50 protein-coding genes and 1 riboswitch (1 of these 51 only partly in view) are annotated in these 57,671 nt (G+C 38.3%); of the genes, 43 read left to right on the forward strand and 7 right to left on the reverse strand.

The features are described from left to right. Positions 1-607: 607 nt before the first annotated feature. Positions 608-1,498 (reverse strand): LysR family transcriptional regulator, encoded by an 891-nt coding sequence (locus ACZ427_RS04015; RefSeq protein WP_461179087.1) that lies wholly within the window; start codon positions 1,496-1,498, stop codon positions 608-610. A gap of 141 nt (positions 1,499-1,639) precedes the next feature. Between ACZ427_RS04015 and ACZ427_RS04020 the strand changes: the two genes are divergently transcribed. The 9 genes from ACZ427_RS04020 (at position 1,640) to ACZ427_RS04060 (ending at position 13,089) form a co-directional block, all read left to right on the forward strand. Continuing rightward, positions 1,640-3,376 carry a thiamine pyrophosphate-requiring protein gene (locus ACZ427_RS04020; protein ID WP_461179088.1) on the forward strand — a complete coding sequence of 579 codons (1,737 nt, stop codon included), beginning with the start codon at positions 1,640-1,642 and terminating at the stop codon, positions 3,374-3,376. A gap of 92 nt (positions 3,377-3,468) precedes the next feature. Next, positions 3,469-4,929: an aldehyde dehydrogenase family protein gene (locus ACZ427_RS04025; RefSeq protein ID WP_461179089.1), complete on the forward strand. Its 1,461-nt coding sequence runs from the start codon at positions 3,469-3,471 to the stop codon at positions 4,927-4,929. 38 nt (positions 4,930-4,967) lie between these two features. After that, complete coding sequence (locus ACZ427_RS04030) at positions 4,968-6,035, forward strand: TRAP transporter substrate-binding protein (protein WP_461179090.1); 1,068 nt, start codon at positions 4,968-4,970, stop codon at positions 6,033-6,035. A 128-nt stretch (positions 6,036-6,163) separates the two neighbouring features. Then, positions 6,164-6,697 carry a tripartite tricarboxylate transporter TctB family protein gene (locus ACZ427_RS04035; RefSeq protein WP_461179091.1) on the forward strand — a complete coding sequence of 178 codons (534 nt, stop codon included), beginning with the start codon at positions 6,164-6,166 and terminating at the stop codon, positions 6,695-6,697. A gap of 75 nt (positions 6,698-6,772) precedes the next feature. Next, entirely contained in the window at positions 6,773-8,251 is a 1,479-nt protein-coding gene (locus tag ACZ427_RS04040; RefSeq protein WP_461179092.1) for a tripartite tricarboxylate transporter permease, read from the forward strand. A gap of 17 nt (positions 8,252-8,268) precedes the next feature. Then, entirely contained in the window at positions 8,269-9,255 is a 987-nt protein-coding gene (locus ACZ427_RS04045) for a tripartite tricarboxylate transporter substrate binding protein (RefSeq protein WP_461179093.1), read from the forward strand. A 28-nt stretch (positions 9,256-9,283) separates the two neighbouring features. Continuing rightward, positions 9,284-10,399 carry a mandelate racemase/muconate lactonizing enzyme family protein gene (locus ACZ427_RS04050; protein ID WP_461179094.1) on the forward strand — a complete coding sequence of 372 codons (1,116 nt, stop codon included), beginning with the start codon at positions 9,284-9,286 and terminating at the stop codon, positions 10,397-10,399. Positions 10,400-10,454: 55 nt separating this feature from the next. Next, complete coding sequence (locus tag ACZ427_RS04055) at positions 10,455-11,369, forward strand: malate dehydrogenase (RefSeq protein ID WP_461179095.1); 915 nt, start codon at positions 10,455-10,457, stop codon at positions 11,367-11,369. Between the two features lie 145 nt (positions 11,370-11,514). Next, positions 11,515-13,089, forward strand: coding sequence for a class I adenylate-forming enzyme family protein (locus ACZ427_RS04060; RefSeq protein ID WP_464883530.1), 1,575 nt, complete (start codon positions 11,515-11,517; stop codon positions 13,087-13,089). A gap of 643 nt (positions 13,090-13,732) precedes the next feature. On the opposite strand, the gene istB is transcribed toward ACZ427_RS04060, so the two are convergent. Together istB and istA are read right to left on the reverse strand one after the other, a co-directional pair. Then, the gene (gene istB, locus ACZ427_RS04065; RefSeq protein WP_464883432.1) at positions 13,733-14,497 is read right to left on the reverse strand and encodes an IS21-like element helper ATPase IstB; all 765 of its coding nucleotides are present in this window, start codon (positions 14,495-14,497) and stop codon (positions 13,733-13,735) included. Beyond that, positions 14,494-16,062 (reverse strand): IS21 family transposase, encoded by a 1,569-nt coding sequence (istA, locus tag ACZ427_RS04070; RefSeq protein ID WP_461180033.1) that lies wholly within the window; start codon positions 16,060-16,062, stop codon positions 14,494-14,496. Before istA ends, istB begins: the two co-directional genes overlap by 4 nt. Positions 16,063-16,744: 682 nt before the next feature. Here istA and ACZ427_RS04075 point away from each other — a divergent pair. The 10 genes from ACZ427_RS04075 (at position 16,745) to ACZ427_RS04120 (ending at position 30,107) form a co-directional block, all read left to right on the forward strand. Beyond that, positions 16,745-18,340 carry a class I adenylate-forming enzyme family protein gene (locus ACZ427_RS04075; RefSeq protein WP_464883531.1) on the forward strand — a complete coding sequence of 532 codons (1,596 nt, stop codon included), beginning with the start codon at positions 16,745-16,747 and terminating at the stop codon, positions 18,338-18,340. Between the two features lie 228 nt (positions 18,341-18,568). Further along, a complete protein-coding gene (locus ACZ427_RS04080; protein ID WP_461177936.1) occupies positions 18,569-20,779 on the forward strand; it encodes a helix-turn-helix domain-containing protein in 2,211 nt (736 codons plus the stop codon). Positions 20,780-20,924: 145 nt separating this feature from the next. Next, positions 20,925-21,779 carry a 3-hydroxyacyl-CoA dehydrogenase family protein gene (locus ACZ427_RS04085; protein WP_461177935.1) on the forward strand — a complete coding sequence of 285 codons (855 nt, stop codon included), beginning with the start codon at positions 20,925-20,927 and terminating at the stop codon, positions 21,777-21,779. 25 nt (positions 21,780-21,804) lie between these two features. Next, entirely contained in the window at positions 21,805-22,584 is a 780-nt protein-coding gene (locus ACZ427_RS04090; RefSeq protein WP_461177934.1) for an enoyl-CoA hydratase/isomerase family protein, read from the forward strand. Between the two features lie 16 nt (positions 22,585-22,600). After that, positions 22,601-23,782, forward strand: a complete 1,182-nt coding sequence (locus ACZ427_RS04095; protein ID WP_461177933.1) for an acetyl-CoA C-acetyltransferase — start codon at positions 22,601-22,603, stop codon at positions 23,780-23,782. Positions 23,783-24,145: 363 nt separating this feature from the next. After that, complete coding sequence (locus ACZ427_RS04100; protein WP_461177932.1) at positions 24,146-25,849, forward strand: acyl-CoA dehydrogenase family protein; 1,704 nt, start codon at positions 24,146-24,148, stop codon at positions 25,847-25,849. 26 nt (positions 25,850-25,875) lie between these two features. Next, entirely contained in the window at positions 25,876-26,307 is a 432-nt protein-coding gene (locus ACZ427_RS04105; protein WP_461177931.1) for an acyl-CoA thioesterase, read from the forward strand. A 381-nt stretch (positions 26,308-26,688) separates the two neighbouring features. Then, positions 26,689-28,245 carry a class I adenylate-forming enzyme family protein gene (locus tag ACZ427_RS04110; protein ID WP_461177930.1) on the forward strand — a complete coding sequence of 519 codons (1,557 nt, stop codon included), beginning with the start codon at positions 26,689-26,691 and terminating at the stop codon, positions 28,243-28,245. 39 nt (positions 28,246-28,284) lie between these two features. Further along, a complete protein-coding gene (locus ACZ427_RS04115) occupies positions 28,285-29,664 on the forward strand; it encodes a xanthine/uracil/vitamin C permease (RefSeq protein ID WP_461177929.1) in 1,380 nt (459 codons plus the stop codon). A gap of 35 nt (positions 29,665-29,699) precedes the next feature. Continuing rightward, on the forward strand, positions 29,700-30,107 hold the full coding sequence (locus ACZ427_RS04120; protein WP_464883532.1) for an acyl-CoA thioesterase: 408 nt from the start codon (positions 29,700-29,702) through the stop codon (positions 30,105-30,107). Positions 30,108-30,260: 153 nt separating this feature from the next. On the opposite strand, the gene ACZ427_RS04125 is transcribed toward ACZ427_RS04120, so the two are convergent. Then, positions 30,261-31,025 carry an IclR family transcriptional regulator gene (locus ACZ427_RS04125; RefSeq protein WP_461177927.1) on the reverse strand — a complete coding sequence of 255 codons (765 nt, stop codon included), beginning with the start codon at positions 31,023-31,025 and terminating at the stop codon, positions 30,261-30,263. Positions 31,026-31,318: 293 nt separating this feature from the next. Here ACZ427_RS04125 and ACZ427_RS04130 point away from each other — a divergent pair, with 293 nt between their 5' ends. The 4 genes from ACZ427_RS04130 (at position 31,319) to ACZ427_RS04145 (ending at position 35,243) form a co-directional block, all read left to right on the forward strand. Next, positions 31,319-32,440, forward strand: coding sequence for a cupin domain-containing protein (locus ACZ427_RS04130; protein WP_461177926.1), 1,122 nt, complete (start codon positions 31,319-31,321; stop codon positions 32,438-32,440). 13 nt (positions 32,441-32,453) lie between these two features. Then, entirely contained in the window at positions 32,454-33,344 is an 891-nt protein-coding gene (locus ACZ427_RS04135; RefSeq protein ID WP_461177925.1) for a fumarylacetoacetate hydrolase family protein, read from the forward strand. A gap of 184 nt (positions 33,345-33,528) precedes the next feature. Continuing rightward, positions 33,529-34,320 (forward strand): sulfite exporter TauE/SafE family protein, encoded by a 792-nt coding sequence (locus ACZ427_RS04140; protein ID WP_461177924.1) that lies wholly within the window; start codon positions 33,529-33,531, stop codon positions 34,318-34,320. Between the two features lie 17 nt (positions 34,321-34,337). Continuing rightward, complete coding sequence (locus ACZ427_RS04145) at positions 34,338-35,243, forward strand: LysR family transcriptional regulator (protein ID WP_461177923.1); 906 nt, start codon at positions 34,338-34,340, stop codon at positions 35,241-35,243. Positions 35,244-35,357: 114 nt separating this feature from the next. Here the strand turns inward: ACZ427_RS04145 and ACZ427_RS04150 are convergent, their stop codons facing one another. Next, the gene (locus ACZ427_RS04150; RefSeq protein WP_461177922.1) at positions 35,358-36,074 is read right to left on the reverse strand and encodes an IclR family transcriptional regulator; all 717 of its coding nucleotides are present in this window, start codon (positions 36,072-36,074) and stop codon (positions 35,358-35,360) included. Positions 36,075-36,395: 321 nt separating this feature from the next. On the opposite strand from ACZ427_RS04150, the gene ACZ427_RS04155 reads away from it, so the two are divergent. The 19 genes from ACZ427_RS04155 (at position 36,396) to ACZ427_RS04245 (ending at position 54,791) form a co-directional block, all read left to right on the forward strand. Further along, positions 36,396-37,343 carry a fumarylacetoacetate hydrolase family protein gene (locus ACZ427_RS04155; protein WP_461177921.1) on the forward strand — a complete coding sequence of 316 codons (948 nt, stop codon included), beginning with the start codon at positions 36,396-36,398 and terminating at the stop codon, positions 37,341-37,343. A 1-nt stretch (position 37,344) separates the two neighbouring features. Further along, positions 37,345-37,839 (forward strand): DinB family protein, encoded by a 495-nt coding sequence (locus tag ACZ427_RS04160; protein ID WP_461177920.1) that lies wholly within the window; start codon positions 37,345-37,347, stop codon positions 37,837-37,839. Between the two features lie 27 nt (positions 37,840-37,866). Further along, positions 37,867-38,979 (forward strand): cupin domain-containing protein, encoded by a 1,113-nt coding sequence (locus tag ACZ427_RS04165; RefSeq protein ID WP_461177919.1) that lies wholly within the window; start codon positions 37,867-37,869, stop codon positions 38,977-38,979. Between the two features lie 176 nt (positions 38,980-39,155). Continuing rightward, positions 39,156-40,361, forward strand: a complete 1,206-nt coding sequence (locus tag ACZ427_RS04170; RefSeq protein WP_461177918.1) for an FAD-dependent monooxygenase — start codon at positions 39,156-39,158, stop codon at positions 40,359-40,361. A gap of 172 nt (positions 40,362-40,533) precedes the next feature. Further along, complete coding sequence (locus ACZ427_RS04175) at positions 40,534-41,568, forward strand: TRAP transporter substrate-binding protein (protein WP_461177917.1); 1,035 nt, start codon at positions 40,534-40,536, stop codon at positions 41,566-41,568. A gap of 68 nt (positions 41,569-41,636) precedes the next feature. Beyond that, positions 41,637-42,131, forward strand: a complete 495-nt coding sequence (locus ACZ427_RS04180) for a TRAP transporter small permease (RefSeq protein WP_461177916.1) — start codon at positions 41,637-41,639, stop codon at positions 42,129-42,131. Beyond that, positions 42,132-43,409, forward strand: coding sequence for a TRAP transporter large permease (locus tag ACZ427_RS04185; RefSeq protein ID WP_461177915.1), 1,278 nt, complete (start codon positions 42,132-42,134; stop codon positions 43,407-43,409). It begins immediately after the preceding gene. Between the two features lie 100 nt (positions 43,410-43,509). Continuing rightward, a complete protein-coding gene (locus ACZ427_RS04190) occupies positions 43,510-44,286 on the forward strand; it encodes an enoyl-CoA hydratase-related protein (protein ID WP_461177914.1) in 777 nt (258 codons plus the stop codon). A gap of 151 nt (positions 44,287-44,437) precedes the next feature. After that, entirely contained in the window at positions 44,438-45,415 is a 978-nt protein-coding gene (locus tag ACZ427_RS04195) for an MBL fold metallo-hydrolase (RefSeq protein ID WP_461177913.1), read from the forward strand. Between the two features lie 177 nt (positions 45,416-45,592). Continuing rightward, complete coding sequence (locus ACZ427_RS04200) at positions 45,593-46,021, forward strand: MaoC/PaaZ C-terminal domain-containing protein (protein ID WP_461177912.1); 429 nt, start codon at positions 45,593-45,595, stop codon at positions 46,019-46,021. A gap of 182 nt (positions 46,022-46,203) precedes the next feature. Then, complete coding sequence (locus ACZ427_RS04205; RefSeq protein ID WP_461177911.1) at positions 46,204-47,190, forward strand: NAD(P)H-dependent flavin oxidoreductase; 987 nt, start codon at positions 46,204-46,206, stop codon at positions 47,188-47,190. A gap of 605 nt (positions 47,191-47,795) precedes the next feature. Then, positions 47,796-49,385 (forward strand): long-chain-fatty-acid--CoA ligase, encoded by a 1,590-nt coding sequence (locus ACZ427_RS04210; RefSeq protein ID WP_461177910.1) that lies wholly within the window; start codon positions 47,796-47,798, stop codon positions 49,383-49,385. Between the two features lie 207 nt (positions 49,386-49,592). Continuing rightward, positions 49,593-50,717, forward strand: coding sequence for a zinc-dependent alcohol dehydrogenase family protein (locus ACZ427_RS04215; protein ID WP_461177909.1), 1,125 nt, complete (start codon positions 49,593-49,595; stop codon positions 50,715-50,717). Between the two features lie 155 nt (positions 50,718-50,872). Beyond that, entirely contained in the window at positions 50,873-51,277 is a 405-nt protein-coding gene (locus ACZ427_RS04220) for an acyl-CoA thioesterase (protein ID WP_461177908.1), read from the forward strand. Positions 51,278-51,321: 44 nt separating this feature from the next. Continuing rightward, on the forward strand, positions 51,322-52,302 hold the full coding sequence (locus ACZ427_RS04225; RefSeq protein WP_461177907.1) for an MBL fold metallo-hydrolase: 981 nt from the start codon (positions 51,322-51,324) through the stop codon (positions 52,300-52,302). An 89-nt stretch (positions 52,303-52,391) separates the two neighbouring features. Then, positions 52,392-52,438: riboswitch (PreQ1 riboswitch) on the forward strand. Positions 52,439-52,707: 269 nt separating this feature from the next. Continuing rightward, a complete protein-coding gene (gene queC, locus ACZ427_RS04230) occupies positions 52,708-53,373 on the forward strand; it encodes a 7-cyano-7-deazaguanine synthase QueC (RefSeq protein ID WP_461177906.1) in 666 nt (221 codons plus the stop codon). Next, the gene (locus ACZ427_RS04235; RefSeq protein ID WP_461177905.1) at positions 53,370-53,807 is read left to right on the forward strand and encodes a 6-pyruvoyl trahydropterin synthase family protein; all 438 of its coding nucleotides are present in this window, start codon (positions 53,370-53,372) and stop codon (positions 53,805-53,807) included. Before queC ends, ACZ427_RS04235 begins: the two co-directional genes overlap by 4 nt. Next, positions 53,804-54,526 (forward strand): 7-carboxy-7-deazaguanine synthase QueE, encoded by a 723-nt coding sequence (queE, locus tag ACZ427_RS04240; RefSeq protein ID WP_461177904.1) that lies wholly within the window; start codon positions 53,804-53,806, stop codon positions 54,524-54,526. Before ACZ427_RS04235 ends, queE begins: the two co-directional genes overlap by 4 nt. Beyond that, positions 54,519-54,791, forward strand: a complete 273-nt coding sequence (locus ACZ427_RS04245) for a CsbD family protein (protein WP_461177903.1) — start codon at positions 54,519-54,521, stop codon at positions 54,789-54,791. The genes queE and ACZ427_RS04245 overlap by 8 nt, the downstream gene beginning before the upstream one ends. A gap of 66 nt (positions 54,792-54,857) precedes the next feature. Here the strand turns inward: ACZ427_RS04245 and ACZ427_RS04250 are convergent, their stop codons facing one another. Then, positions 54,858-55,316 (reverse strand): CoxG family protein, encoded by a 459-nt coding sequence (locus ACZ427_RS04250; RefSeq protein WP_461177902.1) that lies wholly within the window; start codon positions 55,314-55,316, stop codon positions 54,858-54,860. A gap of 271 nt (positions 55,317-55,587) precedes the next feature. On the opposite strand from ACZ427_RS04250, the gene ACZ427_RS04255 reads away from it, so the two are divergent. Then, entirely contained in the window at positions 55,588-56,997 is a 1,410-nt protein-coding gene (locus ACZ427_RS04255; RefSeq protein ID WP_461177901.1) for an APC family permease, read from the forward strand. A 105-nt stretch (positions 56,998-57,102) separates the two neighbouring features. On the opposite strand, the gene ACZ427_RS04260 is transcribed toward ACZ427_RS04255, so the two are convergent. Continuing rightward, positions 57,103-57,671, reverse strand: the 3' end of a protein-coding gene (locus ACZ427_RS04260) for a potassium/proton antiporter (RefSeq protein ID WP_461177900.1). The gene runs 904 nt beyond the window's last position; 569 of the gene's 1,473 nt are visible here — the last part of the coding sequence; its start codon lies beyond the right edge, outside the window — the gene reads right to left on this strand; the stop codon is at positions 57,103-57,105.

Genomic DNA, 57,671 nt, shown 5'->3' on the forward strand with positions numbered 1-57,671 from the left:
CATCCTTTATCCTGTGATTTTTTAAACAGTTAAGAAAGGTTCTCTGGAACAGGAAGTTGGGCGCTGGCTAGTTTTTGTAAAAATCATACATCTTAAAGTAAAAAAAGATACACAGCATTTAAGCTATATCATTAATGGTGATTCTAATATAGTGTTCATAGACAGGATAAAGGTTTCATTAGGCAAAAAGTACCTCCTTTCGACAAAATAGTCTAATAACATATTAGTGTATGAAAACGCTTTACATAATTGCTTTGTTCCTCTATACAGAACTTAATGAAACATTATTTATTTTTCGTTTATTGCCTACTGTATAATTATCAAAAAATCAGTTTGGTTAAAAAAGTTGTGTCAGGCCTTGTGGATACTGGTCTTCAAGACACCGTCGACAATTTACGGGGAGTGGTTATATAAGCTATATAAAATAAAGAGTGAAAAAGCAGTTTCTTTAATAGTGATGTGAAGGAGCCAATTCGAAGAGATGTAACAGGATAAAACAATCAAACTGACCATATGTAAGTGTTAGTTTGATTGCTTTTTTTATGCTCGATTTATTTGAATACTTCCTATGACCATTATCTGTTGAACAGAATCCCAATTTTCATTACTAAAGATTCTTTCCTTTTACATTGTAATTTTGGAATAAATGGTGAATAAATGCTCGCAAAGCTGTTGAAAGATAGCTGTTCATTCTATAAACAATTCCAACATCTCTCTCTGGTAGTGGGTCAGTGATAGGGATGGTGCAAATTTTTGAATGATTCATCTGTTCTACATGCATTTTAGGCAGAATTGTAACACCGTTATTATTTGCTGTAATTTCTAATAAAGAATGCATGTCGGAAAGTTCTACATTAGGAGTTAAATCTATCCCCGATTCCTTACAATACTGGTCAATGACCTGTCGAATAAAAAAATTCTTTTGAAGTAAAAAAACACGTTGCTGATTTAAGTCTCTCAAAGAAATAGATGATAAATTTGCCAGTTCGTTATCGGTTGACGAGACCAGATATAACTTAGATGTAAACAGATAATGACTTATTAGTTTATCGTTATGAATTGGTAGAAAAACGACCCCAATGTCACATGTTGAGGTGAGGAGGTTTTCAATTGTTCCTTTTGTAGTGGTATCAACAACGGAAGTGTTAATATCAGGATATTCTTGGTGAAATGAAACAATGGATGAATAAACTAACTGACTGCCAGAACTGCTGATTGTTATGCTCCCGCGTCGTAATTCATTAATTTCATTTATCTCCTTTGTTACCTGATCAAGTTCATAAAATACATTATGTGCCCGTTCCTTTAGTACCTTTCCGGCTTCTGTTAAATAAGTCTTTTTTCCAATTTGTTGAAATAACTTTGCGCCTAAACGAGCTTCTAAAATCCGTATTTGCTGACTTAAGGTCGGTTGACTTATTCCAAGTTTTTCAGCTGCACGTGTATAATGCAGTTCTTCACATACTGCAAGGAAATATTCCAATAGACGAATTTCCAATAAGCTCACCTTCTATCATAGTTATAGACTATTGTTTTTATAGTTATAACAGTATTGTACTATTGAAAAAACGATAATACAATATGGTTATAGTAATTGAAATAATTTTCTTTATATTTACAGGAGGGGGGATGTGCTATTATGTCTATATCTTATACAACATCTTATACAACGAGTACAGCTTTTTTAGAGACATTGGAAGAAGCAGGAGTTTCATATATATTTTCCAATTTTGGAAGTGATCACCCTGGAATTATTGAAAACCTTGCGATTGCGAAAAAGGAAAATCGAAAACTTCCAGAAGTGATTACATGTCCACATGAAATGGTAGCATTAAGCATGGCACATAGCTATGCACAAATAACCGGAGAGCCACAAGCTGTTATGGTACATGTAGAATGTGGTACACAAAATCTTGGTGGTGCATTGCATAATGCATATAAAGGAAGAGTTCCTGTTTTGATTTTTGCTGGTGCTTCTCCATACACCCAGGAAGGTGAATTAATAGGGAGCAGAAATGAATTTATCCAATGGATCCAGGATGTTCCTGATCAGCGGGGAATTGTAAGGGGTTACACGAAATATGATAATGAAATTCGAAGTGGCTCAAATGTAAAGCAGCTTGTTCACCGATCCTTACAAATAGCCAAAAGCAGTCCACAGGGGCCGGTCTATTTAATGGGAGCGAGAGAAGCAATGGAAGAAGAAACAACCCCGGTTACTGTTCGTCCGGAAATGTGGCAACCAGTTGCACCGATGGCCTTGCCAAATCAAGAACTTGAACAAGTCGTTAATGACATTATATCAGCGAAAAATCCACTTATTGTTACATCCTATTTAGGAAAGGATACGCAAGCGGTGGAAGAATTAATCGAATTTAGTGAAACCCTTTCCATTCCGGTTATCGAATCCGTGCCAAATTATATGAATTTCCCATCAGATAGTCCGATGCATTGTGGATATCAGTGGAATACACCGGGCCAGAATGACCTACTTGAAGAAGCGGATCTGGTTCTCGTGTTCAATAGTGATGTACCATGGATTCCATCAAAAAATAAACCATCCGATGATTGTACTGTTTATTATTTTGATGAAGATCCTTTAAAAGAAAGTATACCTTTATGGTATATTCCGTCGAAGCAATTTTTTGCAGTTGACTCGTTGACAGCATTAAAACAATTAAACCATTCTTTAAGTAAATCAAATGTCGATCGGGATACAATTAATCAACGGCGGGAAAAAATTACTTCCTATCATTCTGAACAACGAAGCGAATGGAAGGATAAAGAAATTGCTCAGAATAATGTCATTACCCCAGCGTATTTGACAGCTTGCGTCAGCGAAGTGATAGATGATGATACGATTATTATGAATGAAGGAATTTCCAATTATGAAACAATCTATACCCATTTACACTGTAATCGCCCTGGTTCGATTTTTGGAAGTGGCGGTGGGTCTCTTGGCTGGAATGGGGGAGCAGCATTAGGAGCGAAATTAGCTTCCAAAGATAAAAAGGTAATCAATCTAACAGGAGATGGCTCCTACATGTTTAGTGTCCCATCCACAGTACATTGGATTTCACGTAGATATGAACTTCCATTTTTAACGATTATTTATAATAATGGTGGCTGGAAATCTCCAAAACTATCAACACTTGGCGTATACCCTGAAGGAACTGCAAATGAGACGGAACAATTCTGGGTAGATTTTTCTCCTCACTCAAATTTGGCTGGTATAGCCGAAACAGCTGGTGGGGCATTCGCTAAAACGGTTAAGGATCCGGAAGAATTGAAAGAGGCTCTTAAAGAAGCGATGAAGGCTATGGAGGAAGGTCGCTCGGCCGTATTGGATGTATATCTGCCATCTGTTAATGAGTAGGTGTGTGATGGCGGTGAATTTTCTTAGATAAGTAGGCAGGTTAGGTATTCTAAAGATCTATAAAATACTTCATTACAAGGAGAGGATAGTAAATGGAACATTTTGAAGAATTCAATAAAAATTATATTAACGGGGAATGGGTGGAAGGTGAAAGCAGTACAACATATAACGATATAAACCCATATGATAACAGCACGGTTACAACAGTTAAATTAGCTACAAAAGAGCAGTTGGAAGAAGCATTTGATATCGCAGACAATGCGCAAAAAAAATGGGCGAAATCTACGGTAGATGAAAGAAAAGAAGTAATTCAAAAAACAATCGAATATATAAAAGATAACCATGAAGAAATTGTAAAGATGATTGTTAAAGAGTCTGGCGGAACGATCCTAAAGGCAAATGTGGAAATAGGGCTAACATTAGAAGTTATTGAAGAAGCTCTGAACTATGCCGGGGAATTGGACGTGGTAAGGGAAGTTCCTTCTGCGATTGAAGATAAGGTGAATCAAGTTCATCGACTTCCTTTAGGTGTCGTATCAACTATTTCACCCTTTAACTTCCCGATGAATCTATCCATGAGAAGCATCATTCCAGCGATTGCTTTAGGAAGTAGTGTCGTTCACAAACCGGACATTCAGGTGGGGATGGTTGGCGGTGTTATTCTAGCGAAAGCATTTGACTATGCCGGCTTGCCAAAAGGAGTATTTAACATGATTTTAACGGATATTCCTGAAATTGGTGATGGCATGATTACAAACGAACATGTAAAATTAATCAGTTTTACAGGTTCTACAGAAGTTGGGAAACATATTGGAGAGATTGCGGGAAGGAACCTAAAACGAGTAGCCCTTGAACTTGGAGGGAATAGTCCGTTTGTTGTTTTATCTGACGCCGATATTAATCAAGCAGTAAATGCAGCTGTTTTCGGTAAATTTGTTCACCAGGGGCAAATCTGTATGAGTATTAATCGCCTTATCATACACAAGGACAAGCATGATGAGTTTGTTGAGAAATTTACAGAGAAAGTAAAATCGCTTTCCTCCGGTGACCCAAGTAATCCTGAGACAGTGATTGGTCCACTCATTAATCAACAGCAAATTGAAAAGGCTTTCAAAATTATAGGAATAGCAAAAGAAGAAGGAGCGACACCTGTATTAGAGGGGAAACTGGAGAATAATGTTTTGTCTCCATCTGTATTTACAGGGGTAAAAAATACAAGTGAAGCAGCACAATCGGAATTATTTGCCCCTGTCGCGCTTATCATTAAAGCTGATTCAGATGATGAAGCAATAAGGATGGCTAATGATACCAAAGGTGGCTTAAGTTCTTCCATTTTCACATCAGATTTGAAAAAAGGGGAAGAACTGGCATTACAGATTGATGCGGGCATGACACATATTAATGATCAAACGGTGAATGATGCACCAAATATTCCATTTGGAGGAAATAAAGAAAGTGGTGTAGGAAGGTTTGGAAACCCATGGATTGTGGATGAATTTACAACAGCGAAGTGGGTTTCTATACAGAAAGCAGAACGGCCATTTCCTTTTTAATCGATGTATAAGCCAATTTCAAATGTAGGAGAAGATATATGTATAAAAAATCATTCCTTACAACCGTATTCCTAATGCTCATTTTTCTGGCAGCATGTGGAGGGTATTCTAATCCTAACGCAAAATCAATGGAGACATCTAATAATCCAATGAATATTGACGTTCCGGCTGCGACTAATAATGCACAGGAAGACGGAGATGTATTAGTTCTTAGGCTAGGACATCAGACACCAGAAGAAACCAATTATCATAGGGCATCATTACGATTTAAAAAATTAGTAGAAGAAAAGACGGATGGGAAAGTACGAATCGATATTTATCCATTTCGTCAACTTGGAACAGATAGAGAACTAATCGAAGCAATGCAATTTGGAACACTTGACTTTGGAATGATTTCAGGGCCTCCTATTTCCGGATTTGCCCCTGAAGCAGCCATTTTGGATTTGCCTTTCCTTTTCGAAGACTGGAATCATGTCAACACATTTCTTGAATCAGATGTTGAAGAAGAATATCGCACACTAACAGAAGATGTTAATTTGAAGATTTTCGGAATAATGGCCAGAGGATTTAGACATGTCACAACATCAGAGGGGCCCATTTTAGAACCTGGGGATTTTAATAGTCTGACAGTCCGGGTAATTGAAAGTCCTGTTTATATTGATGCGTATAGTGCACTAGGTGCAAGTCCGCAAAGTATGAATTTTGGTGATGCTTATACTGCGCTGGAACAAGGAGCAATTGATGGACAGGAAAATACAATGGACATTATTGATGATGAAAAGGTTTATGAGGTGAATAGCCATGTTTCAAAAACGGGTGTGAATTTCGTGTTCGGATTCTTAATGGCTAGTAAAGATCGATTTAATTCATGGCCTGAAGATGTTCAAATAGCAGTTAGAGAAGCTGCCCAGGAAGCAGTGCATGAGACGAATCAGGAAAATGAAGTCCACGAGGAAGAATATGAGGAAATTCTGGAGGAAAAAGGTATGGAAATCCATGAGGTGGACAGAGAACCTTTTAAAGAAAGAGTAGATAGTGTCTATCAGGAATGGAAAGAGAAATATGGAGATGACATGTTAAATAAAATTCAAGGTATGGATGAATAGATACAAATCAATGGAAAGAGGATTTCAAAGAATTTAAGGAGACAATTTTAGGGTAATTATTCGGTTTTAAGTGATAAATCTATCTAAGATTGATAGTGGTTACATTAAGTAATTGAAGGGGGAATTTAATGAAGCATAACTTTGTACTTTCAATTGTAACTATCATTCTTTCATCCATATTTTTGATTTTCTCTTTACAGATACCATCTTCTGATTTACCAGGACAAATCGGTCCTAGGGGTTGGCCAGTAGCTGTTTTACTTCTGATGTTGATGTTAGGAATCATTTTATTGATTCGCAGTCTAAAGGAAAAGACAGACGAAACTATCGAAAAAAGTGACCAAATAACTAAAACCGAAATAAAAGAGGAAAACTCTGGTGAGAATGTTGAGTCATCACCTGGTTTTCCTCGAAGACATTGGATTATCATGGGTGTCTTACTCCTTTATGTTTTTATCATGCCGTGGTCGGGTTTTCCATTTGCTACTTTCATTCTCAGTTTATTATCAGCTTGGTTATTAGGAATGAAGAAGAAGGTGAATATCTTCATAATGGCGTTTGTCAGTAGCTTAGTTTTTAGTTTTATTTTTATTACACTTTTAAGAATACCGCTACCTCGTGGGATTAACCTTTTTGAAAATATCAGTTTACTTTTTCAATAATGGTGTTCTGGAAATTTTCAAAGGAAAAACAAGGACCGTTACAGGATAATTTATTTGAACAGAGGGGGGAAGAGGATGCTTGAAGGATTATTATTAGGGATAGAAAATATCGCACAACCATTCCATTTACTCCTGCTATTTTTAGCGATTGCTATTGGATTTTTGGGTGGCGCAACCCCGGGGATTAGTGGTGCAATGCTTATTCTGATTTTACTCCCAATAACATATGGTATGGAATCTATACCAGCATTTTTGTTAATGACATCAATATATGCTGCGTCTGTTTATTCAGGAAGTATCAGTGCTATATTATTTCGTACACCTGGAACACCAGAAGCAATAGCAACAGTATTTGATGGTTATCCAATGGCTCAAAAGGGACAACCAGGAAAAGCATTGGGAATTGCGGTAACAAGTTCAGCTGTTGGAGGAATAGTAGGAACGATAATACTGATGCTTCTTACGCCGGTACTGGCTGATTTTGCCTTACAACTTTCATCTCCGGAATATTTTGCTTTAGCTGTCCTTGGCTTAACCGTAGTTGCTTCCCTTAGTGATGGGGATCTTGTGAGAGGGTTGATTGGGACATTGCTTGGAATATTGATAGCGAGTATTGGGATTGATCCGCTTACTGGTAGTGACCGTTTTACTTTCAGTAGTATCGATTTACGCTCAGGTGTCGGTCTTGTACCAATATTAATTGGTTTGTTTGCTGTATCAGAAGTTCTTAGAAAAGCAAGTGAGAATAATAGCATACAGCAAAAAATGGAGAAATTAAAAATTAAAATATTGGATATAAGTCTATTCAGGAAGATTTCGAAAACAATAACCCGCTCCTCTTTAATAGGGACATTCGTAGGGATTTTGCCAGGTATAGGGGCTACAACAGCTTCAGTAGTGGCATATAGTGAGGAAGTTCGTTGGTCTAAGGATTCTAAAAAGTATGGTACTGGTGTCCCGGAGGGTATCGCTGCTCCTGAATCAGCAAATAACAGTGCGGCAATGGGCGCACTGGTTCCTCTTTTAGCTTTAGGTATACCTGGAAGTGTGACGACAGCTATTATTTTAGGGGCATTTGTCTTGCATGGTTTGCAACCAGGTCCGATGCTTTTAGCAAATGAGCAAGAGTTAATCTATACCATATTTATTGGTCTATTAATTGTAAATATAATGATGTTGTTTTTTGCAAAACCGTTTATTTCAATGTTCCAACACATTTTAAAGGTCCCATATAGTATTCTTGGCCCATCTATACTTATTTTTTGTTTTTTAGGTACATTTGCAGATCGAAATTCAATGTTTGATGTATGGATGATGTTGTTATTTGGAATCTTAGGGTTTTATTTGGCAAAAATAAAATTTCCTGTTGCTACAATTGTTCTTGGTGTTGTTCTGGGACCAATTGCAGAAGAAGAGTTAAGAAAATCAATACAAATAGCTGGTGGGGATTATTCAATCTTCTTTACTCGGCCGATTAGTGCGATTCTTTTACTATTAGCTGTCGTTGTATTATTACTGCCAGTAATAAGAAAGGTGCTTAGCAATAAAAAATAGATAAAAGGAGGATTTTTATGTCTAAGAGAATATTAGGTTTATTCGTTTTGATTTTTGGATTCGTGTTTATTTCTGCGTGTGGGAGTTCTGAAACTTCAGGAAACAGTGAAAAAAATAATGAAGAAGTTGATAATTATCCAAACCGTCCAATTGAAATAATTGCCGGGGGCGGAGCAGGTGGTGGAACAGATACAATCTCAAGAGCAGTTGCTCGTGAATTAAGTGAAATCCTGGAAACTGAGGTGAATGTCGTAAATAGTCCAGGAGCAGCTGGAGCGGTTGCAAGTCAAGAGTTGAATAATCGGCCAGCAGATGGATATACAATAATGCCAACGACTTCAGATTTCCAAATCAATATTGCTGCCGAAAAGACAGATAATTATTTTGAAGAATTTGACACACTTGCCAGGATTCACGAAGATACTTATGCAATATGGGCCCAAGAGGGTGGTGAATACTCCAATCTTGAATCATTGATTGAAGCAGCAAAAGAAAATCCGGGTGAAATTGTTATCGGCGGAACAGGTTCTGGTGGATTAGATGAAATAACTGTTTCAAGGATTGAAGAAGCAGCTGATATTGATTTAAATTATACAGCCTATGAAGATGCCGGGAGATTTCAAACGGATTTAATAGGTGGACATATTGATTTGATTATTGATGAAATCGGTCCAGTAGCAGGATTATATGAAGGTGGAGAAATTACTCCATTAACAATTCTGGCAGCAGAGCGTTTGGAAGATTTTCCTGATACTCCTACAACAGTGGAAAAAGGAATTGATGTAACAAATGGTATGTCCAGAGGGTTTATGATAAAAAACGATGTACCTGAAGAAATAAAAACCATATTGGCAGAGGCAATAGAAGAGGCCGTTTCCAGCGAAAGTTATCAGGAAACTGCTGAGCAACAATATTTACATTTAAAAGATGGATGGCTTAATTCAAAAGAGTACAGTGATCTATTAGAAACAGAAATAGAAGAATTCTCCTCTCAGTTAAATTGAAGAAAAATAAATAGTAAGGGTGATTAAGTTGAAAATAACAGATCTAATAGTCAGAAGATTCGCCCAATTAAAAGGGTCAGATATGGCACATGCTGATGGCCATGAAATTATCGTTGTAAATGTGGAGACAGACGAAGGTATTACAGGCACCAGTTTTATTGGAACTCCCATATTTTCTCACGGAGAAGTCGGGGATGTGGTTGCGACATTAATTAGAAGAAACTTAAGAAACATTGTGTTAGGTGAAAATCCGCTGCATATAGAGCGATTGTGGGAAAGAATGTATGATGCACCCTGGCGGCTAGGAATGCGCGGAATGATTCTCGATTGTATAGCAGCTGTTGATTTTGCGTTGTGGGATATAAAAGGAAAGATGCTAAATGTACCAACGTCCCATTTGCTTGGTGACCATCGAGATAAAATTTTAACATATGCCAATGTCGGTCAACAACTTGCTCCAGAAAAAATGGGAGAGAAAGCAGCAGAGTATGTAGAACAGGGACATACAGCAGTCAAAATCCGAGCGGGATTATCTGCCGTTTCATTAAAAGAAGCAACAGAACGGGTGGAAGCGGTTCGTGAAGCTATTGGTCCGGATGTTAAACTTTTGGTTGATATTAATGGAACATGGGATGCGGATACAGCAATTGAAAAATTGAAAGAATGGCGGAAATATAACGTTTACTGGTTGGAGGAACCTGTGCCACCTGAGGATATAATTGGATATTCCAGAGTAAAGGAGCGTGCAGGTGATACCTATATTGTTGGAGGAGAGCAACATTCTAAGTTAAATGACTTTCGTCAGCTAATTGAACATAATGTCGATATTATCCAACCTAATGCCAGTTGTACAGGAGGTATTACTAGTTGGCTAAAAATATATCAGTATGCTACTAATTTTAGCATTCCTGTAGCACCATGGAATTTACAACAGATTCATATGCCTTTGGCTGCTGGTTTATCGAATGTTAAATGGATCGAATATTTTACTCCTGATAGAAAAACGTTCCAAAATACACTATTAAAGGGGCCAATTTTTGAAGAGGAAAGATTAGATGATGGTATTTATCTTAAATCTTCAAATGCACCAGGTTTAGGTATAGAAATAAATGAAGAAGTAGCAGAGGAAACAATTGTTGGTTAACTGTATAAGAATAGATTTTTAGAATTTCTTAATATCAATGGAAAGAGGATTTTATATGGCTAAAATATCAATTATAGGAGCGGCAGGAACCCTAGGTGCTGCCATTAGCTTTCAGTTAGCACGAAAAGAAAAATTAAATGAATTATGTTTAATAGATGTCAATGAAAATCTATTGAAAAACCATTGGATGGATTTACAAAATGCATATCCGGACAAAAAAATATACATTGGTGATTATTCTAATTTAACTGAATCTACTATTATTATAATAACAGCAGGTGTCCCTAATCGGAATGACGTAACTTCCAGAAATGATTTTCTAAAAGATAATATAAAGTTATTCAAAGAATTTGGTAGGAATATTAAAAAATATTCTCCGCAATCTATTATAGTGACAGCTTCAAATCCAGTAGATATCCTTAATTACTATCTATATAAGGAATTTCAATTTTCAAAGCAGCAATTGATTGGTTACACGATGAATGACTCATTTCGATTTGAATGGGCATTAAGAGAGACTTTAAATGTTTATGATGACAGATTCTTTACACCGGTATTAGGTGAACATGGCGAATCACAAGTACCAATCTTTAGCAATATTACCCGTAATGGCGAACCATTTGTTCCACCAGAATCTCAACAGGAAATAATGAAGACAAAATTGCAGAACTGGTTTATTGATTTTAATTCCCTTAATATAAACCGTACTACAGGATGGACAACTGCGAGGGGGATAGATATCGTTACAGACAAGCTATTACAAGATGAGGAAACAGAAATGATTGGTTCGGTGATTTTACATGGGGAATATAGTGTGAAGGATGTCAGTTTAGGTTCTCCTGTACTTGTTAATAAGAATGGTGTGCAACAGATAGATGAATGGAATTTAAAAGAAAATGAAAGAAAGTCTTTTAGGGAATCATCAGAGAAAGTGAAAAAAACATTACAGGCAATCGTTGGCATTGAATAGCGAGTAATAAAACATCTCTTAGGCGAAGAGTTTTTAAACAATTTTAACTATATTGACAATTACTATGTTCAATATTATTATATAAATAGATATTTAAGTTATCTATTTAGAAGTCAATTTAGATGAAAAGGGGAATATTATGTATTTGTCTACCAATACACAGACCTCAATGATCTATGACATTATTAAAAACTCATCTAGTGCGTACAATGATAAGATTGCTTTCGTTTCAGGGGATAAGCAATTTACGTTTCAGGAGATTGATTTCCTCTCCAATCGGTTAGCCAACCATTTTTTATCACTGGGTTTAAAAAAAGGGGATGTTGTTGCTGTACAACTCCCTAATTCATGGGAGTTTGTCATAACACATCTTGCCATCTCAAGAATTGGATTGGTTTTTAATCCATTAAGCCCAGCGTATAGAAAAAAAGAATTGAAATATATGTTGTCCCATTGTGATACGAAAGCATTTATAACCGTTGATACGTATAAGAATTTCAACCATGAAAATTTAGCCAATGAGCTAAAACCGGAATTAAAGGAACTGGAACACGTTATTATCAATGGACAATCAGAAGAACATCGTAATATATCTTTAGAATCTTTATTAGATACTGACGTACCAGAAAATAGTAATCAACCAAGTTTACCAGTAAAAACTGATCCAGCCTTAATTATGTTTACATCTGGTACAGAATCCAATCCAAAGGCTGTTTTACACACCTATGAATCCTTTGTTCCCGCACATTTAATAAATAGTCAGGAAAATCAACTTACAGCTGAGGACAGGATTCTCAGTTTAACACCTTTATGTCATATGTTTTCTCTTCCGTTGATTATGTCCGGAATGAAATATGGGGCTACACAATATATTTTAGATAACTATCAAATAGATAGAGTAATGGACATAATTGAAAAAGAAAAGATTACTTATCTTACAGCATCTCCTGCACATCTAATCGATATCGTTCATTTTATTCGTGGAAATCAGGAACAAAATCTACAGCTTCGTTTAATCCAAACAGGTGGATCAAAGATACCTTCCCAGCTGGTGAAAGACTTGAGAAGATTAATTGGTGCAAGTATTATTTCGCAATGGGGAATGACTGAAATTTGTGCGGGTACGTTTACAAGGCCGGATGATAAAGAATCCTTAGCATGGGAAACCGTTGGAAAGCCAACGCTCGCAGGTAGAGTGATTATAGTTGATGAGAAACATCGGATGGTTTTGAATCGTGAAACAGGACAAGTAGCATTTAAAGGGGAGTGTCTGTTTAGAGGGTATTATAAAAATGAGCTGGCAACTGAACAGGCATTCACAGAAGATGGTTATTTTTTGACTGGTGATCAAGGGTGGCTGGATGATGAAGGATACCTCCATTTTGTTGGTAGAAAAAAAGACACAATCAACCGTGGTGGTCTAAAATACCATGCATCAGAAATTGAAGAGATATTGCAAATGCATCCCGGAATTAATCAGGTGGCTGTTGTAAGCGTCCCAGATGAACGATTAGGTGAGCGAGCATGTGCTTTTGTTTCATTACGAGAAAATATGGATATTGATTTATCTGATATTAAGGAATTTTTATTGGATAAAGGGATTGCTACGTATAAGCTTCCAGAATTTCTTCAGATTAAGTCAGATTTGCCAACGACCCCTTCAGGTAAGTTTATAAAAGGCCCGTTACGCAGGGAGGCGGAATCTCTAGCACTGACATAAAATGATCCAAAAGGGATTTGCGGTTGAGAATAAATCTATATAAGTTGAATTTAAATTTCACCCCTCTATCAATTCAGAACACTTGTGGATGGCACAACTTAGATAGAATCTTTCGTTTAACTTATAAATGATAATAAAATAGGTTTTCTTCACAATCTGAGAACCAGGCGTGCCTGGTTCTTTTTCGCAGTTAAGAAACCAGCATGGCAGCTAACAGAATGCCGCCATATTCTATAATGAAAGCAGCTAATTTAACCAGAAGACTGTCCTCTAACTTGAGACTGAGATACTCGTCCCACCGAAAAGGTGAATTACTTTTGACACAAAAGATATAAAAGACGACGTAACTTTATCATGGTTTTGCTTTCTCCCATTCCTTTTGAATCCGAGTGCTATCACAATCGCTTCGGCAGAATACTTCGCTTTCCGCGGGCACGGCTTCAGTCTCCTCGCGGAAGGTCACCGCTGCGGGGTCTTCAGACTCGTGCTGTTCCCGCAGGAGTCTACGTATTCTGCCTACGCTAAGAGTGGCGTTTTGATTATAAAAAGGATAAAGCTCATGGAATCTATGTTTCATGGAGGCTTTCTCACTCAAATAGAAAGCTGTTGTGACCGTCAAGTAAAAAGACACAATTTATGCTCATTAATTTGAAACACTTTCTTGCCCAAATATGGTCGACCTATGTTTCATTCGGTAACTATCTTCATTTAAATGAATAATCTCAACCCGATGTAAAATTCTATCTAATATTGCTGTTGTAATTGCTTGGTCTCCTAATAATTCACCCCATTCTTTTGGTCCTTTATTTGATGTTAAAATAATGGATGACTGATTATATAAATCATTGATCAAATGAAAAAACATATTTGCTTCCTGTTGATCCATTGCCATAAACATCAAATCATCGATAATGACTAAATCTGCATCTCTTATTCTTTTCATTCTCGTCTGTGATTTACGAGTAATTTCCTCCGTTTTCAGTACGTGGACAAGGTCTCCCATCGTAGTAAAGATAACCTTGTAACCTTGGTTTAACGCTTCAATACCCAACCCGATTGAAATGTGAGTTTTCCCACTACCTGGTGGTCCTAATAGAATGATATTGTGTAACTGTTCTATCCACGTTAAATCCTTCAATCTATTCAAATGTTTGTTGCTCAATGATTTCTGTTCTTTTAAATTGAATTCTTCTAATGTCTTTTGGAAAGGAAATGTAGCCCATTTAAATCGTTTTTCTAATTGCTTTTCTTCTCTCCTAGTTTGTTCATATTTTGCTACATCTAAGAGGAACTGAGTAAAGGATGAATCCTTTTGCTCAGCTTCTCTAATTAATGTAGGAAGGTGATTCGCTGTTTCTGCTAAACGTAGAGTCTTCATCAACTCTTTCAATTGGTTCAACTGGCTCATATTGACTCACCTTCCAATATGGCAGTATAAGTATCCACTTCTCTTTTTTGAGTCTCCGTCTCCATAACCAAACCAGAAACCCCTTTTAAGTGTGTTACATTCTCAGCGGTGTCAGTCACTGTGTCTTCAACTTGTCGGTGTTGTTTTACATAGGCGACGACATCGCTAAAATCTGTTGCACCATAAAGGTTCTTTTTTATACACTCATTCAATGCTGCCGATAGAATTTCCCTGTTATTTACTTTTGTCTCTTTTAATATCATTTGAAGCTGATCCCTAATATATCGAGGGTACTTTTCTTTTACTTTTTGTAGATAACCATAAGCTATCTCATTGTCATTAAATTGCTGGGAAACGGTATTCATAAATGCATCAATACCTTTTGTTCTATCTCGGCTATGCTTCCTATCTTTAATCAATAACCCCTTCCCGTCAGGGATATTATGCTTTGCGATGATTTCACCTGTTTTAGGGCTATAAATGATTAATTCCTTTTCTTCGGTTTCCTTAATGCAGACAGTTTCATACTTGCCAAACGTCGCCAATGGAAGGGAATAACGATTAGATAAATAACGAATAGTATTGTCCTTATGGACACATCTTGATATACTATTTTCATAGCTATATTTTATATCTAGATTTTTGGTGACTGGTCTTAAGTGTTGTCTTTCCAGGGAAAACACTTCGACCGGTCTCTTTTTTGTTGTATGATGAATTTTATAGTTTCCAGTTCTATTGAGCCATTCCCAACCCTGTTCATTCCAAGAATCAATGTTATGAAATACTCGATGTTTAGCGAAGTTATGTTTAATAAAACCAACTACATTTTCGATTTTTCCTTTACTCTCTGGATCCGCCTTGCGGCAAACACGAAGGGTTAGATTCCTAGATTCTTTATATTGTTGGAACTCTTGCGTTAAAATTAAATCCCCGCCATTCTCACTGACGACTATTAAACTATCTTGGTCGTATACTAATTCACTTGGAATTCCCCCAAACCACCTAAATGCATTTTCATGTGCTTTGATGACATCTTGAGTAGTGAAAGGCCTATCTAACCATTCTTTATATTTATATCTAGAATTAGATAATACAAAAGCTATAAAGTTTAGTTTTACTTCCTTATTATCGACTGCTTTCTGTTTAGTATGACCAAAATCAACTTGTATTTGTTCACCCATAGGTGAATCGGGTATAGCCTCATATATTCGTGGTGAAGTTTCCTTCTTTATTTTATATTCCTCTCGAAGCTCTCTAACATATGATCGAACCGTACTTTCACCTATTTTTAAATCTTCGTACTTCTCTTTTAGCCAATCTTCTACTTGTGCGGCGGACATATCTGGATGTTCCCTCAACCAAGATAATATCAGCTCTTTATAAGTATCTAATTTCTTACTCCTCGTTTGAAGTGAATCTACCCACTCAGTCATATCCGAAGGAGACTTTTTTAGATAACGATATACTGTTGATCTTGATATTCCTAGCTTGTCTGCCACCTTCGTCTTACTGAATCCCTTTTTGATTAACTGACTTATTTCCATATACATTTCCCACTTATCCACCTTCTGCTACCTCCACTGTTGTATGTTATAGGATATAAACATTTTACAATGGAAAGTATCTATATTTTATTGGTATATTTGGGTAAATAAGTGTTTCTTTTTATCTAGCAAAAACTGTCTACTCTAGTTTAGCAGTCACAGCTGTTCTAAGCTGCTTAAAAAATGCGAGACTCCAACGGGAAAAGGAACAGTCTGAAGACCCCGCAGCGAGCGGGCTTTGCGAGTGAGGAGGCTGAAGCATTCCCCGTGGAAAGCGAGTATTTTTAAGCAGCGATGGAGTAGCACTCATTTTGTAAAGGATGAGAGGAAGTCACAGTTAGGTTACTTCGTCTTTTATATCAACTGCGACGTTAAAGCGGAACAATATTTACGAAAAGAGCCAACCAGAAAAAGGTGTGAACTTGGTTGATGGTTATACTTAATAATTTTTCCTGTTCTAATAAACATATTTTCATACCAAAGTGTAAAACTTTCTATCTGCATAAGTTCGGGCTAGGGATTTTTGCCACAAAAGCCAAGTTTTCTAATATATAACTAAACGGACGACTAGCATTTTCTTCGTACAAAAGATAGGATGTAAAAACACACATTTCCTACAAAATGGTGGTTACATTTCGCTTATTACTGTTTTAAAATTGTGATAAATATAAAAATAATTGTAAGCGTTAACAGAATAGAAAGGATGGGAATGATGGATTCGGTGAAAACAAATAATTTTACAACTGTACAATTGCTCCAATCTGCTCTCAATCAATTTCCTGAAAAAGAAGCTGTATATGATGGCACCAGAAGAATGAGTTATCGTGAATTGGATAATGAAAGCAGTTTGATTGCTTCAGAATTAAAGAAAATAGGTATACAAAAAGGGGATCATATTGCAGTCTCGCTTCCAAACTGGCATGAATTTGTTATTATTGTGTTTGCAATAGCAAAAACGGGAGCGGTTATGGTTCCATTTAATACAGGGTATCAGGAATCAGAAATCGAATATATTTTAAATAATGCAAAGGTAAAGGCTGCTTTTTTTACGGATGAAATAAATGAGGATAACCTTTGGGATTCATTTTATAATGTTTATAAAAAAGGGAATTATTTAGAACATCTCATCACTGTACGGGCAGAGCGGGATGAATCGATATCATATGATGAAATGATTGAAAAAGTGGAAAATTCCAACATTGTACTACCCGAAGTGGAGCCAGAAGATGTAGCAATTATTATGTATACATCTGGCACAACAGGTAATCCGAAGGGTGCAATGCTTACTCACCGTAATATAACAAGCACTGGTTCTGTATCATCCGATGTTATGGAATGTACACAAGACGATGTGTTTTTGATTCAAGTCCCTATGTTCCATATTTTTGGAATGGTACCTGGTTTAATGTCTGCGATTGCTATCGGGGCGAAAATGGTTTTAACACAGGAGTTTAAAGCGGAAAAAGCGCTGCAAATTGTAGAGCAGGAGAAAATAACCGTTCATCACGGGGTGCCGACGATGTTTATTTTGGAATTAAACCATCCAGATATAAATAAATATGATTTGACTTCTCTACGTACAGGTATTGTAGCAGCTGCTCCTATACCAAGTGAGATTATCGGTGAAATACGAGAAAAAATGCATTGTGAAGTTCTAAGTTCTTATGGAATGACGGAAGCATCCCCATGCTTAACATTTTGTACCTTCGAAGACGACGATATAACAAGAGCAGAAACAGTTGGAAGGGCAATGCCTGGTGTTGAAATTGAAATCGTTGACCAGGAAAGTGAAGATGCAGTGAATACTAGGGACATAGGTGAAATCGTTGCAAGAAGCCCAGGTATCATGAAAGGGTATTATGAAATGACTGAAAAAACGAAGGAAGTATTGAGTGAGGACGGTTGGTTTCGAACCGGGGATATAGGTACAATGGATGAGAAGGGAAATGTTCGAATTGTTGGCAGGAAGAAGGACCTGATCATTCGAGGTGGATACAATATATATCCACGTGAAATCGAAGAAGAATTTTACAAGCTTGATGAGGTACTGGAAGTGTCAATTGTTGGTTTACCGGATACTGTCCTTGGGGAAATTCCATGTGCCGCAATTACATTAAAGGAAAATGTTTCACTGACAGAGAAAGATTTAGAAGATTATATCAAAGAAAAAGTGGCACGCTATAAAGTTCCTGACATCATTTCTATTGTTCCTGAACTCCCGATGACAGCATCAGGGAAAATCAGTAAACTTAAATTACAAACGGAACTAAAAGAAAACTTGGCTGATAGACTTCGTTAATCATGATATATTAAAGCACTTTCGCCTAACGGTGATAGTGCTTTTACCTTGTTTACCAATTTTTTCTTAACATTCCACGATCGTTACTAAAGTCCTTAGCTAAGCGACTTCTAGGTTCTATTCTTCTTGTAAAAGTGAAATTACTCCATTATACTTAATAATATTTCGATTGGAATTTTCATTTATTTCAGTTATTACCAAACTTGAGGGAGGAGGGTCAATATGCCAATGAATAAACGAGATAAACTAATAAGAAATATAGAAAATCATCTGAGACTTACTGCAAGACAGCTTTTAAAGTTTGATACAGAGGAAGAAGTATTACGATATCTTGCGGATTCATTTCAATCACGATTTGAATGTGATTTTGTGGGTGTAATTATTCAGGAAGGTGACAGCATTTCTCCAAAGATGTGGAGTGGTGGACTGGACGTTTTAAGAAGAGGGTTCCCGATAAAGGTCGATGATTGTACACCATCATTGTTTCAGCAAAGTGTGAAATTTGATGATGACCATCTTGATGAAACTTGTGAGTTTATAAACCTTGTTAATAACGAGGATATCAAGACATGGTTTACGGTTCCGATTCAGGATGAACAACGAACGTATGGTTTTTGTGCAATTGGATACCTTGATTTTATTCCATTACTGGAACTGGACGAGACATTTGATGAATTTGGAAAAGATATCGCACTTGCACTTTCTCTAACCAAACAAAAAGAACAGGAACAAAAGAAAATGATGGGTATCGAATTCATCAGTCAAAATCTTTCTCTAAATGAATCGATTGAAAATCTCGTGGAAAAAATTGTTAATCAAGCCGGGAAAGGAACGAATGCGACATTTGCTGGGATTTATTTATATGATGAAGAACAAAATCACTTTAAATTTCAACCACCATCCTATGGCAGTTTCTGGAGACCGGAAAAAATATTCGTACAGAAAAACTATGTACTAAAAGAGTATTTTCCGTATTTGGAGGCACCTGGTGGAAAAGAACTTACGGTTCCATTAATGATGGACGTGCAGACAGTTGGCGTATTACATGTTGAAAAAAAGCAGACAGGTATTTTTACATATGAAGATTTGGAAATGTTAACAGTTATGGCCGAACATGTTTCATCTTTGTTGAGGAATGCTTATTTATATAAAAATGAAAGAGACCAAATGAAACGGCTGCATTCTTTATTAGATTATCAGCAAATTTTAATTAAAAAGACAATCAACGAGGATGATTTTAATGGAATAACAACGGTTGTGAGTGATATGTTTCAAAAACCAGTTCTGTTAATGGATCGCTTTTTACATCCAATTTCTTACAAATCCTTCCCTGTTGAGAATATAGAATTAATCCTGGAAGAAATTAAAGTACAAATGGAAAAGGTTAAGGATACCTCCGATTATTCATTAATCTCCCTGCATATCGATGGAAAGGTGAGGGAATTTTTTATTTGTCCGGTTAATGGCGGCAGGGATTTAGTTGGGTATTTCATCGTTGAAAATGATGAAAATGAGCTCGAAGCATTTGATCAGTTAGCAGTTGATTTAATAAGAAATATTTATTCGGTTCAATTTATTAAACAAAAGCTTGTCCTCGATACGAAATCACAGGTGAAAGATAATTTTGTGGATATGTTACTTGTGGAAGAAATTGAAGAAGTAGATATGATTATGCAATATGCAAATATTTTTCAGTGGAATGTATTTGGTTCCCACCGTGTCGCTGTCTTATCTATCAAATTGGATGAAGTGGAATTACGTTCGAATGATATTCTTGAACAACAAGCAAAAAAGTCGACGGTATTCGATCAATTAAAATCAAAAATCTCTAATTATGATCCAAATATCATGTTTGCGAAAAAAGGTGAAGTATACATTTTAATAGCTCCAGAAGGAAAAGAAATTCCAAATGAAAAAAAGTACTGGAATCAGTTAGTCAGAAACATACAGAAATGGCTGCTTGAAGGAGAAGTGGCTTGTTATGGAATGCTTGGAATAGGTGGAAAAACAAATAAACTGGAAGATTATTATAAATGTTATAAACAGGCGCTTCAAACACTTAATGTTGTTATCCATCAACAGATTGCAGAACATTACGCGTTTTTTGAAGATTTGGGTTCGTACACATTACTGCATTTAATAAAAGATACAGCTGAAGCCCATTATTTTATGCAAAATTATTTAGAAAAACTTATGGACCATTCAAAAGGGAATAATATTAATCTGTTTAAGACATTAAGAGTGTACTTAGAACAAAATGGAAGTATTAAAAAAACATCAGATGCATTATTCATTCATCGTAGTACACTACTCTACCGGATAGAAAAAATCAAAGAGATCCTTGAAGTGGATATGGATGATTCTGACATTCGTTTTAATTTGATGATGACCTATAAATTATTCGATTTACAGCATAACGAAAAGGAGGGGCATCGTTAAATCTTTTTTTATCCATAAACGTTTACTACATTTTATATGAAACAACATTGCATTTTCATACATTATGAATATATTAATTTCCAACTATTCCTTTTATAATTAATTTATACAAAAATAATGAAGCTAATAAAGGGAGGAATTTTTGATGGCAATTCAAACAGTTGGTGTAGTTGGTGCAGGTTCAATGGGAAGTGGTATCGCAAATTTGGCTGCTACATCTGGATATAATGTTATTTTAAGAGATGTTGAAGAAAGATTTATAGAAAATGGTTTATCAAGAATCGATAAATTTATGAGTAAAAGTGTTGAAAAAGGTAAAATCACAGAAGAAGAAAAGGCAGAAGTGCTTGGGCGAATACAAGTAACAACTAAAATAGAAGATTTAAAAGAAGCAGATGTTGTTATTGAAGCAATTATTGAAGATATGGATGCCAAGAAAAGCGTGTTTGCTGATCTTGATCGTATCGTTCCTGAAGGGACAATACTTGCTACAAACACATCTTCCATGTCAATTACAGAAATTGCAAGTGCAACAAATCGTCCTGAACGAGTAGCCGGGATGCATTTCTTCAATCCTGCACAATTAATGAAACTGGTAGAAGTTGTTCGTGGTTACGAGACAAATGATGAAACGGTGGAAGAGTTAAGAGCATTATCTAAAAACCTCAATAAAGAGCCGGTTGTTGTAAATAAAGATACACCTGGTTTTATTGTTAACCGTATTATGATTCCACAATTTATTGAAGCTATCAGATTATTGGAGGAAGGCGTTGCATCTGCGGAAGATATTGATAAAGCAGTAACGCTGGGACTGAACTATCCGATGGGGCCATTTACATTACAGGATTATGCGGGTGTCGATATCGGTCATTTCGTAATGGAGTATATGGCAAATGAATTCGATGATAACCGTTTTGCTCCACCGATGTTAATGAAGCAAATGATGAGAGCTGGAAGAAATGGTAAGAAATCAGGCGCGGGATTCTATGACTATAAATAATTATTGATTTAAGGAGGAAATTTAAATGAATTTCGAAAATCTTATCTGTGATATTAATAATAATCTGGCAATTGTAACGATCAATAATCCACCGGTAAATCCGTTGAATTCTCAAGTTTTTAAAGAGTTAGATCAATTGATAGATGAATTAGAAGATAATGAAGAAGTAAAAGCAATTATTTTAACTGGAAGTGGAGAAAAAGCATTTGTCGCTGGTGCAGATGTAAAAGAAATGGCTTCAAAGGATTTAGTTGGCGTTAATCAGATGAATAAAAAATCAAGGGCTGTATTTTCTAAAATTGAAAACGTTACCAAACCAGTAATTGCTGCCATTAATGGTCTCGCCTTAGGTGGAGGGTTTGAATTGGCGTTGGCATGTGATTTACGAATTAGCTCCGATAAGGCTAAATTTGCTTTTCCAGAAGTAGGGCTTGGCATTATTCCTGGTGGTGGTGGAACACAACGCCTGCAGAAAATTGTTGGCCAGGGGATTGCAAAAGAGTTAATTTACTTTGGTGATATGTTGGACTCAGCAAAAGCACTGGAATTCCAACTTGTCAATAAAGTTGTGGGACATGAAAAATTGCTTGATGAAGCGATTGAATGGGCACAGAAACTGGTGGAAAAACCATCTGTCGCATTACAAATGGCAAAGCTGGCAATCAATAATGGAAGCAATGTTGACATTGAGTCTGGTTTAACGATCGAGACATCAGCTTTTGCAACGGCTTTTTCCTCAAAAGATGGGAAAGAAGGAATAACTGCATTTACTGAAAAAAGAAAACCTGAATTTATTGGAAAGTAGAGCGGGGGGAAATAGAATGGAAAAGAAAGATATCGTTTTATTGGATGGTGCACGTACACCTTTTGTGAACTTCAATGGTAAATTTAAAAATATTACAGCAACCGAATTGGGGGTAAGTGCGGCAAAAGAAGCGGTTAACAAAGCAAACATTAGCGCTGATCAAATTGATCATGTCGTATTCGGAAATGTGCAGCAGTCTTCCAAGGATGCACACTTACTAGCAAGACACGTCGGATTAAAAGTTGGGACACCTCAACATGTGCCAGCAGTAACCATTAATCGTGTATGTGGTACAGGCATTGAGGCAATTGCTGCAGGTGCCCGGCATATTCTTGCAGGTGAGGCAGAGGTTGTTTTAGCAGGAGGGACAGAAAATATGAGTCAAGTTCCTCATGTTGTTCGGGGAATGAGATGGGGGAGTCCACTAGGCCCTGTTAAGGTAGAAGATTGGCTATGGGAAGGATTAGAAGATACAAATGTTGGTTGTACCATGGCACAAACGGCAGAGAATCTTGCCGAAGCGTATCAAATTCCACGCCAGGAAGTGGATGAACAAGCTTTATCCAGTCACCAACGGGCATTACAAGCAAGAGAAAAAGGGTTATTAAACGAGGAAATTGTTCCTGTTACCGTTAAAGGAAAAAAAGGCGATGTCGTCGTTGATCAAGATGACCATATTCGAGATACAAATATGGAACAATTAGGGAAATTAAAACCGCGCTTTGTTGAAAATGGCGTCGTTACACCGGGCAATGCAAGCGGAATGGTTGATGGGGCTGCTGCAGTTGTTATTGCCTCCGCAGAGTATGCGGAAAAGAATGGGCTAAAACCAATTGCAAGACTTGTTTCCTGGGATGTTGTTGGAGTGAAGCCGGAACATATGGGGATTGGTCCAGTACCGGCAATCAAAGGTGCTGCTGAAAAAGCAAATCTATCGGTTAGTGATTTTGACTTAATTGAAATTAATGAAGCATTTTCTGCCCAATATCTGGCTTGCCAAAAAGAATTAGGATTTGATCTGGAAAAAGGAAATGTGAATGGTGGGGCAATTGCTATTGGACACCCGTTAGCTGCAAGTGGCACAAGGATTTCCCTTTCCCTTATTTATGAATTAAAACGTCGTAATCAAAAGTATGGTGTTTCCTCAGCGTGTATTGGCGGTGGCCAGGGAATAGCCGCGATATGGGAAGCGTTATAGTTTAGTAGAGTAGAGGGAGAGAAAGATGGTGACTAAGAACATGGAGCCACCATCTTTAATGAAAACAGCTAATTTAACCTGAAGGCTTTTTTCTAAAAGATTTGGACGTAACATACCGCAGCGGAAATCGACATAGCAGTTACGTCGCATTTTATATCAACTGCGAGACGTAAAAGAGCCAATCTGAAATAGATATAATCTTGGTTGATAGTGATTACACTGAATAATTTTTCCTGTTCTAATAACAGTTGTTTTCATACAAAAGTATAATTTTTTATTGTATAAGTACGGATTTTGGTCTTTCGCCACAAGGGTTTGGCGAATAGCTAAGGTTTCAAATAATGCCGATTGAGGTGAACCTGAATGGAAAAGATAAAGGATTACCAAAGTGATTCATTTTTCACGGAAACGTTTGGTCTCGATGACATTTTTACAAAAGAAGATTTTACCGACGAACATCAAATGATGGCAGATACTGCAGCCAGTTTTGTGGATCAAGATCTTTTGCCTGTATTACCAGAAATTGAAAACCAGGATTTCGACAAGGTAAAAAGTATGATACGAAAATCTGGAGAAATAGGTTTACTTGGAATAGATATACCAGAAGCATATGGCGGAATGGAATTAGATAAAGTTAGCTCGATTATTATAACAGAACAAATAGCAAAGGGACGTTCCTTTTCAATTACATACTCTGGACAGGTTGGAATTGGTTCTCTTCCAATCGTTTATTATGGTTCAGATGATCAAAAAAAGAGGTATCTTCCATTAGTTGCTTCAGGTGAAAAGATTGGCTCTTATGCACTAACTGAGCCAGATGCTGGAACAGATGCAATAGGGATTAAAACAACAGCAAAACTTAACGAAGATGGCACACATTATATAATTAATGGAGAAAAGCAATTTATCACAAATGCCTCTTTTGCTGACTTTTTTATTCTTTATGCGAAGATTGATGGCGAAAAATTCACTGCTTTTATTATTGATAAGGATGCAGCAGGATTGACGATTGGTCCGGAAGAGCAAAAAATGGGCTTGAAAGGTTCTTCAACAACATCCATTGTTTTAAATGATCTCAAGATTCCAGTTGAAAATGTACTTGGAGAAATTGGGCGAGGACATTCAATCGCCTTTAATATTTTAAATATTGGAAGGCATAAGATTTCAGCAACTTGTCTTGGAACATCAAAAAGAGCATTGGAATTGGCGGTGCAGCATGTAACTGAACGAAAACAGTTTAAGCGTGCCCTTTCCGAGTTCAGCTTAACAAAAGAAAAAATTGCTACGATGACTTCTAATATTTTTACAATGGAAAGCATGGTCTATCGAACAGCAGGAGAATTTGAAAAAGGTGCAGACTACGCGAAAAACAACAATATTCCATTTATTAAAATGCTAAAGGATTATGCATTAGAATGCTCTGTGAACAAGGTGCTTGCTTCAGAGATGTTGGACTATATTGTTGATGAAGCTTTGCAACTGCACGGTGGATATGGGTTTATTTCGGAATATGAGATAGAAACGCTATATCGGGACTCACGAATTAATCGTATTTTCGAAGGTACGAATGAAATTAATCGAATCGTTATTGCTAATACCATGCTGCAAAATAGTGATAATTACCTGGTAAGTCGAAAGGTAAAGGAAGGGCAATCCCAGGAATTACAGAGTCAATGGCAATTACTGAGGGCATTGCGGGAGTTTACTTCTACATTTATACACGATGTGAAAGAAGCATATTCAAACCCTGATGAGGAACAGGAGCTACTGGTACGGATTGCAGATTTTTCCATTTTAACATATGCATTGGAAAGTAATTTGGTTAGATTCGAGAAAATGCTGCGAAATAATTCCAGTAAGAATTTGAACCAAAGTGAACGTCTCGTTAAAGTTTTTGCGGAGGAAGCTGCCGTCCAATTTCTGACAAAAGCTATGTCCATTTCTTATAACTCTAAAAAATTAGCGCAAAAATTATCTGAACTGGTTTCTCACATTAATGAGTCACGTATTGATGTCATTGAAGAAAAAAGACAAATTGCAAATTTTGTTATGGAGTCAGGGAATTAAGATAATGATGAGAGAGGGCGATTAACGTGAAAAACATTCATCAAATTAAAGTTTATTTTGGTGATACCGATGCAGCAGGAATTGTATTTTATCCAAACTTTTATAAGTGGATGGATCAAGCTTCTGCTGAATTATTTGCAACAGCGGTTCGTCCAACATCAAGACTTTATAGTGAGAAGAATATTTTACTTCCGTTATTAGAAACATTCTGTGAGTTTCATTTTCCATTACTTCATGAAGATATTGTGGATATTCATTCGGAGGTAACGGAGGTCCATAGAAAGACATTTCGAGTAGAACATACGTTTAAACGTGGAGAAAAAGTGATGGCGAAAGGCTATGAGATTAAAGCCTGGACGAAGCAGACAGATGGAAAACTAAAAGCAGAAACTATTCCTGATAGTGTAAGAAAGAAATTGGGGTTTGATGTGAGATCAACCATTTCTGAAAGGGTATAATACGAACGCACCACGGTTACTATGTCCACCTGGCTTTCCACAAGAAAATCGTATAAAAGTAGAAAAAGAATAAAGAAGCATAATGTGGGAACATTTTTTCTTCCTACTTATGCTTCAAATTTTTTAAGCGAAATTCCTATATTTTGTAGCATGTATAGACAGCGGTTCTTTGCTATAATTTTAGATAATTCAATATTGTTACCGCTTACATAGCGAGGGGATGATAAGTTCTTGCTTATAATATGGCATATCACAACCAGTGTACGTGCTCTATAATTGACAATAATATAACAAACCTAAGTAGAGAACCAAGTAACAATCAAAAGCAGAAAGTGTTCTATAAATCTACAAAATTTCCTGATTTGAAATGGGAGGAAGAAAATGCTTACAAACAAAAGAGTCTTATCTGTTGCGAACCTTCTGGAAAAACAAGTGGAAAGATATGGTGATAAAGAATTAATTAGTGATCAGAAAGAGAGATTATCCTATCGGGAATTTGGGGACAAGGTAAATCGGCTGGCAGGCGGGCTGTTAAAACTTGGCATACAAAAAGGAGATAGGATAGGTGTATGTTTACCTAATTGGCATGAAATGGCTGTTATATTTTTTGCCAGTGCTAAAATAGGAGCAACCGTTGTTCCTTTTAACCCAATGTATCGATCACAGGAAATTGAATATATCTTGAAAAACTCGGAACCGAAAGCTTTGTTCATTTCCCAGACATTTAAAGATAATGTTGGGATTGATTTAGCAGTATCATTAGTTAAAGATGTTATTTCAGTAAGATTTAATCATGAAGCTATACGAACATTGGATGAATTAGATCGTAACCCTCCTGTAGAAAATGTAGATGTTTCTATAAACGTTGACGAAGACCTTTTTTGCATATTGTATACATCTGGTACAACAGGTTTACCAAAAGGAGTAATGACATCACATAGAAGTATCGTCCATTGTGCAAATACCGTTGCAAAGGGAATGAGATGCACAGAAGATGATGTTTTTATCGTACCAGCTCCTTTATTCCATATTTTTGGAATAACATGTAATCTGGCAACTGCAATAGCATCAGGAGCCCGTATAGTATTAATGGAGAAATTTCATCCTGAAAAAGTACTTCAATTAATTGAACAAGAGAAGGTTACAATTCACCAGGGAGTACCTACGATGTTCTTAAAAGAACTGGAACAAGAGAACTTTTCCCAATATGATTTATCCACGTTACGTACTGGAATGGTCGGAGCTGCACCGATTACTCCTTACCAAATGAAAAAAATAAGAGAAGAAATGGGAGTTAATCTATGTCAATCATTTGGGATAACTGAGACAGGATCTCTCACCCTTACTGGATATGATGATGATGAAGATATCATTTGTTCCACTTTAGGACAGCCAATTGATGGAGTTCAAATAAAAATCGTGGATGAAAACCGTGAAGCTTTAGTAAATGGAGAAGTTGGAGAAATTGCTGTTCAAAGTGTTGGAACAATGAAAGGTTATTATAAAATGCCTGAACAAACCAATATGGTATTAGATGAAAGAAATTTTTATTACACAGGGGATCTTGGTAAACTGGATGAAAAAGGAAACCTCCATTTCATTGGGAGACAGAAAGAAATGATCATTCGAGGGGGATTCAATATCTACCCCCAAGAAATTGAAGAATTACTTAAAAAACACCCGAAAATTTCTGAAACAGCAGTAGTGGGGTTACCTGATGAAGTATTAGGAGAAGTAGTGTTTGCTGCGGTTCATTTGAAGTCTGGAATGCAAAGTGATGAAGAAGAGATGAAAGATTATATCACAGAACATATGGCTAAGTATAAAGTTCCAAAGGGGATTGTATTTGTCGATGCATTTCCTGTTACTGCAAGTGGGAAAATACAGAAAGCGAAATTGAAGAAACAGTTACAACAAAAATTAGAACAGAATATATAAAAGCCAAATATGAAAGCGTTTAGGGAGGATAGAAATATTATGTCTATGTATAATCGGAAAAATGGAGAAGAACAGCCATTTTGGTCCATTGGTAAATACAAATTACGCTTGCCGCTTATTCATTACCGTCTGGAAACACCAGAGTTGATTCAAGGTCTCGTTATTTTTACTATCGGATTAAGTATGATAGAAATAATGACAGGAATCCTTGAGATGAGTTATGCTGCAGCATTAACCATAACGATATTCACACAATTTTTAATGTTACTTCCTTCTACACTTGGAGTACCGTTTGTTTCCGGCTTTATAACACCTTTAATTCCAGTACTAGTTGTATTTTTGGGTAATTATGAACCGGGACCAGAGGCTATACAAGCATTGATTGCAGTACAAATGGCAGTTGCAGTTATTTTCCTCATACTTGGGATGACCGGGTTTGGTAAACTATTTATAACAAAACTGCCAAACTCCTTAAAGGCAGGTATTTTAATAGGGGCAGGTATTGCTGCTATATTGGGAGAAATTGAAGAAGGTGGAAGATTGGCTGCCACACCAATTACACTAATATTAGGCGGGATTCTATGTATTTATATCATGTTCTCAAATTCTTTTAAAAATCTTTATAAGAAATACGCTTTCTTAAAATTTATTGCAAGTTACGGGATCATGCCAGCTATTATTGCAGCAATAATAATTGGAGTAGTGGTTGGTGAATATACTACACCACAAGTGGAATGGGGTATCACTGTACCAGCATTGGCCGAAATGTGGAATGTTACTCCATTTGTAGTCGGTTTTCCATCATTGGAGATGTTTGTTGGTGCAATACCAACAGCTGTTTTAGCTTATATTATTGCATATGGTGACATCGTAGTAGGTAACCAGCTGATTAAACGGGCAGGTAAATCCAGAAATGATGAAAAAATCGATTATAATTTAAACCAGGTACATGTACTTACATCTATTCGAAGTTTTGCTCATGCATTCTTTTTACCACATCCAGGTCTTGCTGGTCCGATTTTTACTGCAGGTACCGCAAGTGTTGCTGAACGGTATACATTCGGAAAAAAAGCGATGGATTCGATTTTCTCAGGTACGAATTCATTATTGATATCCCTGGCGCTTGCTATCTTTATTTTACCGTTAGTTACATTCTTTCAGCCATTTCTACCAATCGCATTATCCATAACTCTTTTGTTAACAGGATATCTGTGTATTACAACTGGTATACAGCAGATTAAATCGGAATCGGAAATTGGGGTAGCAGGTGTAATGGCAATTGTCCTGGCAGTATATGGTGCACTATACGGATTAATTGTTGGATTTTTATTATATTACCTTGTTCAACGATCTACGGTTTTTGGTGCTGAGAAAAATGCTGATAGTGAGGTGGAAGACAAGGAAGAGAAGATTGGGTGAAATTGAATATGCAGGTAAACAGAAAGGAATCATAGATGATGAAGAATAGCTATACAATTAAGGTGGCATTTGGTGATACACATGCAGCAGGTATTGTGTTTCATACAAACTTTTATCGTTGGATGGATCAGGCTACACATTATTTGTTTGGAGACCTTATTCTACCAATGTCACGGTTATTTAATGAAAAAAATATTGCATTACCATTGCTGGAGACCTTTTGTAAATATCATTCTCCTCTGGTCTTTGAAGATGTTGTGGAAATTCAATCAGAGGTGATTGAATTAAAGAATAAGGTTTTTAAGGTGAAACATGACTTTATTAAAAATGATGAGTTAGTAGCATCTGGATATGAGGTTAGAGCCTGGACATTGAAATCAAATGGTAAACTAAAGGCGGTAACAGTTCCAGAAGAAATACAAGAAAAATTAATGCGAGGATAAAAGACTGCGAATGTGCAGTCTTTTTCTTTTGGTGTGCCCGGCATGGGAAGTTATGGAAAAGCGGGAGGAAATCGCCCGTAAGAAATCATGATTGGTGAAAAAACAAAAGCTAATCACACCCAAGGTTTACCTGTCATTTTCGGTCTGTAAAAGTTAAGATTCTACCAATCCCATTTCCCCTGAAATCTCTTTTCCTTTTATTCGTAAGTATTCACTCCGTTCATCCGTCTTATCAGATGGAATTGTTTTTTCAAATCCGACAATAACAATACTGCCAACTATATTATCTGCATAGTTAAAAATTGGAATGGCGATTGACGAGACAAAAGTGGCTAGTGCTCCTGTAGCAAAGGCTATTTTTTGGCTGCGGATTTCATCCAATTCGTTTTCCAGTTCTTTCACCTGTTCCGTACTCATTTTGTTGTATTCTTTTTCTTTCCAGATATCAGAAATAAGGCCAGTTTGAAATGCAGCGAAAAGTTTGCCCCCGGCAGAATGAATAGGAAGCATGGAACCTACTTGTCCACCCAAATTTAGTCCACTGCTACTATGGATCATTTGTGCAATCATTGGCCCCTCATTTGTCCAAGTGGTAAGTAAAGTCGTCTCTTCTAGTTTTAGATTAATTTCTTCCAGGAAAGGATTTACTTTATCCATGATATTTTCTTTATTTAAAGCGGACATACCATATTGTATAAGTGTTGTTCCCAATGAATAAGCGCCAGTTTCCTTATTGCGATAAACCGCACCTAGTGAGGTTAAGGTATTCAAGTATTTATATAAATTGCTTTTAGTGATATTCGTTTCATGATGAATTTCATTGAATTTTAGTGGTTTTGTATGTTTGGATAATAAATCGATAATTGTAAATCCAACTAATAAAGATTGAATCTGTGCACCTTTTTTTGGTTCTGCCATTGTTCATCCCATCCTGTTCTCATTTATAAGTGAATTACTAATTATATTAGTATCGTAAAGTATCTTAGTCAATGGAATCAGCTAAAGCCAACTTTTAATTTATACAATTGAGTGAATGAAATAGTCGGTAGCGAATCAGGGGAATCATGCTGAATAAACTTAATGGAACCTTAAATTGATGCACTTTTTTAAATTGGTAAATAACTATTGACAAAAACAAGTAAAATCATATATTATCTAAATAGATAACTTAATTAAATAAATAGATAATAAATTAATAGAGGAGTGAGCGAATGGCGGATAAAAAAGTTTATACTCAAAAGGAATTAGATCAATATTATAATGGATTGAAAACAAAGCATTTAGGACCGCTTTGGCATGACCTTGGGCATATGGTGACAAAAGAGCCGGTGCATGATGTGGAACCATATCTTTGGAAATGGAAAGACATTCGAGATTATGCTTTGGCTGCTGGTGATATACTTGAGCCGGGAAAGGACGCAGAACGAAGGGTAGTATATCTGCAAAATCCAAGTCTTCTTGAAAGAGGTTTGGTAGGGTACGGTACACATACACTTTATGCAGGTATTCAATTATTGCTTCCAGGTGAGTTTGCGCCATCCCACCATCACTCACAGACTGCCATCCGATTTATTATTGAGGGTGAAGGTGCCTATACGGCCGTAAATGGTCAAAAAACGTACATGGAACGTGGGGATTTGGTTTTAACACCTGCATGGACGTGGCATGAACATAAACATGAAGGTACAGAACCTGTTTTTTGGCTGGATGGTCTTGATGTTGGCTTGGTCCGTACACTAGCAGCATCGTTCTTTGAACCATATGAAGATGAGTTCTACCCATTGAAACCAGAAGGTAACTATTCAAATGAACAAATTGCCAATGGCGCGTTTAAAAAGTTGAATGAAACCGTAGAGCCGGGTTATCCTTCCCCGATTTTTGGTTATAAATTTAACCGTGTAGAAAATGCGTTAAATCAAATGAAAGAAGAAGACAATGATCCATATGATGGTTATGCTATCGAATATATCAACCCAACAACAGGTGGATCCGCTGATTCCAGAGTTGGTACAATGATGCAAAAATTGACACCAAATCAGCAAACAAAGGCACATCGTCATGTGCATAGTGCAATCTACCATGTACTTGAAGGTGAAGGGTATACGGTGATTAATGGAGAGAAGTTTGAATGGGAAAAAGGAGATTTCTTCATTTTGCCGCCGTGGAGTTACCATGAACATGTGAATACATGTGATACAGATGCTTTCTTATTCTCATTTAATGATAAGCCTGTCATGGAAATGTTGGAATTGGAGCATGGTGAGACTTTGAAAGAAAATAATGGCCACCAGGAAATCAAATCTACCTTCAAACCTGAAAAGTTAACAGTATAAAGGATGATGAGATATGAAAATTGCTATTTTTAATGAAAATAAATTAGGAATTGTAATCGTTAATGATAATAAAATAGTGGATGTTTCATCTGCGGCTGATTGGGACAGTAATAATCCAGATTCTTCGTTTCAATACTTAGTTGAAAACTATGAAGCGTTAAAGCCTAAATTGGAACAAGAAAGTAAAACAGGTGAATCTTACGGCCTTTCTGATGTTTTTCTAAAATCACCAGTTCCAAGCACACGTAAAATCTGGGCTGCACCCGTAAACTATAAAAAGCATCAGGAAGAGATGAATAAAGAATTTAATAATGCACCATTAACTATTAAAGATATTGCTTTATTTTTGAAATCACCTGACTCCCTCTCAGGACCAATGGATCCGATTCAGTTACCATATAAGGACCGCCGTACCGACCATGAAGCTGAATTAGGTTATATCGTTGGCAAAAAGGCAAAAAACGTCAAAGCTGAAGAAGCAAAAGATTATATATTTGGTTATTTTGCATTATTAGATATTTCTGTCCGGGGAGATGAGGAGCGAACATGGAGAAAATCCTTTGATACCTTTACACCAATTGGACCGTGGATTGTTACGGCAGATGAGATTGACAACCCAAATCAATTAGATATGAAATTATGGGTTAATGATGAACTAAGACAGGATGGAAACACAAAACATCTGATTTATGACTGCTTTAAGTGTTTTGAAGTCGGCTGTGATAACATGACACTAAATCCTGGTGATATTATTGCAACTGGGACGCCTGAGGGGGTAGGCCCGCTGAAATGTGGGGACACTGTTCGGATTGAAGTAGAACAGGTTGGCGAATTTACAGTTCAGGTTGAAGATGCAAAAGCAGGGAAAGAAAAAAGAGATAAAGAAAAATATTTATACAATTAAATCGGGTAAATGAAAAGACTGCATCGTTTTTGATGCAGTCTTTTCATGGTGTATATCATCCTAAATGTTAGGATTTCATGTGAATCCCTTTTATTTTAACAATTCATTATAGGGTATTCCTTTTCTCATTTTTGTATTTAATTACCGCTTTTTTATGGTACAACATGTAGAGGGGGAATCAGTTATGTTCATCTTACTTATTTTATTAGGATTTTTTGCGAGTGCATATGGCACGATAATTGGAGCTGGCGGGGGATTTTTGGTTGTTCCAGTATTGTTGATGATTTATGACATTACCCCGGAAGCTGCAGCTGCTACGGGTTTAGCCATCGTATTTATTAATGCAGTTTCAGGACTTCCACTGCTGTTAAGGCAAAAGCGGGTTTTATTAAAAATGGGTCTCATTCTGTCGGTAGGAGCCTTCCCTGGTACATTTTTTGGAGAATGGGCAGTTGGGTGGGCACCAAATACAGTGTTTTATACATTGTTCGGTTGTTTGCTAATTGGTTTGGGTGTATTCTTAACTATAAAGAAGCAAAATTCATCTACTATTATCGCGACTACAGCGACAACTTTAAAAGGCAGTGTAGCAGACAAAAGAATGAGTAAAGAACAAATTACAAAAATAGTAAATTACTTGCTGGTCGGTTTTCTGCTTGGAGTTGTCTCTTCCTTTTTCGGAATTGGTGGAGGATGGTTAATGGTGCCCATACTTGCATATGGATTTGGCATCACGATGAAAAATGCAACAGCTACTTCCATGTTCTCATTGGCGCTTTATTCTTTTGTAGGAGTTATTCCATCAGTAATGGATGGGATGGTAATCTGGTCCATCGTGGCTTGGACAGGTATAGGAGTACTCCTCGGTGCCCAGGTAGGAGCGATTTTATCTAAAAAATTAACTGGAGCAACCATCGTCCGCTTATTATCCGTATTAGTCATTGTCATGGGGGTAAGCATGTTCTTTCAAATATAATGAAAAGGAGAGCATCCATGAATATTGATATTTTACAACTGTTTTGTTATGCGGTAGAACATAAAAACATTAGCGCTGCAGCAAAAAAAAACTATTTATCCCAACCGGCTGCAACTAAAAAAATACGGCAGCTTGAAACACATTATTCGGTACTTTTATTTGAAAGGGAGAATAATACACTACAGTTAACGGAAGCTGGAGAAAAGCTTTACCAATACGCAAAAAATATTACCAAAGAATATGACCAATCCGTTGAGGAAATACAAGCTTTACGGAATGAACAGACACGCACACTAAAAATAGGAGCATCGTATACACTTGGAGAATATGTACTTCCGGAAATAATGAGTGAATATCAAAAACATGATCCGGAGCTTTACATAAAACTATCGATCAATAGCACACCTACCGTATTGAAGGATTTAGAAGAAAGAGAGATAGATATTGCTTTTGTAGAAGGGGATATACAAAATAACGGACTGGAAAAACAAGTGATCACTAATGATGTTATTACTTTAATAACGAGTACAAACCATAAATGGGCTGCGAGAAAACATATTGTTCCAAATGACCTATTACAGGGACGGATGATTTCCAGGGAGCAGGATTCTGCTACGCGTAAAATAATAGAGGAACATTTATCTGAAAAAATAAAGATGGAACAAATAAAAAACAGGCTTGAGTTAAGTACAACACAGGCTATCAAAAGTGCAGTACAGTCTGACTTGGGTTATGGCTTTGTGTCCCGTTTGGCAGTTAGCCAGGAATTGAAGGCGGGCCTGCTTTCAGAGATTGATATAAGTGGAATTAGTATACAGCGCCCACTTTGGACTACATACAGATTACAACGTTTTCCAAAAGATTCAATTACTGAATTCGATGAATTTGCCAAGTCCTTTTTACAAGAAAGGTCCGAACAATAGAGAAAATAAGCAAGCGTTTATAAAGGAAACGCACCATTCAGCATTTGGGTAAAGTTGAAGGGTGCGTTTTTTTATTTCGATCAAATAATTTTACGATTTTTTCCATTTCACTTCCTATTCCAGATACCCGAACACCTCGGATATTTCTTTTTTCATATCCAGTAGGTATTGGCTGACAGGGTCGTCAATTTCGGATGGGGTATTCGGAGAGAATCCTACAACCGTAATGATCCCGGCCAATTCCTTATTAAAAGTGAACACTGGGATAGATACCGAAGAGATAGAAGAAACTAATGGTTCATCCGCAAAAGCGATTTGTTGTGTTTTTATTTTTTCCTCGCCATTCTCTGCTACCGATTCCAAGCCATTTTGATTGTAGAAAGCCCTATATATTTTCCCGGAAGACGAGTTGGGAGGCAGTAATGTCCCCAGCTGTGCTCCAATATTGAGAATTTGTTCAGAATTCCAGATTTTTGCGATCACTGGCCCGCGACTGGTCCCAACAGCAAATAGAACGGTATTATTGCTATATTGACTAATCGCCTGCAGGTATGGTGTCACCAGGGCAATAGCATCCTGATTGCCAAGTGCGGTCATCCCAAACGTTATTAATTTGCTACCGAGATGGTACTGTCCGGTTGCTCTGTCCCGGATAACAAGCTTTAATTGGGTCAAAGTATTCATATATTTATATAAATTACTTTTCGTAATTTGTGTTATTTCCTGTATCTCTGCAAATCTTAGCGGTCGTCCTGCTTCTCCAATAGCATCCAGAATAGAAATTCCTGTTTCCAAAGACTGGATAGTATCCCTGCTTTTTTTTGTTGTCAATTGAATCCTCCTTACGTGAATGAATGACAAGTATAGCAGATGTCTGCTGGATAAGTAACGTTATAAGCAAGTCATCTGGAGAATCATTTTTCTATAATCTGATTGTTATTATTCTCTAATAATTTTATAAATAGGTATGATTTTGTAATTGACATTTATAATTATTCTAACTATAATGAAATTATATAAGAGGTGAACACATTATCACAATAGCGGAATTGAATAATTTTTGCAATACCTTAAAATCAAATGAATTCGCTATCATACACAGGAAAAAGAAGAACCAAACAATAACAAACTATTTGGAGAAGGAGAATTTCTATGAAACTAGTAACTTTTACTACTCAAGGATATTCAAGAATTGGAGCAATCGTTGATGAAAACAAAGTCGTTGATCTGAATTATGCTTACCAGGCTCAGCTTCAGAGTGAAGGAAAATATCGCTATAAGGAAATTGCAGAAGCTTATGTTCCAGCACGAATGGAAGCGTTTTTAGAAGGTGGTAATGAAAGCATTGCTGTTGCTAAAAAAGCAGTGGATTTCGCAAATGATAACCCTTCCAGCTTCAATCATAAACTCGTTTTCAATAAAGATGAAGTAAAAGTTGAAGCACCACTTACAAACCCGGGAAAAATGCTTTGTGTTGGGCATAACTACCGTGAGCATATCCAGGAAATGGGTCGTGAACTGCCTTCTAATCCGGTTATGTTTGCGAAATTCGCTAATACGATTGTTGGACCTGAGGATGACATTCCATATTATCCAATATCTGAACAATTGGACTATGAAGCAGAGTTTGCTTTTGTTGTTGGAAAACAAGCAAGAAATGTATCTGAGGCAGATGCACTGGACTATGTAGCAGGCTACACCATCGTAAATGACGTAACATATCGTGACATCCAACGCAGAACATTACAATGGTTGCAAGGTAAGTCAGTTGAAGGAAGTGCTCCAATGGGGCCATGGTTGATTACATCTGATGAACTCACAGATCCAGCAGGGCTTGAATTGGTTCTTACTGTTAATGGAGAAGAAAGACAGCGCTCCAATACTTCAAACCATGTATTTACAGTTCAAAAACTGGTAGAATTCCTGTCTAATCTAATGACATTGGAGCCAGGGGACATCATCTTGACTGGTACACCAGCAGGAGTAGGTTTTGCAAGGGATCCACAAGTATTCCTGAAAGACGGAGATGTTGTGAAAATTGAAATCGACAAAGTAGGTACTTTGGAAAATCGTGTAGCACTACAAGGAGGAGGAAAATAATATGGCAACAGAACAAGTTGAAAAGTATATCCATTCGATTCAGTCTTCCTTTAATGATATTTTGAATACGGTAGAAGGGCTTTCTGAAGAAACAATCCGCTGGAATCCAACGGAAGAAGAATGGTCCATCCTGCAAATTCTGAATCATTTAAATGAAGCAACTCCATACTGGCTCAACGAGATGGAAAGAGTACTGGAAAAACCAGGATCCGAATGGGGTAGAGGCTTGGATAATCCTCCTCGCCTTGAAGCCGTTGAAACGCCAGATAAATTGAATGTCAAGGAAGTCATCAAAGGAGTAGAAGGACTCAAAGGGGAAGTGGAAGAAAGGCTTTCAAAAGTAAGCGATTCCCGTTTGACAGAAGAAAATCCACACCGTAATTTTAAAAAATTTGGCAACAAACCGGTATCGTTCATTGTAGAACATTTTATCGATGAGCATACTGCTAAACACCATGGCCAAATAAAACGTAACCTAAGCAAACTGCCTCAATAAAAAAATTATAGAAGGGAAGGATTTTGAATGTCTGATAAAGCCGAATTCATGAAAAGTAATCTTGTAAAGGATTTCACGAAAGATATTCAGCAATATAATCTTGGTCCACTTTGGGAAGCCATCCCTGAAGTGATGAATAAATCACCAAAGCCACATGCTGAAGCATACCTTTGGAGCGGCGAACTATTAAAGAAAAAACTGTCGGAAGCTGCAGAAATTTTCACACCTGAACGCGGTGGAGAACGTCGGGCAATTTATTTCCAAAACCCGGGATTGACTTATCGAAAACCATGGGGACAAGTTTCTACAACACAAACATTATATGCGGCAGTTCAATTACTGCAACCAGGTGAAGAAGCACCATCACACCGTCATACACAAAGTGCGCTTCGCTTTATTACAGAAGGTGAAGGAGCATACACAATCGTACAAGGTGAAAGGATTTTTATGGAAGAAGGGGATTTCCTAACCACGCCGAAAAACTTATGGCATGGTCATGGCCATCTTGGGGATGAACCAATGGTATGGATGGATGCATTGGATATTCCAACGATCTATTCTATTGGTGGTACATTCTTTGAACCATATGAAGCTGGTCTCCAGCAGCCTGATGTACCGGATAATTTCTCGGAAAAACGGTACCAGGGAGGAATGGTCCGGCCAGTAGGTGATGGCAAATATTCCGTTGCCCCACTTGCAAACTTTAAATGGGATCGAACAGTGGATGCGATTAAAGGGTTACAGCAATTTGATCCTAATCCATATAACGCCTTCTCGGTGGAATATATCAACCCTTCCACAGGAGGTCCTGCAAATCCTACAATTGGATCAAGAATGACACATCTTCCTGATGGTTTCCATACAAAGGCTCACCGTCACACTCATTCAGTAATCTATTGTGTGCATCGAGGTTCCGGTTATACCGTGATTAATGGTGTTCGTTTTGATTGGAAAAAGGGAGATTACTTTGTCGTACCAAACTGGGCATGGCATGAACATGTAGCATCAGAAGATTCTTACCTGTTCTCTGTGAACGATATTCCAATTATGGATCGTTTTGAATTGGAACAAGAAGAATCGTATGACTCCAATAACGGTCATCAGGAAATTACAGGAGAATTCAAACCGGATTTCAGATAAACCCTTTGCATATGGACTTGTAGTTTCATAGATAATAAAGGAATTAATAGCCAGCAGAAAAGCAGGCTATTAATTCTTTCAACAGATTGCAAGCGTTTTATAAGGGATAACGGGCAGTAAATCCTGACGAAAAGAAATATCACTTTGTAAAGAGAAAGCATAAGGAGGATAAGATAATGACTGATGTAAAAAGTAATTCGCTCGTTGTTGTAGGTGCTGGAATTGGAGGGCTGGCAACAGCTCTTGGTGCTGCACAAACGGGCAAGAAAGTAAAAGTTTTGGAACAGGCACCGGAGATAAAGGAATTAGGTGCTGGAATTCAGCTTGCTGCGAACGGAACGAATGTATTGAAGCAGTTAGGAGTCCTGGATAAAATCAGTGAGGTTTCTGTTTTTCCAAAACGCCTCGTACTGATGGACGCCTATACTGGCAAGGAACTATCAGCATTGGATATTGGTGATGTATACCAGGAAAGATACGGTTCACCGTATATTGTATTGCATCGTTCAGATCTCCACAGAATTTTGTTGGAGGCGTGTGAAGAACATCCGGATATAGAACTTATTACGAATCAATCGGTTGTAAACATAGAAGGTGAAGAAGATCCAGAGGTGGAAGTGACTGCAAAAAATGGCGATGTTCATAAGGCAGCTGCAGTAATAGGTGCCGATGGGCTATGGTCTAATACCCGTAAAAACTTTACCGATGATCAGCCAGTTTGTTCCGAGTATGTTGCTTACCGTGGTGCAATTCCAATGGAGGAAGTTACCAATATCGGTAATTTGGATGACGTGTATATGTGGATAGGCCCGGATATGCATGTGGTGCAATATCCTGTACGTAAAGGAGAATTGTATAATCAGGTAGTCGTTTTCAAAAGTAGGCAATATAGAAAAGAAATTGAACATACAGAGGATTGGGGAACTCCGGAGGAAATGGACGAGGTTTTTTCTGGCACTTGCGACAAGGTACAGACAGCTTTATCCTTTATTTCCCGTCAAAAAAGATGGCCAATGTATGACCGGGAGCCTATTGGTAACTGGACAAAAGGAAATTTCACATTAACAGGAGATGCTGCTCATCCGATGCTTCAATATTTAGCGCAAGGGGCTTGTCAGGCATTGGAAGATGCTTCTTATATGACAAATATGCTTGAAAAACATGGAGATAATTTTAAAGATGCATTCCTTGAATTTCAAGAGGAACGGATTCCGCGTACAGCATTTGTTCAAGAAAATGCAAGAATGTGGGGAGAAATCATTCACAATAAAGATGAGGCTGGAATATTATTACGCGATACTATCCTGAAAAACCGTGCCGAGCAAGACTACCAATTTATCGACCAATATCATGGGTATAACAAAAATCCTATAAAGTCATAGGTTTTTGTAACAGAAGAATCAAGTAGTTAAATAGGGCACATATTTAATCAAAAACAATAAGGAGTGTAAAGTACCTCTTTATTGTTTTTGTATTAAATACATATAATGGATGTGTGTAAGATTTGGCAACAAGTGGGTTTTTTAAATAAATATTGGAACAAAGGGGAATGACATGATATACAAACAAAGGCATACCAAATTTTCTCTTTTAATCGTGACTTTGATCGGGCTCGTTCTGTTATCCGCTTGTGCAGAAAGTGCTGTTGTTAACACAACTGATACGGGTGAAGATAAAGATTCATACACATTCAGACTTTCCCATGTGGTACAGGAATCCCATGTTTGGCATGCAACTGCTGAAAAATTTGGGGAGGAGTTGGAAGCGTTATCAGATGGTAGAATGTCACTTGAAATTTACCCTGCTGCCCAGCTTGGCAAGGAGCAGGATATGGTTCACCAGATGAATGAGGGATCCATTGACTTTGGTATTCTTACAAATGGCTACATGAGTACACGTGTAGAGTCGTTAAATGCATGGTACATGCCATTTTTATTTAGTGATTTACAAGAAGCGGTTAATATGAAGGATTCTGAGGAAGCAGAGCAAATGCTTGATTCATTGGAATCACAGGGATTAGTGGGGCTTGACTTTATTTTTGCCGGAAACCGCCATGTTTTATTAGATGATAGATTCATTGATAAACCTGAAGATATGGACGGGAAAAAGATCCGCATTCTTGGAAGTCCTTCACTTCAGGGTTTTTGGCAAAAAACGCCGGCTGGTCCAACAGCAATGCCGTTATCGGAAGTATATACATCTTTGCAGACAGGAATTATTGATGGTATTGCAATTGACCTGGATGCGCTTGCTACAGAAAAACATTATGAAAATGCTGAATACCTGACGCTTACGAATCATGCAACTTTCCCGGCTGTTATCGTGATGAGCAAAGTAGTAGAGGATTCGCTTACTGAGGAAGACCAGCAAATTGTGCGAAAGGCTATGGATTCGGCGGTGGAATGGAGTAGCCAGGAAGCCATCGAAAGAGAAGAGACTAATTTGCAGCTGTTAAGAGATGAAGGCGTAAAAGTGAAAGAGTTGGAAAACTTAGAGGCTTTCGATCCATATACCAACGCAGTGAGGAAGGAGTTTTCCGAACGGTCTGAGATCATTAAATCATTTATCGAGAGTGCAGAGCAACAGTAAATGAAGGCTCAATAGGAAAGCACAATACAATTAAAAGATCAAGAATTGTTTTAGAAAGCGGGGATTTTGTGAAACTGATTGATAGGCTCAGTGATTGGGTATATTCGATAGAAAAAGTTCTAGCAATGCTTTTTGGCCTGCTGATTATGATATCCTTATCAGCAGGAGTAATATTTCGTTATGTGATGAGTTCGCCGCTGACATGGTCTGACGAGATGGCCATGTTCTCTCTAGTTTGGCTTACGTTTATCGGAGGTAGTATGAGTATAAAGGTAAAATCCGCTCCTACTATAGACATGTTAATAAGCCGGTTGCAGGGCGGTACGAAAAAAGCAGTTTTGGTTTCTGGTTATATTGCAATGGTTTTGTTTATTGGGTATGTTCTATATCTATCTATCGGATGGATAAGTTCACCCAATATATTCGTTCAGCATTCGGGCTCCATGGGGATGCCGATGCTTTATCCATATCTTTCCATTCCGGTAAGTTTTTTATTTATGCTTGTCCATTCACTGGATGTGCTAGTGAAAAGCCTTGCCAGTAAAGATGCGGAGGTTATATAGATGATAATTGCTATTATAGCCTTCGTTATTTTACTGTTGATGAGGATCCCAATTGCCTTTGTACTTGGGATGACGACCGTTATATATATATTGGCATCCGGGAATTTGGAGCTGATGGCATCAATTCCACAGCGACTTTACTCAGGGATGGAAAGTTACGGTCTGCTTGCAATCCCGCTTTTTATGCTTGCGGGGGAATTGATGAATTCAGGTGGTCTGACAAAAAGGCTAGTCGCTTTTGCCCAGACACTGGTAGGCCATTTTAAAGGAGGCCTCGCATATGTAAATGTGTTGGCTAATATGATGCTTGCATCCATTGTCGGTTCAGCGTCGGCTCAGATTGCGATGATGAGTAGAACTATGGTACCATCCATGGAAAAAGAGGGGTATTCCAGAGGATTCAGTGCTGCTACCACTGCCTCAGCAGGGTTACTTGGCCCAATTATTCCACCAAGTATGCAGTTTATTATCTATGGGGTGGCTTCAGGGGTGTCAATTGGTTCTATCTTTCTAGCTGGTGTTCTTCCAGGGGTGCTTCTGGTTCTGGCGTTTATGCTACTGATTGCATTAATAGGCATGCAACAAAGCTGGCCCACACATAAACGGGCGATGGTCTCAGAAATGGCAAAACATTTTGTACAAGTGATACCAGCTCTCTTTGTACCTGTGGTAATTGTTATGGGAATTATAAGTGGTGTGTTTACACCAACAGAATCAGCTGCTATTGCATGTCTGGTTGCTATCGTTGTTGGATTTTTCTTTTATAAGGAATTAAAACTGAAAGATTTGCCAAATGTTTTCGTTAATTCGGCACTTACTACTGCTATAATCACTCTGCTGATTGCCATGGCAAACATTTTTGGATGGATGCTGACATTTGAGCAGCTTCCGCAAAATATTGCTTCATGGATGGCATCATTAACGGATAATCCAATCGTATTTCTTTTTATTGCTAACATCTTTCTGCTTCTTATCGGTATGTTTATGGATGGTATTGCAGCCTTGGTTATTCTGACGCCAATTTTTCTGCCAATTATCGCGAATTATGGTATTGATCCTATTCACTTTGGTGTCATCATCTGTATTAATCTGACAATCGGATTATTGACACCGCCTGTAGGGGCAGGGCTTTACATCACATCTTCTATTGCGAATGTTTCCATTGGAAGTATAACCAAGTCTATACTGCCATTTTTATTAGTAGCTTACGTGGTACTTGCTATTATCACGTATTTTCCGGACTTAGTCCTTTGGTTGCCATCCATCGTTGCAGAATAACTATCATTTAGAGGGGTTTTTTAGACAATATATGTATAATCAGGAGAGGGGGGCATGCTCTCTCCTGATTATACAAAAAACTTTTAGAAAAGGTGATGAAATGGAAAATATAAAAGTTGAGATAGAGAATAAGGTTGCACAAATTACAATCGATCGTTCCCAACAGCTGAATACATTTAATTATCAAACATTAAAAGAGTTTGGTGATGTTCTGGAAGATATCAGATTCTCCAAAGAGGTACGGGTCGTTACGATTACCGGTTCAGGAGAAAAATCATTCAGTGCCGGGGCGGATTTAAAAGAAAGAAGAACACTAACCGAGGAAGAAACACGCAGAAATGTGAACAAAACACGTGAGGTGTTTAACGCACTGGAAGAACTTCCACAGCCTTCCATCGCTGCGATTAATGGTTATGCCCTCGGAGGAGGCTTTGAGTTGGCCCTTGCTTGTGATTTTCGTATTGCAGTAGAGGATGCGGTAATAGGCCTTCCTGAAGTGAGCTGGGCAATTGTTCCTGGAGCTGGAGGGACACAGCGGCTAAGTAGGCTGATTGGAGCCTCTCAAGCAAAGGAATGGGTGCTGACCGCCAGAAAGTATAAGGCAAAAGAAGCTGTCACCTCAGGAGCAATTAATAAATCGGTACCAAAAGATGATTTATGGAAAGAAGTGCATTCGCTGACAGAGGAGATTCTTGGCAATGGACCATTGGCTGTCGCTCAAGCAAAATACGCCATCAATAATGGGGTGAATGCAGATATTCATACCGGCATGAAAATAGAATCCCAAGCATATGAACGAATTATCCCTACTTCTGATCGAGTTGAAGCATTGGAAGCATTCAAAGAAAAGCGAAAGCCCCAGTTTAAAGGAGAATAGGGATGAGGAACAATGGCAGGTGAAAAAACAGAAGAAATTCGACGGTTTGCACCAGCCTAAAAGATAGAATTGTAACTCTTTTGATTTTTTGCTTTCCGGAGCAGAAAGTCTTTTTTTTAGCAGTCAATAATATGGTAAAAGGAGAGATCTCATGGTAAAAAAAGAAACGCCAGTAATTTACCCAATTACCGTTCCAACTTCCTCCAGCCTGCAATCCTTTAATTTCTATCTGGTTGAAAACCAGGATACATTAATGCTTGTAGATGCCGGTGTTGATACAGGGAAATGTTGGGATTATTTTTTGGATACATTACAAGATAATGGTTTACACATCAGCGATATCGATAAAATAGTCCTGACTCACAGTCATCAGGATCATACAGGTCTGGTCAACCGGATATTGGATGTGCATGACATTCCTGTATATGCACATGCGGATGCCAGAATCCGTCTGCGTCGTGATGAAGGATTTCTAAAGAGAAGGGTTGATTTTTTTCAAGCATTATATTTCAAAATGGGTTGCGGAGAAAAAGGGGATAAGCAAGCAGCAGTATTGAAACGAAAAGCAAAAGAAAATAAATCACAGGCCATCCTTGCTGAAATCCTCCCATTGCATGAGGAAAGCAGCATTGCCGGGTTTGATGTGATTGAAACTCCAGGTCATTGGCCGGATCATATCGTACTCTTTCATCCGGAAAGTAAAATATTAATAGGAGGAGACCATATACTCCAGCATATATCGAGCAATGCACTGATCGAACCCACTGAACAGGGGACAAAGGGCATGTCATTGGTTGAATATGAAAAAGCATTGAAAAGAGTTCAGGCCTATGAGGCATCTCTCATCTATCCCGGACATGGGGAAGTAGTGCAGGAACCCAATCAGCTCATTCAAAAAAGACTACAGGGGATTGAAAGAAAGTCCAGGAAACTAAATGATTGTATTAGCAGGATTCATCCCTGTACAACTGCACAAGTCGCTCTTGAATATTATAAAGAGATATATGAAACGGAATTTTCATTGGTTATGTCTGAGGTTTTCGGACACTTGGAGAGACTGGAACTACTGGGTACTATATGGAAGAAAGAACTGGAGGGAAAATGGTACTATTCTTCAGTTAATCATTAGATCGACGACTTGGAAAATGCACAAGTAATTTTTATTTGACAATTAAAGTAAGAATTATTAGAATTATTTTAAGGTGATTTTTGTAAACGCTTTCGAATGCGCTTTTTTTCCAAATAGAAAAATAAAGAGGTAGAATTATAGTTAAGAAAAATTTCTAACAGCAAAGAGGCGAAGTGAATGAAATACAATGAATTTGAGGTAGATGATACTTTTTTTACGAATGAAGTCACATTAACGAAAGAGGAAATCAAAGAATTTGCTGAAAAATACGATCCACAGTACTTACATATGGATGAGGAATCCGCCAAACAGAGCCGTTACGGATCACTGATTGCATCCGGTTTCCAGACATTAGCTGTAATCTGGGGCGAATTCATCAGGATGGATATACTTGGAGAGGATTGCCTGGGGGGCCTCGGTGCAGAAAGAATAAGATGGAAAGCACCGGTGTTTCCGAATGACAGACTGTCAGGAGAATTTACAATCCAAAACAAAAAGGAGACTTCCGATAAGACGAGAGGAATCCTGTCATTGGAAATAACCATTCGGAATCAGCATGGCCAGACAGTTCTGACAGGTAAACCAGAGGTATTTGTGAAAACATAGGAGGAGATAGAATACGCTATTGAAAAGTATAAGCTTATGTCTTACTTTTACTGCATGAAACATTTGGACTGGCTTTTGATATCAGTGAGATACGCCTGGCATTATAATCCAAGTTATTAGGTCAATATTTCAATTGGAAGGTTAATAATTTATATGAAAATCACATGAAAAAGGAGCATATCATGACAAAAAAATCTGTTAATCGTATAAAAGAATCGATGAATCTTCCGGTCATTATGGCACCTATGTTTCTTGTTTCCAACCCGAAAATGGTAACGGAAGCATGTACCTCGGGAATCGCAGGTACGTTTCCAGCATTGAATGCCCGTACTGGCGAAATACTTGAAGAATGGATGGATGAGATAACACAAGAATTAGAGAAAGCAAAACAGAAGTATCCCAATAAAAAAATAGCACCATGGGGAATCAATTTTATTGTACACCGTACGAATAAAAGATATGAAGAAGACCTGAAGCTGATTGAAAAATACCAGCCTCCAATTGTAATCACTTCACTTGGTGATCCAAGTGCTGTTGTAGAGATTACCCAGAAATATGGTGGTGTAGTGTTTTCCGATGTAATTGATGTCAAATTTGCCAAAAAAGCAATTGAAAAAGGTGCAGATGGACTGGTACTGGTCACGAGTGGGGCCGGCGGTCATGCGGGAGTCCTGAATCCGATTGCATTTCTGCATGAGGTGAGGGAGTTTTGGGACGGTCCGATTGTTCTGGGGGGAGGTATGTCAAAGGGGGAAGATATTCTAGCTGCAGAAATACTTGGTGCTGATTTTGTCTATATGGGATCGAGGTTTATTCCGTCTGTAGAAAGTTCCGCCGTCGAAGAATACAAGGAGATGATTCTTAATTCCTCTATAGAAGACATTATTTATACAGATGCATTCAGTGGAGTCAATGCGAATTATCTCATTCCAAGCATTACAAAAGCTGGATTGGAGCCGGATAAATTAGAGAAAAAAAAGGAAGTGAATTTTGGTGAATCTATCAACACCGAGGCCAAAGCTTGGAAGGATATCTGGGGATCAGGCCAGGGGATAGGATCGATCAACAAAATTCAGACCGTATCAGAAATTGCTCAGGAGCTGGAAAGCACGTACAAGGAAGCAAAAAATAAAATAATCCATAATGCTAAGCAGGCTGTGAAAAAGTAAAGATCATCGGAGTAGGCTAAAATCCCTTCAGATTAGCTTGAATCCAGACAATATGCTGCCTGGTTGTGTCAGACATAGCGGATGATGGAATGAGATTGGAAGTAATTTTTTATACACTTATCATTCATGGAAACAAGCTTCATATGGCTTGTTTCTTTTTAAAATCAAAGTAATCAGTGAAACACTTCTTGTGTTCATCCATAGGAAAAATACATAATACATTCATTAACACATAGGGAGGATGATTTCCTTCGAATTTTGTAGAATTAACACACTATATGTAAAGTACTTTTACAGAGAATGATGTATAAGAAGCAATCATGTAACAAGAGATTTTAGTCCGGTATATAACGAAAATAGAAGCATAGTTTGACATTTAAAAAACAAATTATTAGAATAATAGTAACATAATGACTTGTAATCGCTTTCTTATGATGGGTGTTATTGCCTATTCTTGATTGGAAAAATGAACGGTACGTTATTGGCCTACAGACTATGTGTAAAGAGCACACGATGGCGAATGCAATCATAATAGAAAGGCTAGATACATATTGAAATAGGATTAAATAGAAATTTTACATCTATCAAAAGGGAGTTGTTTAAATATGTTTACAGACTTAACCCCACTCGATTGGAAACGTCGTGCGATTAAATATTATCCTAATAAAACAGCTGTGATTGATGGAGAGAAAAAATTTACATACAAAGAATTTGGTGAAAGGGTAAACCGGCTCTCTGTTGCTCTTACAGAGGCAGGAATCGAGAAAGAAGAGCACGTGGCAGTTATGCTGCCAAATACGCATGAAATGCTGGAGTGTTTTTATGGTATCGGTCAACTTGGAGCAGTGATGGTGCCATTGAATTACCGAATCTCTCCATCCGATATGGAATATATCATTAATCATAGTGATGCAAAAATGCTGATCGTGGATGAAGAATTTACTGGATCGATCAAGGAAATCGAGAATAATTTGTCTCTTGAAGAAATCATTATAGTCTCTATAACTGGACAAGAGTCAAAATTAAAAGGCATCGATTATGAAAACTTCCTGAAGCATGCACCGTCCAGCAACCCTCCGGAGGTTGTAATTGATGAAAATCAGATGCTGACATTGAATTACACGAGCGGAACCACCTCCAATCCAAAAGGTGTAATGCTCACGCATCGCTCCAATTATCTGAACGCCGCAAATTTCATGTATCACCTTGGAGTTGGGGGGGATGATGTCTACCTTCATACATTGCCAATGTTCCATGTGAACGGCTGGGGTGGTGTCTGGGCAATTACGGCTGCGGGAGGAACACATGTCTGCTTAAGGAAAGTGGATCCTCCTCTCATCCTTGACTTGTTTGAAAAGGAGAATATATCCCTGTTATGCGGGGCACCAACTGTGATTAATATGTTGGTTAATGACCCGACAGCGAAGGATGCAAAAATCACCACAAAACCGCGTATGGGAACGGCCGGTTCGCCCCCTGCAGCAGCACTCATCCAACAAGCGCAGGAGCTTCTTGGACTGAATATGATTCATGTCTACGGTCTTACCGAAACTTCTCCATTTATTTTGTATAATGAATGGAAAAAGGAATTTGATGATAAATCAGTGGAAGAACAGGCTGCGATTAAAGCGAGACAAGGAATCGAACTTGCATTTAACGGAGAGACAAAGGTGGTCAATTCAGAAGACGGTGAAGTTGCCTGGAACGGGGAAGAAATGGGCGAAATTGTCACAAGGGGAAATACTGTAATGAAAGGATATTATAAGGATCCGGAGAAGACGGAAGCGGCTATTAAGAATGGCTGGTTTCATACTGGTGATCTGGCGGTAACTCATCCGGACGGCTACATTGAGATCCGCGATCGCGCAAAGGATGTGATTATTTCCGGCGGGGAGAATATTTCTTCGACTGAAATAGAAGGCGTATTATATAAGCATCCTGATATCCTGGAAACTGCCGTCATTGCTGTCCCCGATGAAAAATGGGGAGAAGTGCCAATGGCCATCGTCGTGTTAAAGGAAGGCGCGTCGGTTAACGAAGCTGATATTATTAGCTACTGCCGGGATAGCATAGCTCATTTCAAAGCTCCCAAGCGAGCGATATTTACAAATGAATTGCCGAAAACAGCAACAGGTAAATTACAAAAATATCGATTAAGACAGATGTATTGGGACGGGGAAAAACGGGTGAATTAACCGGTTAGAAATAGGATATATAAGGAACAGGGTTTCATTAATGATTGCCTTGTTCCTTTTAATATAATATCAGGAAAATTAAGATAGCAAAGAAGTCTGTTCAAAAGGAAGCAAAGGGGGAACAACAAGATACGTCGAAAAAGATATCAGTGCGGTTTATAATATTTTTCTGAAGTTTACACATTGCCTAGTTAGGAGGTACGTTAAATGAAAATCAAATCAGCAGTACTACGCGAATCAGGTACTGCCCAACCGCATGAAAAAAGCCACACCCTAAGCATAGAAACATTGGAACTAGATCCGCCTCAACAGGGGGAAGTATTAATACAAATAAAAGCCGCAAGTCTCTGTCATTCCGATTTATCGGTGATTAATGGATCGAGACCAAGGCCATTGCCAATGGCGCTTGGGCATGAAGCATCCGGAATTGTGACGGAAACAGGCGAAGGTGTTACAGATCTGGATTCTGGTGATCATGTTGTATGTGTATTTGTTCCAAGCTGCGGGCAGTGTTTACCATGTAAAGAAGGTCGTCCTGCTTTATGTGAAAACGGAGCGAAATCGAATAATGATGGAACACTGCTTGGCGGCGGGAAAAGACTCCATTCAGGTGATGAAGTAATCCATCACCATTTAGGAGTATCTGCCTTCTCGGAATATGCTGTTGTCTCAAGAAATTCATTGGTTAAAGTGGATAAAGCAATTCCTTTTGAAAAAGTTGCCCTGTTTGGCTGTGCTGTTATAACTGGAGTCGGTGCAGTTGTCAATACCGCATCCATTAAATTAGGAAGTACTGTGGCGGTCGTCGGGCTTGGCGGTGTTGGATTGAGTGCATTGATAGGTGCTGTTGCTGCAGGTGCAAGCAGTGTAGTAGCAGTGGATCTCAATGAAACGAAATTAAAGCAGGCAAAAGAGCTGGGCGCAACTGCTGTGTTTAACTCAAAAGATGAAGATGTGATCGAACAAATTCGTGAAGCAACTGGTGGCGGACTCGATTATGTATTTGAAACAGCCGGAGCGGTTCCGGCTATGGAAGTGGCTTACGGCATAACGAAACGTGGAGGGACGACGATTACAACAGGGCTTCCCCATCCCGAACATCACTTTTCATTCCCGTATGTCAGTCTGACAGCGGAAGAAAAAACATTGAAAGGATCTTATGTCGGCAGTTGTGTTCCTGACAAAGATATTCCGCACTATATCCATCTATTTAAACAGAACCGTCTGCAAGTTGATAAATTAGTGACAGAAATCATTCCATTAGAGGAAATTAATGCAGGCTTCAACAAGCTGGCAAAGGGAGAATCTTCCAGGATTATTATTAAATTTTAGCTGTGTTTGTTAGCAGTTAAGAAGTATAAAACTTTTTACTGCATAAGTTCGGGCTAAGGTCTTTGCCACAAAGGTTTGGCAAGAAACAGTATTCGAAGGTTGAAATTAATGAGGTTTGGCGGAAAATGGTCACCTGGTAAAGGGGGAGAGGAAGCATGTACAAAAAAATAATCGAACCTCGTGTATCTGAAACAGACGCAGTAGGCCATATTAATAACACGACCTTACCCATCTGGTTCGAAGCAGCGAGAAATCCAATTTTTAAATTGTTTACACCGGATGATGCTTTTGAAAAGTGGCGAATGATTATTCTTCATACATCGGTTGACTACGAACGTCAAATCTATTTCGGAAAAGATGTTGAAGTTTATACATGGGTGAAACGAATCGGGAATACAAGCCTGGAGCTATATGAAGAAATTCATCAGGATGGCAATCTTTGTGCAAAAGGGAAAGCAATTTATGTGAATTATAACAGGAAGAAGGGGAAATCGGAGCCTATTCCTGCGAAGGTTAGGGAAGAACTGGAGGAGCATTTGTACGAGTCGGTTACTCATTAAACAGCTTGTTAACGTATCAGAATAAAAGAATGGAGAGAAGTTACATGCCAAAACAAACAATCAAAAAAGATAAAGAATTTATTGATATTCTAAAACCATACGGACTAATACCAATCACGCTTGATCTGCCTTTTCGCCTTAACCATGTCAATTGCTTCCTGGCTGAAGGGGATGACGGCTGGAAAGTTATCGATGCCGGGTTGAATAATAAAGAAACGGTTAAGAGATGGGAAGAGGAACTGAAAGGAAAAACAGTCACGGATATCATCATTACCCATTATCATCCGGATCATTTCGGTTATGCCGGCGGGATGCAGGAAAAAACGGGTGCACGCGCATGGATGTCGAAAGTAGATCATGAAGCAGGTTTGGATGCCTGGACAGAAAGTTTTCTGGCTAAACTTGATGATAATTACAAGCTGGCCGGAATCCCAGATGCTATTTCAAGAGAAATGACAGGCAACACCGAGGAGTTTGTTGCCCGTGTTACGCCATATCCTGCTGTGAATCAATATTTGGAGGAAGGGGAAAGAATCCAAATCGGCAAATATGAATATGAGATTATTTTCACACCTGGACACTCGGACGGGCTAGTGAATTTTTATAATAAAGAGAAGAATATCCTGCTTTCGACCGATCATATTCTGCCAAAGATCACACCTAATATTTCCTACTGGTTTCACGGAAATCCCGACCCGCTGGCAAGCTATCTGGAATCTTTGGAAAAAATAAGAAAGTTAGATGCCGATTTGGTTGTTCCTTCCCATGGGAAGCCGTTTTATGGGGCGAATGACAGGATTGATGCAATCAAATCTCATCATGACGAACGACTGGGCCAGACGCTGGAGTCAATTAGCGGCGATACTTCGGTCTATGAAGCTTGTCAGAAGCTTTTCAAAAAAGAGCTGACCATCCATGAGACAAGGTTTGCCATTGGGGAAACATTGGCCCATCTGGAGTATTTGAGGAATCAAGGAGAGTGCAGTAGAGAGATCAGAAATGGGGCATATATCTATAATAAATAGGACTTTCACTTTTTGAGGATATTTTCCTGCCAATTACCTCAAGGAATATGCTACACTGTAACTATATCAATAAGGAAATCTGCATATCTGCAGGAGAGGTTCGCAATTCCATCCCTCGATAAAAAACTAGGAAACTAAACAACACAGTTTCTTTGTGTTGTTTTTTTTGATGGGAAAGCATAACCTCCTTTCTTTGGAGTTAAGAAAGTATATAGTTTTGGCAGCATATCTATTCCTTGTCAGTAAATGCCACGTCCAGCTCCAGCGCCTAGCCCCCTCGAGGTCTTAAGCAAGAAAATCCCTGTGGTAAAAAACGCCATTGTGAGTTTTTTGCTTAAGCTATGCCTTAGGGTGACCAAGGCGCTCTGAGCTTTTGTTCATCAAAACAGAGAGGGGAAATGAAAAATGAATGATAAAAAGGCTGTAGTCGTGTTCAGCGGCGGCCAGGACAGTACGACCTGCCTGTTCTGGGCAATGGAAAAATTTGACCATGTTGAGGCTGTTACATTTCAGTATGGGCAGCGTCATATTGCCGAACTGGATTGTGCCCGGGAGATTTGTCGGAAATTGAATGTGCGGCATCATGAGCTTGATATGTCCTTATTAAATCAACTGGCTCCGAATGCTTTGACGAGAGAAGACATTGATATTACAGATGGGGAAGATGGTTTGCCATCCACTTTTGTGCCGGGGAGAAATTTATTATTTCTCTCATTTGCAGGGGTTTTGGCAAAACAAATCGGAGCAATGCATCTTGTCACAGGTGTTTCTGAGGCCGATTTCAGCGGCTATCCGGATTGCCGGGATGTATTTATAAAATCGTTAAACGTTACGTTGAATCTATCGATGGATGATCAATTTGTTATTGATACTCCCTTGATGTGGCTCGATAAGGCTGAAGTGTGGGAACTTAGTGACAGATTGGATGCTTTTGAATTTGTGAAGGACTATACGCTTACCTGCTATAACGGTGTGAAAGGCAGTGGATGTGGCGAGTGTCCAGCTTGCAGACTGCGCCAGAAAGGACTCGAAAAATACGAAACTAAAAAATCTGGGGTGGATGTGAAATGATGCAGCAAATTTATCCTGTCGCAGCACATCGTTACGTGTATGAACTAAACAAGGATTTCCATTTTGCCGCGGCCCATTATGTTCCACATGATGATGCGGGGAAATGTAAGTACACGCATGGCCACACGTATTTTACGAATATCACCATAGTAGGGGATGAATTGGACCATACCGGATTTCTGGTCAATTTTAAGGCAATTAAAGACTTAATCCATAAACGATTCGATCATACCACGATTAATGAAGATCCTCATTTTTCGGATAATCAGGCAGATTTTTTCCCAACAAGTGAAGTTGTAGCCCGAACCATTTATGAAATTATTCAGGAACATTTAAATATATTACCAAATCAGCCGAAGTGTTTGCAGGTCTATTTACGGGAAACGCCTTCGAGTTATTGTATCTACCGTCCAAAGGGGGAGAATGGAATATGAAGATACCTGTACTTGAGATATTTGGTCCAACGATTCAGGGGGAAGGAATGGTCATCGGCAGGAAGACCATGTTTGTTCGAACCGCCGGCTGTGACTATTCTTGTTCTTGGTGTGATTCGAAGTTCACCTGGGACGGATCGGAAAAAGATATGATACAGAAAATGGAACCACAAAAAATCCTGGATATATTAGTCGAACAGGGTGGGGAGCAATTTGGCCATGTGACGATTTCAGGCGGGAATCCGGCATTACTGCCCCAAATTGATGAATTGGTTGAATTATTGCATGAAAATCACATCAAAGTTGCGCTGGAGACCCAAGGGAGCAGGTGGCAGGACTGGTTTATGAAAATTGATGATCTGACTATCTCTCCGAAACCGCCAAGTTCAGGGATGAACACCAATTTTGATACATTGGACTTTATTATTGAATCGCTTCAAAAAGGCCAGAATGGAGCGTTCAGTTTAAAGGTGGTTATCTTTGATCAGGCTGATTTGATTTATGCAAAAGAAGTGCATCAACGGTATCCGGATGTAGAATTATTTCTTCAAGTTGGCAATGATGATCTTGAAACAAAGCAGGATGAAAAATTACTCCCACATTTATTGGAGAAATATGAGCAACTTATTGACCGTGTAATGGCAAGTAATGTATTGAAAGATGTGCGAGTACTACCCCAGCTGCATACATATTTATGGGGGAATAAGCGCGGTGTCTAATGTTTATATTCCTCCCAAAAAAGGTAAAGAATTATTAAGCCTAAGAGATGGAGGATTCAACATGGCAAATAATAGTTATGAAGATAGAGCAAAAGAAATCGGTAAGAAAATCAAAGGCGAAATAAAAGAACATTGGGGAAAAGTTACGGATGACAAAAATAAAAAATCAGAAGGTATTTTTGATAAAGTAAAAGGTGAAATACAGGATAGAGTGGGCGACTCCAAGAAAAATTCCAATAATGAGCGGGAAAATGACCAAAGATAGACTGCAGAAGAAGGAACAGGCTGTATGGGATGCCTGTTCCTTCTTTTCTTGTTTTTTTAGCCTGCGTTATGTACGCACCCTTTCCCGTTTGAGCATCTGTGCAGCAATTGCCTCGGTTAATTCTTTACCCTTTCTTGGAACAAATGTTTTTAAAACAGGATTAACCATATGACCCATCATGCCTTTTGCACGGATGCCGAGAGATCCAGTCATTTGGGTTTTACTTTCATGGAGAGCTTTTGCTGTAAAATAGCCATTCCCCTTAATATTCTCCTGTAATCCTGATACCTCAAAACTGACCTTCGTTGGTTCCTGCCATTCTGTAATATTTACAGTTAGATATACTGATTTCTGCATGACGCCGATGTCGCCATGTAATTTCCACCGGGATTGTCTGTCGTCAATAATTTCATGTGCCTTATAACCCGGCATCAATGGCGCCCAGTTATTTATGTCACTTACGAAAGACCAGACAGTTTCAATAGGAATATCCAATTCGATTTGATGAACCGCATTCTGCACCATGATGTCCTCCTTTTTATCCGAAACAAATTTGAAGAGCCCTGTTGATTATATGTTTACGTTCCATCCACTAGAACAATTTTTATGGAGGGGAGTGGGTAGATTTAGGTTGTTTTATGCTACCCGTGGAAAGCGTAGTATATCCAAGGCGTGGGTCATATATGTCTTCCTCCGAAAATCGATTAATAAATTCCCTTAGCTTGTCATAAACATAGTAGCACAAAATTTATGAAACTGGTTAGATGTACGAATAATTCGGATCGGAGGGTTTAACATGAACGACGATCGAAAATTATTAAGGATTCTGGGAAATAAGGATGTTATTGCACTGGCATTTGGCGCAATGATTGGTTGGGGCTGGGTTGTAACAACTGGGTTATGGATAACAGAAGCCGGCTCACTCGGGGCTATTCTTGCTTTTCTTATCGGTGGTTTGCTTGTAATCGTTGTTGGTCTGACCTACGCGGAACTTGCTTCTGCACTTCCACTTGCAGGTGGGGAACATGTGTATACGTATAAGGCACTTGGGAGAACCGCTTCATTTATAGCTACATGGGCCATTGTGCTTGGTTATGTATCGGTTGTGGCTTTTGAAGCGGTTGCCCTGCCAACAGTCTTTGAATATTTAATCCCGGATTACAGTCAGGGCTACTTATACACGATAGCTGGCTGGGATGTCACGATAACATGGGCAGGGGTTGGTATGATAGGATCTGTATTTGTGGCCTGGATAAATTACCGTGGTATTAAATTATCAACTGCCATTACATTTATTCTTACATTGCTTATTCTTATTGCGGGGTTAATGTTAATTACTGGGAGTACAGCTGCAGGTAATGTGCAAAATATGCAGCCATTATTTGAAAATGGTATGGCCGGTTTATTAACTGTCGTGATTATGACACCATTTATGTTTGTCGGATTTGATGTCATTCCACAGGCTGCGGAAGAAATTAATCTTCCAAAAAAACGAATTGGTCAATTGTTGATTATCGCTGTTATTCTTGCTGTTGTTTGGTATATTGCTGTTATATTTGGTGTGTCAAGAGTGTTGACACCTGCTGAAATGGGAGAATCTGATCTGGTAACAGCTGATGCAATGGCACATGCCTTTGGAGATAGTCAAATGATGGGAAATATTCTTGTGCTTGGTGGGATAGGCGGGATTTTAACAAGTTGGATAGGTTTCTATGTGGGAGGAAGCCGGGCTATCTATGCACTTGCCAGGGCAGGGATGTTGCCAAAGTCGTTGGGAGAACTTCATCCGAAATATAATACGCCCCATAAGGCTATTTTACTGATTGGTATTTTCTCCACTGCTGCTCCCTTATTGGGAAGACCGGCACTTGTCTGGTTGGTTGATGCAGGCGGGCTGGGACTAGTTGTCGCATGGCTGATGGTAGCTATATCTTTTGTTATTTTACGTAAAAAAGCGCCGGACATGAAGCGACCATTTAAACTTCGTGGTGGTACAACCATTGGCTGGATAGCAATTTTTATGGCAGCTGGGGTTTCTGTCCTTTACATGCCCGGAATGCCATCAGCACTTATCTGGCCATATGAATGGTTGATTATAGGGCTATGGGTTGTTTTAGGTATCATATTGTATCGCTTTTCCATTGCTAAGTACGGCAGGGAAAACGCGGATAAGCATATGAAAAACGAAATTAGTCGTATTGAATAGACTGCCTATATTATAAGAAAAGAGGCTGTTTCATAAGGAGAGCTTCCTCGCTTAACTGCAAAGAGAATCGTGATTGAGGCGGGCAGGGCATTTCCTTATTTTCAATTAGGTCTCACCCTTCAACACCTTCTCAAACCTGCTAATTTGCTCTTCCGGAATCAGAACATAGAGGACATCATTTTCCTGTAATACAATATTCCCGTGTGGAGAAAGTGTCTCTCCGTTACGAAGAATAAAGGTGATATTGGCCTGTGCCGGAAGACTGATGTCTCTAATTTTTTTGTCCCTCACTGGTGCTTGCTCGTCAATTTTAAATTCGATAATTTCAAGTTCTTTTTTTCCGACAGATAGCAGTTCCAGTGAATGGATAGGGTTGCTACTCCCACCTCGGACAAGGTTTAATTTGTTAGCAACAAGTGAGATTGTTGTCCCTTGCAGCAGCGTGGAAGTCAAAACGACAAAGAAAATGATATTAAAATAAAGCTGGCTGTTTTCCAGGTCTGAAATCATCGGAAAAAGGGCAAGTACAATTGGAACCGCTCCGCGCAAGCCTGCCCACGAGAGGAATAGTTTTTCCCTTAGATTAAAATCCATTCCTGCAACAGAAATGAATGCTGCGATCGGGCGGGCGACAAGCATTAATATCCCAGAAAGCAGCAGCCCCTGCAGGATAA

The sequence above is a fragment of the Virgibacillus ainsalahensis genome, assembly GCF_055380755.1.

Coding starts and splice junctions, on each gene's coding strand:
- ACZ427_RS04155 (WP_461177921.1), top strand. CDS start 36,396: ATGAAACTAGTAACTTTTACTACTCAAGGATATTCAAGAATTGGAGCA.
- ACZ427_RS04030 (WP_461179090.1), top strand. CDS start 4,968: ATGTATAAAAAATCATTCCTTACAACCGTATTCCTAATGCTCATTTTT.
- ACZ427_RS04250 (WP_461177902.1), bottom strand. CDS start 55,316: ATGGTGCAGAATGCGGTTCATCAAATCGAATTGGATATTCCTATTGAA.
- ACZ427_RS04055 (WP_461179095.1), top strand. CDS start 10,455: ATGGCTAAAATATCAATTATAGGAGCGGCAGGAACCCTAGGTGCTGCC.
- ACZ427_RS04145 (WP_461177923.1), top strand. CDS start 34,338: ATGAATATTGATATTTTACAACTGTTTTGTTATGCGGTAGAACATAAA.
- ACZ427_RS04085 (WP_461177935.1), top strand. CDS start 20,925: ATGGCAATTCAAACAGTTGGTGTAGTTGGTGCAGGTTCAATGGGAAGT.
- ACZ427_RS04170 (WP_461177918.1), top strand. CDS start 39,156: ATGACTGATGTAAAAAGTAATTCGCTCGTTGTTGTAGGTGCTGGAATT.
- ACZ427_RS04235 (WP_461177905.1), top strand. CDS start 53,370: ATGATGCAGCAAATTTATCCTGTCGCAGCACATCGTTACGTGTATGAA.
- ACZ427_RS04130 (WP_461177926.1), top strand. CDS start 31,319: ATGGCGGATAAAAAAGTTTATACTCAAAAGGAATTAGATCAATATTAT.
- ACZ427_RS04205 (WP_461177911.1), top strand. CDS start 46,204: ATGACAAAAAAATCTGTTAATCGTATAAAAGAATCGATGAATCTTCCG.
- queC (WP_461177906.1), top strand. CDS start 52,708: ATGAATGATAAAAAGGCTGTAGTCGTGTTCAGCGGCGGCCAGGACAGT.
- ACZ427_RS04115 (WP_461177929.1), top strand. CDS start 28,285: ATGTCTATGTATAATCGGAAAAATGGAGAAGAACAGCCATTTTGGTCC.
- ACZ427_RS04040 (WP_461179092.1), top strand. CDS start 6,773: ATGCTTGAAGGATTATTATTAGGGATAGAAAATATCGCACAACCATTC.
- ACZ427_RS04225 (WP_461177907.1), top strand. CDS start 51,322: ATGCCAAAACAAACAATCAAAAAAGATAAAGAATTTATTGATATTCTA.
- ACZ427_RS04165 (WP_461177919.1), top strand. CDS start 37,867: ATGTCTGATAAAGCCGAATTCATGAAAAGTAATCTTGTAAAGGATTTC.
- ACZ427_RS04200 (WP_461177912.1), top strand. CDS start 45,593: ATGAAATACAATGAATTTGAGGTAGATGATACTTTTTTTACGAATGAA.
- ACZ427_RS04045 (WP_461179093.1), top strand. CDS start 8,269: ATGTCTAAGAGAATATTAGGTTTATTCGTTTTGATTTTTGGATTCGTG.
- ACZ427_RS04080 (WP_461177936.1), top strand. CDS start 18,569: ATGAATAAACGAGATAAACTAATAAGAAATATAGAAAATCATCTGAGA.
- istB (WP_464883432.1), bottom strand. CDS start 14,497: ATGAGCCAGTTGAACCAATTGAAAGAGTTGATGAAGACTCTACGTTTA.
- ACZ427_RS04210 (WP_461177910.1), top strand. CDS start 47,796: ATGTTTACAGACTTAACCCCACTCGATTGGAAACGTCGTGCGATTAAA.
- ACZ427_RS04120 (WP_464883532.1), top strand. CDS start 29,700: ATGATGAAGAATAGCTATACAATTAAGGTGGCATTTGGTGATACACAT.
- ACZ427_RS04095 (WP_461177933.1), top strand. CDS start 22,601: ATGGAAAAGAAAGATATCGTTTTATTGGATGGTGCACGTACACCTTTT.
- ACZ427_RS04135 (WP_461177925.1), top strand. CDS start 32,454: ATGAAAATTGCTATTTTTAATGAAAATAAATTAGGAATTGTAATCGTT.
- ACZ427_RS04215 (WP_461177909.1), top strand. CDS start 49,593: ATGAAAATCAAATCAGCAGTACTACGCGAATCAGGTACTGCCCAACCG.
- ACZ427_RS04160 (WP_461177920.1), top strand. CDS start 37,345: ATGGCAACAGAACAAGTTGAAAAGTATATCCATTCGATTCAGTCTTCC.
- ACZ427_RS04140 (WP_461177924.1), top strand. CDS start 33,529: ATGTTCATCTTACTTATTTTATTAGGATTTTTTGCGAGTGCATATGGC.
- queE (WP_461177904.1), top strand. CDS start 53,804: ATGAAGATACCTGTACTTGAGATATTTGGTCCAACGATTCAGGGGGAA.
- ACZ427_RS04190 (WP_461177914.1), top strand. CDS start 43,510: ATGGAAAATATAAAAGTTGAGATAGAGAATAAGGTTGCACAAATTACA.
- ACZ427_RS04125 (WP_461177927.1), bottom strand. CDS start 31,025: ATGGCAGAACCAAAAAAAGGTGCACAGATTCAATCTTTATTAGTTGGA.
- ACZ427_RS04185 (WP_461177915.1), top strand. CDS start 42,132: ATGATAATTGCTATTATAGCCTTCGTTATTTTACTGTTGATGAGGATC.
- ACZ427_RS04035 (WP_461179091.1), top strand. CDS start 6,164: ATGAAGCATAACTTTGTACTTTCAATTGTAACTATCATTCTTTCATCC.
- ACZ427_RS04110 (WP_461177930.1), top strand. CDS start 26,689: ATGCTTACAAACAAAAGAGTCTTATCTGTTGCGAACCTTCTGGAAAAA.
- ACZ427_RS04025 (WP_461179089.1), top strand. CDS start 3,469: ATGGAACATTTTGAAGAATTCAATAAAAATTATATTAACGGGGAATGG.
- ACZ427_RS04195 (WP_461177913.1), top strand. CDS start 44,438: ATGGTAAAAAAAGAAACGCCAGTAATTTACCCAATTACCGTTCCAACT.
- ACZ427_RS04175 (WP_461177917.1), top strand. CDS start 40,534: ATGATATACAAACAAAGGCATACCAAATTTTCTCTTTTAATCGTGACT.
- ACZ427_RS04255 (WP_461177901.1), top strand. CDS start 55,588: ATGAACGACGATCGAAAATTATTAAGGATTCTGGGAAATAAGGATGTT.
- ACZ427_RS04220 (WP_461177908.1), top strand. CDS start 50,873: ATGTACAAAAAAATAATCGAACCTCGTGTATCTGAAACAGACGCAGTA.
- ACZ427_RS04075 (WP_464883531.1), top strand. CDS start 16,745: ATGGGAATGATGGATTCGGTGAAAACAAATAATTTTACAACTGTACAA.
- ACZ427_RS04020 (WP_461179088.1), top strand. CDS start 1,640: ATGTCTATATCTTATACAACATCTTATACAACGAGTACAGCTTTTTTA.
- ACZ427_RS04090 (WP_461177934.1), top strand. CDS start 21,805: ATGAATTTCGAAAATCTTATCTGTGATATTAATAATAATCTGGCAATT.
- ACZ427_RS04100 (WP_461177932.1), top strand. CDS start 24,146: ATGGAAAAGATAAAGGATTACCAAAGTGATTCATTTTTCACGGAAACG.